Here is a 55,045-nt window from a genome sequence, read left to right as displayed (position 1 = left end):
GGGCGCGGGCTCTATGATCGAGACGTTGCCGAGGTCGAGCAGCGGGCCGGCATAGCGGATCGTGGCGGCGGCGGGGGCGGTCACCAGTGCGCGGGGGCGGGTCGCGAGGATCCAGCCCGGGCGCACGGTTCCGGCCGCGTCGGCCTCGCCGTAGCGGCGGATCAGCGTGCCCTGCACCGGCGCCGGAAGGCTGCCGCGCCGGGCACGGGCGTCGGGCGCGGGGGCGTCGCCCTCTGCGGCGATCGACACCGACAGGCCGTCGGCGAAACCGGCAAGCGTGTCGGTGGCGGCCACCAGGGTGGCCATCCCGACGCGGTCCTCGACGAAGCGCCGGGGCAGGTCGGTGCGTTCCGAGATCGCCTGGGACAGGGCGGTCCGGCTGTCCTGCACGCCGCGCATCCCGGCCTCGAGCGTCGCGGCGGCGTCCTGCTGAAGGTTCGACAGGACCGACAGCTCTTCGAGCCGGGTACGCAGCTCTTCGGCCTCGGCCTGAAGCGCGGGGGTGATCTCGGACAGGATCATGCCCGACCGCGCGGTGCCGATCGGGCCGCTTGGGTGCAGCAGCAGCAGCGGGGTGGGCGCGGCGCTCATGGTCGTGAGCACGCCCACGAGGCGCGAGACTTCGTCCCGCCGGGCCTCGAATTCCAGCCGGATCGCCCGCTCTCGGATGGCAGCGCGGCGCAGCCCGTCGCGCAGCGCCACCAGCCCGTCCTCGTAGGCGCGGACGGTCTCGGTCAGCGCGTCGACGCGGGCGCGGCCGGTCGTGGCCTCGGACAGCATGATCGCGGCATTCTCCAGCCGGGCCGCGGCGGCCTCGGCGGCGGCGGCCGGGTCGGTCTGGGCCGTGGCGGTCGTGCCCGTCGAGAGGCAGAAAAGAAGCGCGAGCGCCCGGATCATCTGTCGATCAGGCTCCGTCCGGTCATCTCGGGCGGCAGCTCGAGCCCCATGAGGTCGAGCACCGTCGGCGCAAGATCGGCGAGCCGCCCGTCATGGACCCGCGCCCCGTCCGGGGCACCCACGACGATGACCGGCACTGGGTTGGTGGTGTGGGCGGTGTGGGGCCCGCCGGAGTCCGGGTCGATCATGGTTTCGCAATTGCCGTGATCGGCGGTGACGATGATCGCGCCGCTCACGGCCTCCAGCGCATCGAGCGCCCGGCCGAGGGCCGTGTCCACCGCCTCGCAGGCCTTGATGGCGGCGGGGATCGACCCGGTGTGGCCGACCATGTCGGGATTGGCGAAATTGACGACGATCATGTCGTAGCGGGCCTCGATCGCGCCGACGAGGGCATCGGCGACCTGGGCGGCGGACATCTCGGGCTGCAGATCGTAGGTGGCGACCTTGGGCGAGAGCGGCATCTTGCGGTCCTCGCCCTCCTCCGGAGTCTCCTTGCCGCCGTTCAGGAAGAAGGTGACGTGGGGATATTTCTCGGTCTCGGCGACGCGGAACTGGGTCAGCCCGTGGGCGGCGACCCAGGCGCCGAGGGTGTTGGCGATCTTCTGTTTGGGAAAGACCGAGGTGTACCAGGCGTTGTGGTCGGTCGAGTAATCCACCATCCCCAGCCTTGCGGCGAGGTCGGGGGCCGGCCCGCGGTCGAACCCGTCGAATTCGGGGTCCGCCAGGGCCCGCAGGATCTCGCGCGCCCGGTCGGCCCGGAAGTTGAGGCAGAAGACACCGTCGCCCCTGGCCATGCCGGCATAGTCGCCGATCACCGTCGCCTCGATGAATTCGTCGGTGACATCCGCCTCGTAGGCGGAGTCGATCGCCGCGAGCGGGGTGTCGGCATGGGCGCCTTCGGCATTCGCCATGGCGTCGTAGGCGGTTTGCACCCGGTCCCAGCGGTTGTCTCGATCCATGGCGAAGTAGCGGCCGATCACCGTGCCGATGCGGACGCCTTCCGGCAGCTCGTCGATGAACGCCGAGACGAAGTCACGGGCGGATTTGGGGGCGACGTCACGGCCATCGGTGATGGCGTGGATGCAGACGGGCAGGCCCTCGTCCGCCAGCATGTTCGCGGTCTTGACCAGGTGCGCGACCGATCCGTGAACGCCGCCGTTGGAGATCACGCCGATGAGGTGCGCCGTGCCGCCGGTCTCCTTGAGCGTCGCCACGAAATCGGTGAACGCGGGCTGGGTGCCGTATGTGCCTTCCTCGATGGCGAGGTCGATCTGGCCGAGGTCCATCGCCACCACGCGCCCCGCGCCGATGTTGGTGTGGCCGACCTCGGAATTGCCCATCTGGCCCATGGGCAGGCCCACGTCGGGGCCGTGCGTGATCAGCGTGGCATGGGGGCAGCAGTCCATGATCCGGTCGAAGTTCGGGGTCGCGGCGAGGGCTGGCGCGTTGCCCTGGGGGGCGTCGCGCAGGCCCCATCCGTCGAGGATGCATAGGACGACTGGTTTGGGCGTTGCCATGGGAACCTCCGTTCGTTGCGCCCTTGTAACGCGGGGACGCGGTGGAGGGTAGGGGATGCGCGGACCTGCGCCCAATTGCGCCGGCGGGCCGGGTCGAGGCCTTCGATCTGGTCGAGGTGGGTGTCGAGCACGGCATCGGGGAGCAGGCCTGCATAGGTCTCATGCCAGGTCTTCAGGTGGAAGGGGGGCGCATTTTGGGCGCGGGGTTCTTTCCCTCCCGGATGGGCGCGACCATTTGCGTCTGTCGGATGCCTCCGGCGGGGATATTGAGGAGGCAATGAAGACCGTTTCCCTCCGGCCCTTTGATCGGTAATCGTCGGGGCCATGAGTGTGGAGACATTGTATCGGGCCCGCGTGGCTGACGGGACCCTGCTGCCCGATCCGGTGCAGGAGGCCGTTCTGCCCGAGCTGGAACGAGTGCGGGCAAATCTGTCGGTGCCGGTCCGCAGGGGGCTTTTCCGCAAGGCGCCGGAGGCGGTGAAGGGGCTCTACCTTTGGGGCGGGGTGGGGCGCGGCAAGTCCATGCTGATGGATATGCTGGTCGAGGCGGTGGATGTGCCGAAGGAGCGCCGGCATTTCCATGCCTTCATGCAATGGGTCCACCACGAGATGGGCGAGGCCCGCAAGCGCGGCGTCGACGACGCGATCAAGCCGGTGGCGGACGATCTGGCCGGGCGGATCCGCCTGCTGGCTTTCGACGAAATGCAGATCAGCGACATCGCCGACGCGATGATCGTCGGCCGCCTGTTCGAGCGCCTGTTCGACAAGGGGGTTACCGTCGTGACCACGTCGAATCGGCCACCGGACGACCTTTACAAGGACGGGCTGAACCGGGCCCTGTTCCTGCCGTTCATCGAGCTTTTGAAGCAGCGGATGGTGGTGAAGGAGCTGGCCAGCGAGACCGACCACCGGCAGGGCAAGTTCGCAGGCTCCCAGACCTATTTCTCGCCCGCCGACGCCACCGCCCGAGCGGCGCTTCAGGATATCTGGGACCGGTTGACCGGCGGTGTGAGCGAGCCCCTTGTGCTGCACGTCAAGGGCCGCCAGGTCGAGATCCCGGCGTTTCACAACGGGGTGGCGCGGGCCTCGTTCTACGATCTGTGCGGGCGGGCGCTGGGGGCCGGGGATTACCTGGCGCTGGCCGAGGCGGCGCGGGTGCTGGTGCTGGAGAATATCCCGCGGCTGTCGCGGTCCAACTTCAACGAGGCGCGGCGGTTCGTGACGCTGATCGATACGCTCTACGAGGCGAAGGTGAAGCTGTTCTGCTCGGCCGCGGCGCAGCCAGACATGCTTTATGTCGAGGGCGAAGGCTCGTTCGAGTTCGAGCGGACGGCGAGCCGGCTCATCGAGATGCAGTCGGACGGTTGGGGCCGGTCATAGGGCCGGTCACAGCGAAGGGATCAGCAATCCCTGGCCGGGGCTGACCCGGGCCGAGCTGTCGAGGGCGGCGGCATTGGCCGCGGCGATGCGCGGCGCCAGGGCGGCATCGCCATAGAGGGCCGCGGCGATCGTGGCAAGGGTGTCGCCCGGCCGGACGACGTAGGTCAGGGGACGGGCCGCGGGGGCTGCGGCGAGGGTCGGCGGGGTGCTGCGCACCAGCCGCCCGTCGGACAGGGCCGCCTCGAAGGCCGCGCTGGAGGCGGGCGCGGCGGGGGCCAGCGTGGTGGCGTAGGTCTCTGCGCCGCGCTGGGCCGCGACGACGAGCAGCAGTGCGGCCGCCGCGCCGGTCAGGACCATCGTGCGGGGACTCGGGAGCGCTGCCGCGGGACGGCGGATTGCGAATGTCATGGCCGTTTGCCTGTATCTGAAGCCGCATCATTGGGGCGGCGGCGGTTTGTCGTCTGCTCTTGGCGTGAGTCTAGCTTGGTGCCGACCGGCCTGTCAAACCTTCCTGGGGGCGCCGGGACCCGAAATCCGGACACCGAAAACCGGACCCTGAAAACAAAGGGACGGGCCGAAGCCCGCCCCTTCGCCCTGCCAAGGTCGTGCCCCTCAGTCGGGGATCATCAGGACTTGCCCCGTCTCGAGCCGCCCGCTCGCGCTGAACGCGGCGGCGTTCGCCTCGACGATGCGCAAGTAGGCGCCGGGGGCGCCGTAAAACTGCTCGGCGATGCTGCCGAGGGTGTCGCCGGGGGCGACGGTATGGCTGCGCCCGGCCGGGTCGCGGAACCGCGCCAGGTGGACGAGGCCGGAGGCCGTCATCAGGCGGTCCGGCATGTCGACGCCGGGCCGGGCCGTGGCCGCGTCGATCAGCCTGTGGATCTCGTCCTCGTCCCGCCCCTCGGCGAAGGCCTGGGCGAGGGTGGCTTTCAGCGCCTCGGTGGAGCCGGGGACCGGCAGAGCCGGCACGGGGGCCTTGGCGACCGCGACCGGACCCGTCTGCGGGCCGACGGCCGGGGCGGGCTCCGGGCCCAGCAGCTCGGAAAGGTCCGACAGGGCGGCGGCGGTGCGGCGCAGCGCCAGGGCATCGCGGGCCGGGATCTCGGCGGGGAAGGGATCGGCGGCGCGCGTCACCCCGACATCCGGCGCCAGAAGCGGCCTGTCAGAGCGGAACATCACGTAGCTCGACAGGATCAGAACCGCCGCGCCGAGGCCGAGGACGGACCGGATCATGGCCGCACCGATGGCTGGTGCGCGGGCGGGCGTGACGGACGCTGACCCATGGCGATGAACATCTTCGACCCCCGGACGCGGGCCGGAAATACGGCCGCTGTCTCTCTACATCTAGAGGGAGAGGTGATTCGCCGTCAACATGAGATGATTCGGCTGGGCGCTTCCGAAGGCATATTTTCGCGCAGCACGTGGCCCGCGAGGTAGAGAGACCCGCAAATGAGCAGCCGCGCCCCGGGGTGGGCACCCGAGATCGCCGCCAGCGCCGAGCGCAGGTCAGGCGCCTCGTCCACCTGCGCGATGCCGGCGGCACGGGCGGCGGCGGCGGTCTCGGCAGCAGGCAGGGTCGCGCTCTCGCCCGGGATGGCCAGGGCGGTGAGGCCCCGGACATGGTCCGCGAGCGGGGTGAGGTAGCCGCCGATGTCCTTGGTGCGCAGCATGCCGCAGAGCAGATGCGTGGGCCGCGGCGGCATCCGGCCCAGCGTCGCCGCCAGCGCACGGCCCGCAGCCGGGTTGTGACCGCCGTCCAGCCACAATTCGCAAGGTCCGACGATCTCGACCAGGGGGCCGCTGCGCAGCCGCTCCATCCGGGCGGGCCAGTGGGCGCGGGTGACGGCGGCTTCGCAAGCGGCCTCGAGCGCGGGCGCGGGCAGGTCGAGCTGGCGCAGGGCGGCCAGCGCCGCGCCTGCGTTGCCGATCTGGTGCGGGCCGGGAAGGTTGGGCAGGGGCAGGTCCAGCAGACCTGTCTCGTCCTGAAACACCAGGCGTCCGCGCTCTTCGGCCGCGTGCCAGTGTTGGCCGTGGACAAGCAGCGGGGCGCCCACGCGGGCGGCGCGGGCCTCGATCACGTCGAGCGCCGCGTCGTGCTGGGGGCCGACGATACAGGGCACGCCGCGCTTGAGGATGCCGGCCTTTTCGCCCGCGATCTCGGCCAGGGTCTCGCCCAGGTACTGCTGGTGGTCGAGGTCGACCGGGGTGATGATCGTCAACCTTGGCCGCGCGATCACGTTGGTCGCGTCCAGCCGGCCGCCGAGCCCGACCTCGAGCAGGGTCATGTCCGCCGGCGTCTCGGCCATGGCAAGCAGGGCGGCGACCGTCGTGATCTCGAAATAGGTGATCGGCACGCCGCCGTTCGCGGCCTCGCAGCGGTCGAGCATCTCGGCCAGGCGCTCTTCGCTTATCAGCGCGCCGGCGAGGCGGATGCGTTCATGAAACCGGGCGAGATGGGGCGAGGTATAGGCGTGTACGCGCTGGCCCGCGGCCTCCAGCCCGGCACGGATCATCGCCTGGGTCGAGCCCTTGCCGTTGGTCCCGGCGATGTGGATCACCGGGGGCAGGCGGTCCTGCGGGTCGCCGACGGCCTCCAGCAGGCGCCAGACACGGTCGTGCGTGAGGTCGATGACCTTGGGATGGAGGGACATCATCCGCCGCAGGATGACGTCGGAGGTGGCTGTCACGTGGGGGTCTCTTCAGGGGCGGGCGCGTCCTGTGCCGCCTGGGGTTCGGGCGTGGCGGGTGCGGGCAGCTTGCCCTTGATCGCGGGGTCCAGGCCCAGCATCATCCGGACGATGGTGATCAGCTCGTCGCGCAGGTCGGTCCGGGCGGTCACCCGGTCGAGCATCCCGTGGTCGAGCAGGTATTCGGCGCGCTGAAAGCCCTCGGGCAGCTTCTCGCGGATCGTCTGTTCGATGACGCGGGGCCCCGCGAAGCAGATCAGCGCCCCCGGCTCGGCGATCTGCACGTCCCCCAGCATCGCGTAGGACGCGGTGACCCCGCCGGTCGTCGGATGGGTCAGCACGACGATATAGGGCAGCCCCGCCTCCTTGAGCATCTGCACCGCGACGGTCGAGCGCGGCATCTGCATCAGCGACAGGATCCCCTCCTGCATCCGGGCGCCGCCGGCGGCGGAAAACAGGATCAGCGGGCGGTGCAGCTCTACCGCCTTTTCGGCGGCGGCGATGATGGCGTTGCCGACATACATCCCCATTGACCCGGCCATGAACGAGAAATCCTGCGCCGCGGCGACAATCGGTGTGCGGCCGATCTCTCCGGTGGCGACGAGCATCGCCTCGTCCTCGCCGGTGGCCTTCTGGGCGGCCCGGAGACGGTCGGGATAGCGTTTCTGATCGCGGAAATGCAGCGGGTCTACCACCGGTTCGGGCACCGGCACCTTCGCGAAGGCGCCGCCGTCGAACAGCGCGGCGAAACGGTCGCGCGGGGTCAGCGGCATGTGGTGGCCACAGTTGGTGCAGACGTTTAGATTGTCCGCAAGCTCGCGGTGAAAGAGCATGGTGCCGCAATCGTCGCATTTCTTCCACAGGTTCTCGGGCACGTCGCGGCGCGAGAAGATGGAGGTGATGCGGGGGCGGACGTAGTTGGAAATCCAGTTCATGCGGGCCTCTTGGCGTTCGCCCCATCAAATATGCCCCGTGGCCCGCGAATGCAATCAAGCGGAACGATTGCCCGCATGCGCGGAATCGCGCAAGGATGACCGGGTTCGCAAGAGGAGACGCCTGAATGATCCGTTTGACTGGCCTGATGGCCGCCTGCCTGTTGGTCACGGCCTGTGACGACATGGCCCTGCCGGAGTTGCCGGGCCTTCGAAATACCGCCGCTTCGGGCCCGGCCGCCCGGGAATACCCGGTGCAGGACGCAGCCTGTGTCAGCGCCGTGCGGACGCGGATGCGGACGGTCAACGTGCGGGTCGAGTCCCGTGATCCCGAGGGCGATCTGGTGCGCGTTTCCATGCTGGTCGGCGCCGATTCCGCGCCCTGGACCTGCACCTCGGACGCCGCGGGCAATGTCTCGAACGTGGGCCCGGTGGGTGCGCCGGCCCCCGCCGCACCGATCTCTGCCACCCCGTCCCCTGCCGCGCCGTCCCCGGCCCCTGCCGCGCCACCGCCGCCCGCCGCGGCCCCCACGCCGCCGCCCGCCGCGCCGATGGCCGACCCCGGCTGAGATCCGGACCCCGGTCCCCCGGCGGCGGGCGGCCTCCGAATACGGGCGAACGGGTCACAGATCGCGGGCCCCGGCGCTTCTGTCTTGCCGCCTGATCTGACGTTGTCTAGACCTGTGGCAAATATCAGATCCGGGGAGGGCCATCCGATGCTCAAGGGCAAGTGGGACAAGTCGAAACTGCCAAGCCGCCATGTGACCGAGGGCCCTGCCCGCGCACCACATCGGTCGTATTACTACGCGATGGGCCTGACCGAAGAAGAGATCGCCCAGCCCTTCGTCGGCGTCGCGACCTGCTGGAACGAGGCCGCGCCGTGCAATATCGCCCTCAACCGGCAGGCCCAGTCGGTCAAGATGGGCGTCAAGCACGCCAACGGCACGCCGCGCGAATTCACCACGATCACCGTGACCGACGGCATCGCCATGGGCCACGAGGGCATGCGCTCTTCGCTGGCCTCGCGGGATGCGATCGCCGACACCGTCGAGCTGACCATGCGCGGCCATTGCTACGACGCGATCGTGGGCCTTGCGGGCTGTGACAAGTCGTTGCCGGGGATGATGATGGCGATGGTGCGGCTGAACGTGCCGTCGGTCTTCATCTACGGTGGCTCGATCATGCCGGGCCGCTACCAGGGCCGTGATGTGACCGTTCAGGACGTGTTCGAGGCGGTGGGCCGTCACCAGGCCGGCCAGAACTCCGAAGAGGAATTGCGTGCGCTGGAGCGGGTCGCCTGCCCGTCGGCCGGGGCCTGCGGTGGCCAGTTCACCGCCAACACCATGGCCTGCGTGTCCGAGGCCATCGGCCTCGCCCTGCCCAATTCGTCCGGCGCCCCCGCCCCGTACGAGAGCCGCGATTCCTACAGCACGGCCTCGGGCGAGGCGGTGATGAACCTGCTCGAAAAGAACATCCGCGCCCGCGATATCGTCACGCTGAAATCTCTGCAGAACGCCGCCCGCGTTGTGGCCTGCACCGGCGGGTCGACCAATGCCGGCCTGCACCTGCCGGCGATCGCCCATGAGGCGGGGATCGACTTCGACCTGTTCGACGTCTGCGACATCTTCCGCGATACGCCCTATTTCGTCGACCTCAAGCCCGGCGGCGCCTATGTCGCCAAGGACCTTTACGAGGCTGGCGGCGTGCCGGTCGTGATGAAGGAGCTGCGCAAGGCCGGGCTGATGCACGAGGATTGCATCACCGCGACCGGCCGCTCCATCGGCGAAGAGCTCGACCTGATCGAGCGCGAGGCCGATGGCCGTGTGATCTATCCCGTCGACACGCCGATCACCAAGACCGGCGGTGTCGTCGGCCTCAAGGGCAACCTCGCCCCGGAGGGCGCGATCGTGAAGGTCGCGGGCATGTCCGAAGAGGAACAGGTGTTCACCGGCCCCGCCCGCGTCTTCGAGAACGAGGAAGAGGCGTTCGAGGCCGTGAAGGCCCGCACCTACAAGGAAGGCGAAGTCCTTGTGATCCGCAACGAGGGCCCCGCCGGCGGCCCCGGCATGCGCGAGATGCTGTCGACCACCGCGGCGCTGTCCGGCCAGGGCATGGGCAAGAAGGTGGCGCTGATCACCGACGGCCGCTTTTCCGGGGCGACGCGCGGCTTCTGCGTGGGCCACGTCGGCCCCGAGTCGGCCCATGGCGGGCCCATCGCGATGCTGAAGGACGGCGACGTCATCACCATCGACGCGATCTCGGGCGAGCTTTCTGTCGCCCTGAGCGACGAGCAGCTGGCCGAGCGCAAGGCAGCCTGGTCCGGTGCCCGCGAGACGGAATACGCGAGCGGCGCGCTGTGGAAATACGCGCAGCTCGTCGGCTCTACCCGGCTGGGGGCCGTCACCCATCCGGGCGCCCGCAAGGAGCGTCACGTCTACATGGACCAATGATGCGCGGCGGTCTCGTCCTCGCGGCGCTCCTGCTGTCGGCCTGTGCCGGCGGGGAGGGTGCGCCCGGGGGCGGCGGCCTTCTGTCCTTCCTGTCCCCGGCCAGCCGGGCGCCGCAGGACAGCATCTCTGTCTACGGCGGCTCTGTCACGGTGCGGGGCCCCAACGGCTATTGCGTTGATCCCGCCGCCAGCCGCGCCACCAGCGGCTTTGCCGTGATGGCCAGCTGTGCCCGGACCGCCAACGCAGATCGCCAGCCCCGGCTGGATGCGCTGATCACCGCCCAGGTGGGCCGCGCAGGAAGCGCGATGGTCACGGGCTCGGAACCGGCGCTGAGCGCCCTGCTGGCCGGCCCCACGGGGCGCGACATGCTGTCGGACGGCCAGCCCGTCGCCGTGAGCGGCGTGGATCAGACCCCCGGTGTCGTCTTCGTCAATTTCACCGAGACCGAGAGCACGGCCCCCGTGGCCCCGCCCCTGATGCGGGCGTTCTTCGACATCGGCGACAGGCTGGTGACGGTCAGCATCCGCCCGGTGGAGGGCTCCGACCTGGATGTGACCTCGGAACGGCTTCTGATCGCCGAGACCATCGCCGCGTTCCGATCGGTCAACGCGGGGGACGTCTAGAGGCTGTTGCGGATTTGGCAACATATTGTCGGATAAGGTCCAGCGCCCGAGCGGGGCAAAAGGGAAGGTGGCCAGCGTGCGTTTGCGTATGATCGACCGGATGATCGACCGCGCCGCACTGCGCCGTTGGCGGCGGTCCGCCCGGGCCGCGGCGACCGAAAAGCTGTCTGTCCTGCGGGGCCGCCGGGCCGAGGCGCAGCGCCTGCGTCAGCACCTCGACGACCTGATCTATGTCGCCGAAGAGAGGCTGGCCCTGCCGATGGTCGGCAACACCTCGTTTCCCCGCCCGCGCGGCACCGACTGGTCGTGGCGGCCGCAGCTGTGGCGCGGCCCCCTGCACGACAAGGGCATGTCCTCGGTCGAAAGCCACCAGATGTTCGGCGACGAGGTCACGATCTTCCATGATTGCAGCATCAGCGAACTGACGGTCCGCCAGCTGCGCAACCTGCGCGAGGCCGACCTTGCGGCCTACGGGTTCCGGCTGGACGTGTTCCGGTTCGACGGGTCGTTCCTCTCCGTGGTGCTCGACCTGCCGCCCGAGGCTGCGCAGGGGGTCAAGCGCCGCCACCTGATCCGGCTCGATACGCTGATCGAGACGGAATCCCCGCTGGAGATCTTCGCCCGGCTCAACATCCAGCACGGCCCCAACACCGAGCAGATCGTCTGCGAACTGCCCCTGGGCGGGTCCGAGGTGATGGTGGAATTCGACCTCGCCTATACCAAGCTGAACGAGAAGCGGGCGGAGAAGATCTGGATCGACCTGATCTTCGAAGGGCCCGAGATGAACCAGATCACGATCCGCGACCTGGCCTTTGCCCGCTACCCCCGCGCCGAAATCTGACCGGAGAGACCGATGCCCGACGCGACATTGACCAAGACCCGCCTTGTTGACGGCATATGGCAGGGGCTGCTGTCCGGCCCCGACGCGCCGCCCGAGGTCGTCGCCACGCATCTTCAGACGCCGCTGGAGGGGGTCGAGGTCACGCCCGCCGAGGGCGGCCACCTGGTGCGGGTGCCGATCCCGGCCGAGATCATCGCCGACGGCCTTCAGACCGTGCTGTTGAGCGATGGCGCGAGCGGGGCGCGGCTCGGCAGTTTCTCGATCCTGGCGGGGGATGCGCTGGCCGAGGACATCCGCGCCGAGATCGACCTGCTGCGGGCGGAGCTCGACATGCTCAAACGCGCGTTCCGCCGCCACTGCACCGAGACCGCCTGACCCGCCGACCGCCGGCGGGCCGGGAGAATGCGTGCCGCGTGACGCCGCGTTGCGGGGTGACGGCGGTCCGCGCTTGGGGCTTTCTGGGCGCAAGGGAGGATGGCCATGACCGCGTATCCACATCTGCTTGCCCCGCTCGACCTCGGGCACGTGACCTTGCTGAACCGGGTGCTCATGGGCTCCATGCACACCGGACTGGAAGAGACCGGGGACTGGGGCCGCGTCGGCGCCTTCTACGCGGAACGCGCCGCGGGGGGCGTCGGGCTGATGGTGACAGGGGGCATGGCGCCCAATCCCGAAGGCGGGGTCTTTGCCGGGGCCGCCGGGCTCTATTCCGCGCGGGACATCGCCAATCATCGCAGCGTCACGGACCTTGTGCATGGGGCCGGAGGGCGGATCGCGATGCAGATCCTGCACGCCGGACGCTATGCCTATTCGCCCGATTGCGTGGCGCCGTCGGCGCTCAAGTCGCCGATCTCGCCGTTCGCCCCGCGCGAGCTGGACGCGGCCGGCATCGAAAAGCAGATCGCCGACATCGCCACCGCCGCGGCCCGCGCCCGCGAGGCAGGCTATGACGGGGTCGAGATCATGGGGTCCGAGGGCTATTTCCTGAACCAGTTCCTGGTCACTCGGACGAACAAGCGCACCGACCGATGGGGCGGGGATTATGCCAACCGCATGCGCCTGCCCGTCGAGGTCGTGGCCCGCGTGCGCGAGGCGGTCGGCCCGGATTTCATCCTGATCTACCGGCTGTCGATGATCGACCTGGTTCCCGAGGGCTCGTCCTGGGACGAGGTGGTGCAGCTGGCGAAAGCGATCCAAGCGGCGGGGGCGTCGATCCTGAATACCGGCATCGGCTGGCACGAGGCGCGCATTCCCACCATCGCGACCAGCGTGCCGCGCCGCGCCTTCACCTGGGTCACGGCCAAGCTGATGGGCGAGGTCGGGGTGCCGATCGTCACCTCGAACCGCATCAACACGCCGGAGGTGGCCGAGGCGGTCCTGGCGGAGGGCTGCGCCGACATGGTCTCCATGGCGCGGCCGTTCCTGGCCGACAGCCAGTTCGTCGCCAAGGCCGCGGCCGGGAGATCCCGCCAGATCGCGCCCTGCATCGCCTGCAATCAGGCCTGTCTCGATCATACCTTCTCGGGGCGGATCAGCTCTTGCCTGGTCAATCCGCGGGCTTGCCACGAGACCGAGATCCTGCCTGCGCCCGCGACCTCGCCCAAAACGGTCGCCGTGGTCGGCGCGGGGCCGGCGGGGCTTGCCGCGGCGATCACCGCGGCCGAGCGGGGCCACGCGGTGACGCTGTTCGAGCAGGACGACCAGATCGGCGGCCAGATGACCCTGGCCCGCGAGATCCCCGGCAAGGAAGAGTTCCACGGCCTTGTCGACTGGTTCGCCGCGCGGGCCGAGGCGACCGGGGTCACCCTGCGGCTGGGGACGCGCGCCGAGGCGGCGGCACTGGCCGGGTTCGACGAGGTGATCGTCGCCGCCGGCGTGACCCCGCGCGATCCGGCCATTCCGGGGCAGAACGGCGGGAATGTGCTTGGCTACGCGGATGTCCTGCGGGGCGCCCCGGTGGGCGACCGGGTCGCCATCGTCGGCGCGGGCGGAATCGGCTTCGACGTCGCCGAGTTCCTCGTGACGGATGAAAGCCCGACCGAAGACCTGGAGGCCTGGCTTGCCGAATGGGGCGTGGCCGACCCGGCCGAAGCCCGCGCCGGGCTGCGCCCAGAGGGCCCCAACCCCGAGACGCCCCGGCGGGCGGTTACCCTGCTTCAGCGCAAGTCCGGGAAACCCGGCCGCAGCCTGGGCAAGACCACCGGCTGGATCCATCGGGCCACGCTGCGGATGAAGGGAGTCGAGATGATCGGCGGCGTCAATTACGAACGGATCGACGGCGCGGGGCTGCATGTCTCGTTCGGCGAGACACGGGAGCGGCCGACGCTTATCGCGGCGGACACAATCGTTCTGTGCGCGGGGCAGGTGCCGGAGCGCGGGCTGGCCGATGCGTTGCTGCGCCTGGGCGTTCGGGCCCATGTGATCGGCGGCGCGGACGTGGCCGCCGAGCTGGATGCCAAGCGGGCGATCGATCAGGCGGTGCGGCTGGCGGTGACCCTGTAGCGCCGGAATAGCTTCGGACTGGCTGTGAGATTCGTTTCGAATCTCCGAACAGATCGGCAAGTTTCCGCTTTATTGTCTGCCCAGCGACGAATTGCTGCCCGATTTGGCCCTCAAACACGTGTCTGCCGAACAAGACTAGTGCAAGGGACCGCAAATGGATCGCCTGACGGAAATGGAAGCCTTCGCGACGGTCGTGGACCAGGGCGGGTTCACGGATGCTGCCAAGAAGATGGGGATTTCCAAATCGGCCGTCTCCAAACATGTCTCGTCGCTGGAGGCGCGGCTGGGGGCGCGCCTGTTGAACAGGACGACGCGCCGGGTGAGCCCCACGGAAATCGGCCTTGCGTATTACGACCGGGCGCGGCGGGTCCTCAACGATGCCGGCGAGGCGGACGCCCTTGTGACCTCCATGCAATCGGCGCCGTCGGGACTGTTGCGGATTTCCGTGGCCACGGATTTTGGGGTCAATCACCTGTCGCCGGTGCTGGGCGAGTTCCTGCAGGAATTCCCCGACATCACCGTGAACATGGTGCTGAACAACCGCTACGTGGAGCTGATCTCGGAAGGGTTCGACATGGCCGTGCGGATCGGAGAGCTGGAAGACAGCACCCTGCGCGCCCGCAAGCTGACGGAGACGACGAAGCGGATGATCGCCTCGCCGTCCTATTTCCAGCAATACGGGCGGCCGCAGAAGATCGACGACCTGAACGAGCACAAGCTGCTGCATTATTCCAACCAGTCGAACGGTGCGGTGTGGAAGCTGACCGCGCCCTCGGGCGAGAAGCGGCAGGTGCGCACGGCGGGCTGGCTGACGGTCAATGACGGGCAGTCGCTGCTCAATGCCTGCATCTCGGGGCTGGGGATCGCCTATCTGCCGTCGTTCCTTTACGCTGAAGCCAAGGACAAGGGGCTGGTCGAGGAGGCCATCCCCGATCTGCCGGTCGAGAGCCAGGGCATCTACGCGGTCTATCCGCCCGGCCGCTTTACCCAGCCCAAGGTGCGCGCCTTCATCGACTTTCTCGTGCATACCTTTGCCGAGAAGGGTCCCGAGACCTGGTAATTCCCGCCGTGGCCATGTGCCCAACTGGCGCGGCCCTGTGCAAGGGCCGCGCCCTTTTCGCATTTGCGTGACCGACCTGGCGGAGTCGCGCCTGCGGCGCGACGCAGATGCGCCGTGCCACGTCCCCGGGGGGACGCGGCCCGGCCGTTGGCGCCCGGGATCGGCGGTCGGGCCTAGTCTGTCGAGGTCAGGATCACTTCGACTCGGCGATTCGCCTCGCGGCCGATGTCGGTCAGGTTGGAGGCGGTCGGGGCGAGATAGCCCATGCCTTCCGCGGCGAGCTGCGCGGGGTTCACGCCATAGGCGCTGACCAGCCGATCGAGCACGGAGCGGGCGCGGCGGCGGGAGAGTGCGATATTGCCCTCCAGCGAGCCGGTGGCGTCGGTATGGCCGACAAGCGCGACCCGACGGTCAGGCGCGGCGACGAGGTAGTCCGCCAGCGCCCTGAGGGATGCGAATTCGCCGGGACCGAGGTTGGACGACCCCGTCTCGAAAGCGAGATCCGACAGGATCACGCGGCCCCGCGCGTCGAGCGTGGTGGCGAAATCACCGATTGGCCCGTCGGGCGCGACCGGGCTGCGGGTGGAGACGGCGAGGGCGCCATCGACGGCCGGTGGTCCGATGCGGGTGATCTGGACGAAGCCCGCGCGGCTGCTGCGGCTGACGAGGATCGACAGGACCTCTTCGTCCTTGCGGGCGGATAGGTAGCGGTAATCGCCGAGGCTGACATACATGTCGGGGGCGGGCAGGATCTCCAGCGCGTAGCGGAAGTCGAACCCGCCGCAGGTGCGGGCGACGCATTCAAGCAGTGTCTCGAAGCCCGCGTCGCGCAATTGTTGCGCCAGCGGTGCCAGGATCTGCAGCGTTGTCAGCCCGGCCGTATCGATCCGCCAGGCCTGCAGCGTGACCTCGCCCCGCGGACGCAGCATCGCCGCCGCCTCGCCTGAAGCGGGGCCGGTCGCGATCGCCGTGCTGTCGAGCGCCCGGGTCTCTTCCATCGCCATCGTCGCTGTCGCGGGGAAATCCAGCGTGAGCGCGGGCAGCGCGATGGGGGCGCAGGCGAAGATGAGGGAGAGGGGCCGGAGCATCGCTTGGGTCGGGGCCTCGGGTCTTGGCGTGGGTGGTCAGGCGTCTTGCAGGATGCGGTAGTGATAGCCGGTGCTCCGCTGCCCGCCCAGAGAGGCGTAGAGCGAATTTGCCGGGGTGTTGGCCGTAGTCACCAGAATGGCGAGCGTCCCGGCCCCCTGCTCGTGGGCCCAGGCGACGGCGGCCTGCACCATGGCGCGTCCCAGGCCCTTCCGCCGGAACGGATCGGCCGTCTCGAGGGCATGGAGCATCGCCACCTCGCCGGCGGTGGCCACGAAGGCGGTGGCCGCGGGCTTTCCGTCGATCCGACCCAGGAGGCTCGTGCGCGGGCCCGACACACGGCCCATGATATCCAGCCGCGAAGGGCCGATGCCGCCGGCGCGCCAGATCGCCTCTTGCGCCGGGAGGGGCGGCCAGCGCTCCTCTACCTCACTCACCTCCGCGGTCGGCGCAGCGGGCAGCATGTAGGCAGTGACCGGATCCTTGATCGCATAGCCGCGGCCGGCGAGCTGCGCGTCAAGCGCCGTCTCGCCCGCGCGGACCATGAAGAGCGGCGTCTGATCCCGCGCCCGCATGGCGGCCTCGGCCCGTGGCAGCGCCTCTGTTGCTGCTGGCCTCCGGGCGCTGGCCGCGCTGACACGGCTGCCGCCGCCGGCGCCGGTGCGGATCGTCCAGGGGCCGACCGTGTCGACCCTTGCCGCGGGCCAGGTCGCGTCGATCAGGGCGGTGAGCAGCCCCGGGGTCATCAAAGGTCGAAGAGGTCCGCGAGCCGCCCCGCCGCAGCGTCGAGCCGCGCGGGATCGCTACCCCGGATGACGATGTTCGCCCCGTGCACCCCGTCCTGCTGAAACGGATAGGAGCCGAAGCCGAGGTCGGGATAGGTCTCGGCCAGCGCCCGCAGGGGGGCGGCGATCACGCCTTCGCCGCGCTCGATCCGCAGGGTCCGCGACAAAACGGGAGCGCCGCCGATGAGGGTGGGCAGCAGGCTTTCGACCATCGCCTCGAAGATCGCGGGCACCCCGGCCATGACATGGACGTTTTCGAGCGTGAAGCCCGGCGCGGCGCTGACCGGGTTGTCGATCAGCGTGGCCCCGTCCGGAATCCGGGCCATGCGCAGCCGCGCTTCGTTCATTTGCCGGCCCGTCGTGTCGTAATGGGCCTGAAGGATGGCGCGGGCATCCTCGCGCACGCCGATCGCCACGCCGAAGGCCTCGGCGATGCAATCGGCGGTCAGGTCGTCATGGGTCGGGCCGATGCCGCCGCTGGTAAAAACGTTGTCATAGCTGGCGCGAAGCGCGTTCACCGCCGCCACGATGGCCTCGGGCGCGTCCGAGACGATCCGCGCCTCGCGCAGGTCGATCCCGACCTCGGCGAGCTTGCCGGCAAGGTGGTGCATGTTCGCGTCACGGGTGCACCCCGAGAGAATCTCGTCCCCGATGACGAGCATCGCGGCTGTTGGGTTCGGCATCGCTTTTCTCCTGTCTTGGATGGCGATATAGAAGAGCGCCATGCGCTTTGCCACACCCCTCGTTTCCGGTCGGCTGATACGCCGCTACATGCGGTTTCTCGCGGATGTGGCGCTTGACGGCGGGGAGGTGGTCAAAGTGCATTGCCCCAACCCCGGCGCGATGACGGGGCTGAAGGAGCCCGGCCTGCGTGTCTGGCTGGAGCGCAACGACGATCCGAAGAAGAAGCTCGACTGGGGGTGGCGCCTGGCGGAGCTTGGCGGTGGCCATTGGGCGGGGATCGACACCGCCGTGCCGAACCGCGTGGTGGCCGAGGCGCTGGCGGCGCGCACCATCCCCGAGCTTGGCCCCTACGCCAGCCACAGGGCCGAGGTCAGATACGGCACCCGCAGCCGGGTGGATTTCCTGCTGGAGGGTCCGGGGCGGACCTATCTCGAGGTCAAGAACGTCCACCTGCGGCGCACGGATGACTGGGCGGAGTTTCCCGACAGTGTGACCGCCCGGGGGACGAAGCACCTGCAGGAGCTGAGCGCCATGGTGGCCGAGGGGCACCGCGCGGTCATGTTCTATCTCGTGCAGCGCACCGATTGCGCCCGGTTCCGGCTTGCGTCGGACATCGAACCTGCCTATGCGACGGCCTTCGACGCGGCGCGGGCGGCCGGGGTCGAGATGCTGTGCTATGGCACGCGGATCGACCGGGACGGCGTGCAGCTGTCGGGACCGCTGCCCGTTGACCCCCTGCCGCAATCCCGGGGGCTGGAAGGCGGGCGCATAAGTCCCTAACTTGGGCGTATCGGGAAAGGACACGGCTTGGACGACACGCGCGGCAGACTGACAAAAGACGGCATCCGCATCTACGAGAGGGCGGATTTCGGGGGCATGCATTGTGCCGGCAAGCTTGCGGCCGAGATCCTGGACCGGATCGCGCCGCACGTGGTTCCGGGGCAATCGACCGGCGAGCTGGACAGGCTGATCACCGAATGGGTCGAGCAGGCGGGCGCGAAATCGGCCACGATCGGCTACAAGGGCTATCAGCACGCCAGCTGCATCAGCGTGAACCATGTCGTCTGCCACGGCATTCCGGGGCCGAAGGTCCTGAAGGACGGCGACATTCTGAACATCGACGTGACGGTGATCGTGGACGGCTGGTTCGGCGACACATCGCGGATGTTCGTGGCCGGCAAGTTGCCGCGCAAGTCCGAGCGGCTTATCCAGGTGACCCATGACGCGCTGATGCTGGGGATCGAGGCCGCGCGGCCGGGCAACACCTTCGGCGACATCGGGCACGCCATCCAGTCCTACGTGGAAAAGCAACGGATGTCCGTGGTCCGGGATTTCTGCGGCCACGGGCTGGGCCGGGTGTTTCACGCCCCGCCCAACGTCCTGCACTACGGCCGCGAGGGCACCGGCCCGAGGCTCGAAGAGGGGATGTTCTTCACCATCGAGCCGATGGTGAACCTCGGCCGCCCCGAGACCAAGGTGCTTGGCGACGACTGGACCGCGGTGACCCGCGACAAGTCGCTCTCGGCCCAGTTCGAGCATTCGGTGGGGATCGGCGCGGACGGGCCCGAAATCTTTACCCTCTCTCCGGCCGGGCTGTTCCACCCCACATGGTCCTGATCCGCCTTGTCGTCATCCTCGCCCTCTGGGCGGGCAGCGCGGCGGCCGATGCGCGGGCGCTGGAGGCGGCCTGGCGTGGCTGGGTCGCCCAAGCCGGCGTCACCGGATCGACCATCGCGATCACGCGCGACGGCCAGCTGGTGCGCAGCCTCGGGATCGGCGAAGACCCCGAGGCCCGCGCCCCGCTGGCGTCGCTCTCCAAGAGCATCACCGGCGCCTGCATCCTGGCGCTGGAGCGTCAGGGGCTGCTGTCGACCTCGCAGACGGTCGGACAGCTCTTTTCGGGCACCGGCATGGCGATGACCCAGGGAGCCTCGCGGATCACGGTGGCGGAGCTTCTGACCCATTCCTCGGGCCTGATGCGCGACAGCACCCAGGGCCGGCCATCGCCCTGGCGGGCCCGCGGCGGGGACCGCACGCTGGAGGTCGCGCAGACGGCCATGTCGCGCAACCCCGGGCCCAAGCAGTTCGTCTACAACAACGAGAACTACGCGGTTCTGGGCGCCGTGATACAGGTGGTCGCGGGCGAGAACCCGGCGCTTGTCTGCCCGCGCCTGGTGCTGGCGCCGCTGGGGCTGGATGCCGCGGTGTCGCGCGAATTCGGGGGTGGGGTGTCCTGGGGCGGCAACGAGATGTCGGCCCCGGATTTCGCCCGCTTCGCCGCGTCGCTTGCGCCGCGCCGGGACTGGCCGCGCCTGCCCATGGGCGGCGGGGTCAGCTACGGCCCCGGCGTGATGCTGAAGGAAGGGGGCGGGCGGACGACCCTGTGGCACTTCGGATCCTGGTGCTTTCTGTTCGGACAAAGCGCCGGCGCCTACTTCTTTCAACTCGCGGACAGCTGGGGCGTGACGGTCACCTACAACCGGTGCCTGTCGCAGAGCCAGACCCAGGCGCTCGATGTGGCGCTGGCCTCTGCCATACGCTAGCGCGGGCGCTTTCGGCGGCACCGTCAGGTCAGGCGAGCCGCTCCAGGAAGGTCAGGTGGGTGTCGCCATAGCGGCGGCGGTCCGTGACGCGAAGGCCGTCGGGCGCCTCTTGCGGGCTGCTTTCCTCCCAGACAATCGTCGCGCCGGGCGCGATCCAGCCACCGCCAAGGCAGCTTGTCAGGGCCCGCGCGCCGAGCCCCTGCCCGTAGGGCGGGTCGAGGAATACCAGATCGCACGCCTGTCCCGGACCAAGCCGTATGGCGTCCTGCGCAAGGACGGTCGCGTCCGCCTCGCGCCGGGCCTTGGCGAGGTTCTGGGCGATCAGCCGTTTGCCGACCCGCCCGTTCTCGACGAATGTCGCATGCGCCGCGCCGCGCGACAGCGCCTCGAGCCCGAGCGCCCCGGTCCCGGCAAAGAGGTCGAGCACGCGGGCGCCCTCCGGCAGGCCCGCCCCGGCGAGGATGTTGAACAGGCTTTCCCGCACCCGGTCGGGCGTCGGGCGCAGATGCGCCCCGGCATCGCCGCGCCCCAGCCCGGCCAGGGCCAGGCCCCGGTGTCGGCCGCCGACGATCCTCACCCTTTCAACAGGGCCTTCATGTTGGTGTCCGGGTCGGTGATGACCTCGGGGGCGGGGGATTTGCCCATTTCGATCAGACGCTTGCCGATCATGTAGCTGCGTGGGTCGTTCATGGCGTCCACCGCAAGCAACTGGTCCCCGAGGTAATACCAATGCGACACGCCGGCCCCCTCGCCGCGCCGGGTATGGACCGCGTCATAGCCCATGTTGAGCCCGCCGATCTGAAGCTTGCAATCGTATTGATCCGACCAGAACCAGGGCTTGGCCTCGTAGTCCACCTTCCCGCCCATCATGTTCTGCGCCACGGTCTCGGCCATGTCGATGGCGTTGCCCACGCTCTCCAGCCGGATGCGGTGGCCCTTGTAGGGAAAGCTCGCGCAATCGCCGGCGGCCCAGATATGCGGGTCGGACGTGCGACCGTGGGCATCGGTGGCAATGCCGTTGTCCATGGCGAGCCCGGCACTTTCGGCGAGGATGCCGGCCGGCGCGATGCCGACGCCGACGATCACGAAATCGACCTCGACGCTGGCGCCGTCGGTCAGGACCGCGCCGGTCACCCGCTCGGTGCCGGTCAGGTGGTCAAGGCCGACGCCCTCGCGGATATCGACGCCGTGATCGCGGTGCAGGGCGCGGAAGAAATCCGACGTCGCCTCGGCCGCCACACGCTGCAGGATGCGGGGGGCCATCTCGACGAGGGTGACGGACAGCCCCTTCTTGGCGGCGACCGCGGCCGCCTCAAGCCCGATATAGCCGCCACCGATCACCAGAAGCCGGGCGCCTTCGGCAAACTCGGGCGCCATGGTGTCGGCGTCGGCAAGGTCGCGCATGCAATAGACGCCATCCAACGCGCCGCCGATGCTGGCGGGCAGGGTGCGCGGATGGGCCCCGGTTGTCAGCGCCAGCGCGTCATAGCCCAGCGTCTCGCCTGCCTCGAGCTCCAGCGTCCGGGCCGCGCGGTCGATGCCGGTCACTCGGGTCCCGGTGCGCAGGGCGACTCGGTTGTCCTCGTACCAGTTGGCAGGGCGCAGGTAGAGACGGGATTCCTCCATCTCTCCAAGCAGATAGGCCTTCGAGAGGGGCGGGCGCTGATAGGGCGGCACGGGTTCGGCACCGATCAGGGTGATCTCGCCGTCGAAGCCCTCGGACCTGAGCTTCGCCACGAGAGAGGCCCCGGCCTGCCCGGCCCCGACCACAACGAAATGCGCCATATTCAGATCTCCCACTGGCGAGCTTGAAAGCCAAGCCTATATGCCCGTTCAGTAAAGGGAAATCCAGACAAAGGGGATGCCGATGACGATTGCGGTTGGGGATACGCTGCCCGAGGCGACGATGCTGCGGATGGGGAGCTCGGGGCCCGAGGGGGTCGCGCTTTCAGAGCGCCTCAAGGGGCGCAAGGTCGCGCTTTTCGGGCTTCCCGGGGCCTATACCGGGACCTGCACGACCGCCCACGTGCCCAGCTTCATCCGCTCGATGGACGCGCTGAAGGCCAAGGGCGTGGACGAGGTGATCTGCACCGCCGTCAACGACCCCTTCGTCATGAAGGCCTGGGGCGAGAGCACCGGGGCGACGGCCGCGGGGATCACCATGCTGGCCGACGCGTCGGGCGATTTCGCCAAGGCGATCGGTATGGATTTCACGGCGCCGCCCGCCGGGTTCTACGGCCGGTCGCTGCGCTACGCGATGTTCGTCGAGGACGGAGTGGTGAAGGTCTTCAACCCCGAGGAAGGGGCCGGCGTCTGCGAACGCTCGGCGGGCGAGACGCTGGTCGAGGCGATCTGAGCACCACGCCGACGCGCCGGATATGCGAGTGGCCCCGCATAACCGGGAGCGTCAGCCCGCGCTGTCCTGCTGCATCAGCAGCGTGCGCGTCGGGAACGGGATCGGGACCCCTGCGGCATCCAGCGCCTCCTTGACCTTGCGGGTCATGTCGGTCTGAAAGCCGTAGGCATCGGCCGCGGCACACCAGATCCGAGCCAGGAAATCGACCGAGCTGTCGCCGAGGTTGTTGACCTGGATGAAGGGCTCCGGCTCCGCATGGGCGCGGGGGTCGTTCATGATCGTCTCGCGTATCACCGCCTCGGCCTGCGCCAGATTGGCCCCGTAGCCTACGCCGAACGACCATTCGACGCGCCGTGTGTCATAGGCCGAGTAGTTCAGGATCGTGCTGCCCCAGACCTGCGAATTGGGGACGATGTGCTGGACATTCTGAAGGTCGGCAAGCTCGGTATAGTTCATTGAAATGTCCTTGACCGTGCCCATGACGCCGTTGACGACGACGAAATCGCCGATCTTGATCGGCCGGAAGAAGATCAGCATCACCCCGGCGGCAAGGTTCGACAGCGTGCCCTGAAGCGCCAGGCCGATGGCGAGGCCCGCCGCACCGAACAGGGCCACCACGCTCGTCGTGCGCACCCCGAAGGTGTTGAGCACGAAAAGCAGGGTGAAGGCGAAGATCCCGTACCAGGCGAGATCGCCAAGAAAGCCGAACAGGGCCTTGTCCGTGACCCTGTTGCGCTCGGCGATCCTGTCGATCCGGCGGCGGACCGTGCGGGCGATGAACAGGCCCAGCACCAGGATCGCGGCCGCGGCCAGCACATTGCCCAGAAGGCCGGCCAGGAATTCCAGAGTGAAGATGTCGGCGAGCGTGGTGCCCTGCCAGATTTCGGTATTCAGAAGTTTCTGCATTTATCCTGCTGCGAGTTGGTCCATCTTGGCCGCGAGTTCTGCATCAAGTGCGCTTAGACCGCCAGTGTCATGGGTCGTCAGCCGGACATCGACCGTCTTGTAGACGTTCGACCATTCGGGGTGATGGTTGAGCTTTTCGGCCCAGATCGCCGCCCGGGCCATGAAGCCGAAGGCCTCGACGAAATTGGCGAAGACGAAGGACTTGGTCATCGCCTCGCCACCGTCCTCGACGGTCCAGCCGGATTGGGTGGCCTCGGTCTTCTGGGTGTCGCTGATCGGGTCGGTCATTGCTGTTCCTCCACGTTTGCGCGTTTGAATGGGCCGTAGCCCGTGAGGATCTCGATCTCTTCCCCGACGGCGGCGCGTTCCGCCTCCAGGTAGCGGGCGACGGCGTCGCGAAAGCCCGGATCGCCGATCCAGTGAAGCGAGTGGGTGGTGACGGGCAGATAGCCCCGGGCGAGCTTGTGTTCGCCCTGCGCCCCGGCCTCGACGGTCTTCAGGCCATGGGCGATGGCCCAGTCGATGGCCTGATAATAGCACAGTTCGAAATGCAGGCAGGGATGATGTTCGGTGCAGCCCCAGTAGCGCCCGAACAGCCGCTCGCGCCCTATGAAATTGAGCGCACCGGCCACCGGGCGGCCGTCCTGCAGGGCCAGGCACAGCAAGATGTCGTCGCGCATCGTCTGTTGCGCGATGTCGAAGAACTGGCGGGTCAGGTAGGGCTGCCCCCATTTCCGGGCCCCGGTGTCCTGGTAGAAACGCCAGAAGTAGTCCCAGTGCCAGGGCTCGATCGCGTCGCCGGTCAACGAGACGATCTCTCCGCCGAAGCCCTGGGCGGTGGCGCGTTCCTTGCGGATGTTCTTGCGCTTGCGGCTGGAGAGGTCGGCGAGAAATCCGTCGAAATCGGCGTAGTCGCGGTTTTCCCAGTGATATTGTTGCATTACCCGGTGCAGCAGGCCCATTTCCGCCCCGGCCAGGGCCTCGGCCTCGGTGCAGAACGTGGCGTGAACGGTCGCGATCTGGTTCTCGGCCGCGATTTGCACGGCGCCCTGCACCAGCGCGGCCATGCCCTCGGCGTCGTAGCCCGGCCGCGTCAGAAAGCGGCGGCCGGTGGCGGGCGTGAAGGGCGCGGCAATCTGCAGCTTGGGGTAATAGCGCCCGCCCGCATTCTCGTAGGCATGGGCCCAGTTGTGGTCGAAGATGTACTCGCCCTGGCTGTGGCTCTTGGCATAGAGCGGCGCCGCGGCCATCATCTCTCCGTCCATACGGGCGGTCAGATAGCGGGGCTGCCAGCCGGTGCCGGGCCCGACGGAACCGCTGTCCTCTAGCGCCTTCAGAAAGCGATGGGTGGTGAACGGGTCATTGGGGGCGCCACCGGCGGCCGCCTCGGGGGAGGCGCAGGCATCCCAGTCCTCCGCGACGACGTCGGAGAACGACGGGTGCGCTGTGATCTCTATTTCTGAACCGTCCATGAAGGTCAGGTGGGCCTCGGGCGGTCTGGGTCAAGGGGCCGCGCTCCCGACAGGCCAAGGGGGCCGGGCGGAGGCAGATAGCCTTCGAAGGTGACGGTGTCGGCATGTCGTCGCGCGGCCGCCTCGGCGTCGGGAGAGCGGATGGTCCAGCACAGGACCGCAACCCCCCGGGTCCTCAGTTCGGCGAGGCGGGGGCGGCCGAGATCCTGTGCATCGTGGCTGACGAAACAGGCGCCGACATCCGCGAAATCCGGGATCTCTCTCAGACGGTGGCGGGTGCGCTCGGGCACCGTCGGCCAGGACGGACGCCGGAAGGCGCAGGTGGTGAGGCCCCGGGGGACCTCCGGGGCGGCCCTCGCCATCGCGGCGACGCTGTGCGGGTTGAACGACATGACCGCGACGGGGCCGGTGTAGCCCCTGAGGGTCTCGGCGACGGCCTGCTCCAGCGTCCCGACATTGGGGCCCATCGCGCCGTCCTGGTCCTTGATTTCGACCAGCACCGGAACCCGGCCCGCGACCTGGGCCAGGATTTCGGCCAAGGTCGGGATGCCCTCTTCGCTCCTCTTCAGCCTCGTTGCGCCGAGGGTTCGGGCCGTCTGCTGCGCGATGGCCCCGGAGGCCCCGGTGAGGCGGGCGAGGTCAACGTCGTGAAACACCATCGCCACCCCGTCCGCCGAGGTCTGGACATCGATTTCGATCCCGTAGCCCGCCGCAATGGCTGCGGCGACGGCGGCGCGGCTGTTTTCCGGCCTGCCTTGCGTGATGTCATGCAGGGCCCGATGGGCCAACGGACCGGCCAGAAAGGCGGGGTCGAGGCGCATCGGGTCAGCCGATTCGGAAGATGCCTTCGATCTCGACCGCGACGCCGAGCGGCAGGGCGGCGACGCCGACGGCCGAGCGGGCGTGACGGCCAATGTCGCCCAGCGCCTCGACGAAGAAGTCCGAGCAGCCGTTGATGACCTTCGGCTGATCCGTGAACGCGGGGGTCGAGTTGACAAATCCGGTCAGCTTGACCACCTGCTTCAGCCGGTCGAGGTCGCCACCGCAGGCAAGCCGCACCTGTGTCAGCAACTGGATGCCGCAGAGCCGCGCGGCGGCGGCCCCGTCGGCCACCTCCATCGTTTCACCCAGCCGCCCGAGCACAAGGCCCTCGGGGCCCTGGCTGATCTGGCCGGAGGCATAGACGAGGTCGCCATCGATGACGTAGGGCAGGTAGTTTCCGGCCGCCTTGGGCATCTCGCCCGCGTCGGGGAAGGTGATGCCAAGCTCTGCCAGCCGGCTCTCGATCTGTCCGCTCATGGAAAATCCTCCGTGCGTTTCGGCGCGACCCTAGGGGCGGCCCGGCGCCTTGCCAAGGCGGCAGGCGCGGCGCGGCTCAATTTTCGCGGAAGGCCTTCGCGAAATAGTCGGCGACGGGCTTGAGAAGGTAATCCATCGGAGAGCGTTCGGCGGTGCGGATGAAGGCCTCGACCGGCATGCCGGGAATCATGGTCATGCCCTCGGGCAGGCGCACCGCCTCGCCGTCGTTCAGGACGATCTCGGCCCGGTAATAGCTGACCCGCGTCTGGTCGTCCTGGAAGGCATCCGCCGAGATGGTGACGATCTTGCCGTAAAGCTCGGGCGTGCGCCGCTGATCGAAGGCCGAGAACCGCAGCGCGACCTCCTGGCCCAGGTGGATCTGGTCGATATCGGTGGGCAGGACCTGGGTGGTGATCACCAGCGGGCGGTCCTGCGGGACGAGGAACATCACCGGGTCGGCCGCGCGGATGACCGAACGCGGGGCATAGACCGTCAGGCCATAGACGATGCCCGACACCGGGGCGCGGATATCCAGCCGGTCGAGCTGGCGCAGCAGGGCGCGCCGTCGCTCGGCCAGTTCGGACTCGTTGAACTGCAGGTCGCGCAGGCGGGTGATCGCCTCTTCGCGGCGATTGTCCTCGATCTCCAGAAGCTGGATGTCGATCTCGGTGATGCGGCCCTCGGCCTGGGCGATCGAGGCGGCCAGCTCGCCGGCGCGGCCCGACAGGTCGGCGGCCTCCCGTTCCAGGGCGAGCACACGGCTGGCCTGGGCCAGGCCGCGGTCGAGAAGGCTGCGCTGATCGTCGAGCTCCTGGTTGATGAAGCCAAGCTGCAAATTGAGCGATTCCTGCTGCGCCTGGATCCCGATGATCTGGTCGGCGATCTGGTCGCGGCGCTTGCCAAGCTGTTCCTTCTCGCGGGCCATGCTTTCACGCCGGGCGAAGAACAGGTTGCGCTGGCCCTGGACCAGCTCGCCCACGCGCTCCTCCGGCTGCTCCAGCAGCAGGGGGTCGACCACGAGATCGGTCGCGCCGTCACGCTCCGCCTCCAGCCGGCCGCGCCGGGCGAGCATTTCGAAGAGCTGCCCCTCGATCACCGCGAGTTCGGACAAGAGCTCGTCCGGGTCCAGGCGAATCAGCAGATCGCCTGCCTCGACGGCGTCGCCCTCGTCGACGATGATCTCGGACACGACGCCGCCGTCGGGGTGCTGGATCACCTGCCGGTTCTGGTCGACCTCGATCCGGCCCGAGGCGATGACCGCGCCCGTGATCTGGGCCACGACCGCCCAGGAGCCGAAGCCGCCGACCAGGATGAACAGGGCGAGCGTGCCGATGATCAGCGGTCTGCGGGCGGACCAGCGGTTGGGGACGGCGGCGCTCATGTCACACCCGCGGGGGTCTTGGATTTCTGGATGACGTCATGGTTCTGCACCATTTCGCGGAGCACCTCGTCCTTGGGGCCAAAGGCGCGGCGGGCGCCGTCCTCGATGACCAGCAGCCGGTCGCATTCCTGGATCGCCGCGGGACGGTGCGCCATGATAAGGATGCATTTGCCCTCGGCCTTCATCGCGCGGATCGCGCCGTTCAGGGCCACCGATCCGTCGTTGTCGAGGTTGGAGTTCGGCTCATCCAGAACCAGCACCACCGGATCGCCGTACATCGCCCGCGCCAGCCCTATTCGCTGGATCTGGCCGCCCGACAGGCGGCCGCCGTTGGCTGACACTCGGGTGTCGTAGCCGTCGGGCAGCTTCAGGATCATCTCGTGCGCCGCGGCACGTTGCGCGGCCTTGACGACGTCGGCGTCGTTCGGCTCCATCTCCATACGGGCGATGTTTTCCTTGATCGTGCCCTCGAAAAGCTGCACCCGCTGGGGCAGGTAGCCGATGTGGTGGCCCAGCACGTCGGGGTCGTACTGGTCCAGCGCGGCCCCGTCGAGGCGGATCTTGCCGCCGGCGGTCCGCCAGAGCCCGGTGATCGCCCGCGCCAGGGTGGATTTGCCTGCGCCTGAGGTGCCGATCACCCCAACCGCCTGCCCCGGTTCGACCCGGAACGAGATCATCCGCAGGGCCGCCTGTTGCTCGCCCGGGGGCACGACGGTGACCTGCTGCGCCTCGAGGATCGCGCGCGGTTTCGGCAGGGCGGTGCGGGGGTCGTCCTCCTTCACCTCGCCCAGCAGGACGGCAAGGTTGCTCCACCCTTCGCGGCCGCGCTGGAACAGGGGCCACTGGTTAATAAGGAGCTCGACAGGGGCGAGCGCCCGCCCGAGCAGGATGGATCCGGCGATCATCGCGCCGGGGGTCAATTCCTGGCGCAGGACGAGGAACGCGCCGAGGCCCAGCATCGCCGATTGCAGCACCAGCCGGAACGTCTTGGTCATGGACCCATAGGTGCCGGTCACGTCGGCGGCCTGGACGGTCGCCTCCAGCGAATTGTCGCGCAACAGCTTCCAGCGCGAAAAGGCCGCGCCGCGCATGCCGAGGCTGTGCACCATCTCGCTTTCGGAGCGGATCTGGTTTCCCAGAAGCTCGGCCTGCAGGGTCGCGGAATTGGCTTTTTCCAGGGGCTTCCGGCTTGACGCCTGGTTGGCCAGCGCGACGGCGATCAGCAGGGCGGCGCCGCCGAGGGCGAGATAACCCAGGAACGGGTGGAAGATGAAGATCCCCAGAAAGAAGAGCGGTGTCCACGGCAGGTCGAACACCGCCATCAGCGCGGGGGAGGTGATCAGCCGCTGCACGGATTCGAGGTCCCGCAGCCCGGTATTGGCCTGCCGGGGCGCCCGTCCGGTGTTCGTCGCCTTCAGCACGGCAGCAAAGACCCGACGATCAAGCCGCGCCTGAAAGCGCGCTCCCACCCGGCCCATGATGCGCCCGCGCGTGTAATCCAGGATGCCCATTGTGGTGTAGAGAAAGCCGACGAGGACCGACAGCGCGATGAGGGTTTCCAGAGACCGCGACCCGAGCACGCGGTCATAGACGTTCAGCATGTAGAGCGGCCCGGTCAGCATCAGCATGTTGACGAAGAAGCTGAAGATCGCGACGAACCAGTAGAGGCCGCGGCTTTCGCGTCTTGCCGCGACAAGTTCCTCGCGGCCCTCTTTCGTGCTGTCGGTTGTCATTGTTTTCCGGTCGCCATGTGCGTATTTTCGCCCCTCTGGTCGGTCTTCTACGCTGTCTCTTGACAGATGGTGGTAAATCTTCTGTTTCCCGAGGACAACGTTAACCACGTTTCCAACGATGTTGCCCGAAGATTTCTTGGCCGTGAAATAACCTGTGGCGGTGTGCTGCTGTTTTGGAGAGGATGACCATCGTGAGACGTCAAACGCCCAGTATCGGCCCGTTGCGAGGCTCGTTGATTGCCGTGATCGGTCTTGCGGCCGGCCTTGCCGGGTGCAGTCAGCCCCAGCCCGGCGCCGAGTTCAACGATCCCTACGAGCCGGTGAACCGGGAGGTTCATGCCTTCAACCGTGGGCTCGACCAGGCGGTGTTGCGTCCGGCCGGCGAGGTGGTCGGTGCGGCCCCGGCGGGCACCTTCGACTGGGTCATCAACTTTTCGGACAACGCGAGCCTGCCCGGCATGATCATCAACGGCGCCCTGCAGGGTGACGGCGAAGGCGTGTCGATCAACACCATGCGGTTCATCATAAACACGACGATCGGCGCCCTCGGTCTGGTGGACTGGGCCGGCAAGATGGGCCTGCCCGAGCAATCGACCGATTTCGGCGAGACGCTGGCCGTCTGGGGCGTGCCCGAGGGCGCCTATCTGGAGCTTCCGCTGCTTGGGCCGTCGACCGAACGAGATGCGGTGGGCGAGATCGTCGACCTCGTTCTCGATCCGCTGGAGAAGATGGGGACCTACGATCAGCAGGAATACGCCACGATTGCCCGCGTCGGCGAAATCATAGTGGAACGGGGTGATTTCGGGTCCACCATCGATTCAATTCTCTACGAAAGTGCGGATAGTTACGCACAAGCACGGCTTCTTTACCTGCAAAACCGACGGTTCGAGCTTGGTGAAAGCGCGGCGGATGACCAGATAGATCCATATTCGATCGATCCCTACGAGGAGTTTGACCAATGACATTTCATACCGGACGCCGCGCATTCATGCTGACCGGGACAGCAGCCCTGGCCGGGCTGGCCGTCCCGATGCCTGCTTTCGCCGTGACCCCGGCGGCCGCCCGGTCGATGGTCGACGGGCTGGTCGCCGAGGTGAACCAGGTGATCGCATCGGGCGTGTCCGAAGGGGCCATGTACCGGCGGTTCGAGCAGATCTTCGACCGATATGCCGATGTGTCCACGATCGCGCTTTATACTCTCGGCAGCGACGCGCGCCGCACTTCCCAGCAGCAGCGGCAGCGGTTTGTCGCGGCGTTCCGGACCTATATCGCCCGGAAATACGGGTCGCGGTTTCGCGAGTTCATCGGCGGTCAGATCATCGTGCGCGATGCGCGGACCGTGAACAATTACGTCGAGGTCGAGACGACCGCGATGCTGCGCGGCGAGGACCCGTTCCGGGTGGATTTCCACGTATCGGACCGCTCAGGCCGAAACGCGTTCTTCAACATCATCATCGAAGGCGTGAACATGCTGCTGTCCGAGCGGACCGAGATCGGGGCGATGCTTGACCGCCGGGGCGGCAACATCGACGCGCTGATCTCCGATCTGAACTGATGTGGCGCCGGGGGCCGCTTGCCTGCGTCCTGCCGACGCTGGCCGCGGCCACACCGTTCGACGGGACCTATCGGCAGGCCGCGAACGTGGATTGTGCCTTGGTCGGTGCGGATGGCGGGTCACTGAGAATCGACGACGGCATCTTTTACGGCGTCGACATGCAGTGTCGCATGACCAAGCCTGTAAACGTTCTGGAAATGGATGCGATCCTCTACACGCTGGAGTGCACCGGGGAGAGGGACATCTGGTCAGAGCGGGTGATGTTGATGAATGCCGCCGAGGGTGACGGCGTCTACATGATCTGGGATGGCTACGCGTTCCGATATGAACGCTGTGACGTGCCGGGGGACGATGGCTGACGCTCGCCGTCCCCCGAGGGGGACGACGTCGCCCCACCCACCGTCCCTCAGGCCGCGACAGACTCGCTGATGTACAAGGGATGGCGGGCGGGGCGTCGCTGGAAGGCATTCGCCTGACAGCGCGCGTCGTAAGTCATCCCGTCAATTTGGTTGCGGGTTGAGGATGTCGCGCAGCACGTCCTGCAGAACCTGGTCCGCGATCTCGCCAGCCGCTTCGGCATCACGGCCGTCCAGGGCGACCGAAGTGCCGCGCCCCTGGGGTGGCAGCATCGGCAGAGGCCTTGGCGGCATGCCCTCGACGATCGTGGCCATTGCCTCGTGCCAGATCTCGGCGGGAAGGCCCGACCCCGTGACCCCGGTCAGTGGCGTGTTGTCGTCGTAGCCCATCCAGACTCCGGCTACGTAATCCGCGGTGAAGCCGATGAACCACGCGTCCCGCGCCGCCTGGGTTGTTCCGGTCTTGCCGGCCACCTCCCAGCCCGGCAGCCGTGCCCGCTGGCCGGTGCCATTCTCGACCACCTGGTTCATCATCCAGATCGTCTGACGCGCACTTTCCTCGCGGATCACCCGCTCCCGGATGCCGCCCGTGGCTTCCATGACCGGCGCTTCCTCCCCCAGCACCCGCAATTCAACCAGGCCGTAGGGCAGCACGGCCGAGCCGCCGTTGAGCAATCCCGCATAAGCGCCCGTCATCTCTATCAGCGTGCTTTCCGACGCGCCCAGCGCCATTGCCGGGCCGACGGCGATGTCGCTTTCGATACCGAACTGGGTCGCGACCTCGGCCACCAGCTCCCGGCCCACAAGCTCCGAGACCTTGACCGCGGGAATGTTCAGCGAATGGGTCAGCGCCTCGGTCAGGGTGACACGGCCCCGGTAGGAATTCGAATAATTCGACGGGCACCATTCCCCCGACCCGGGCACCTGCATGCAGAACGGCGCGTCCTCGACGATATCGAGGGGCGACATGCCAAGCTCCAGCGCGGTCGCGTAGATGAAGGGTTTGAACGCCGATCCGGTCTGGCGCAGCGCCTGGGTCGCGCGGTTGAACGCCCCCGAGGCGGTGATGTTGCGCCCGCCGACCATCCCGCGCACCGCGCCATCCGCCGACATCACGACGATCGCGGCCTGGGCGCCGGGGCCTTCGCTGATCCTGGTCTCGAAGATATGGACCAGCGCGTCTTCGGCCGCGGCCTGGATCGCGGGGTCGAGCGTGGTCTGGATCACCACGTCCTCGGTGGTGTTGCGGGTGTAGAAATCGGGGCCCGATTCCATCACCCAATCGGCGAAATAGCCGCCCGCGCGCTGTTCGGCGGCCTGGCTCAGCCGCGCCGGGTTCGCACGCGCCTCGGCGGCGGCGGAGGCCGAGAGATAGCCCTGCTCCTCCATCAGGCCGATGACGATATTCGCCCGATCCTGGGAGCGGGCGAGGTTGTTCGTCGGCGCGTAGGTCGTGGGCGCCTTCAGGAGCCCGGCCAGCAGCGCCGCCTCGGCAGGCGAGACCTCGGCCGCGGATTTGGCAAAATAGCGCTGGGCCGCTGCCTCGAAGCCGCGCGCGCCTGCCCCCAGATAGGCCCGGTTGAGGTAGATCGTCAGAATGTCTTCCTTGGTGTAGCGGGCCTCCATCGCCATGGCGTAGACGGCTTCCTGAACCTTGCGCCACAGGGTGGTGCGGCGGCAATCGGCCTCGTAGGCGGTCTCGCTCTCCCAGACACTCGGGTCGAAGGGCCGTCCGAGGCACAGAAGCTTGGCAGTCTGCTGCGTGATCGTCGAGCCGCCATTGCCGGAGAGCGGGCCGCGCCCCTCGCGCAGGTTGATCCGGATCGCGGAGGCGATGCCGCGCGGATCGACCCCAATATGGCGGTAGAAGCGACGGTCCTCGGTCGCCACGACCGCGTTGTGCAGGTGGCTCGACACGGATTCGGCGCGGATCATGCCGCCGTACTGGTCGCCGCGCCAGGCGAAGGTCTCGCCATAGCGGTCCTGCAACGTGACCGAGCCCTTGGCCCGGCCGTCCACCAATTCGGTGATCGGCGGCATCGTGGCGGCATAATAGACCACGCCGAGGCCGATCAGGATGCTGACCGCCAGCCCCATGCGCCAGCCCACGCCCCAGATCACCCGGAAGATCCAGCCGAAGACGAAGCTGACCGCAGCGGCCAACAGGCCCAGAGGCCCGCGTCTGCGGCGGGTGGAAGCGGCCTTGCGGGGCCGGCCTGTCCGTCCACCGGACCTGGCGGCGGACTTTGCCTTGCCCGTGGTCCTGGTGCCGGCCCCGGTTGATCCGGATGCGTAGCGCCTGTCCGCCGCGAGGGGCGGGCGTTTCTTGCCGTTTCCGCTCATGTGATCCCTTACGGGCTGCCTCGTTGTTGCGGCGCAGCATATCGCGCCCGGCGCCCCTTGTAGAGCGCCATGAGTCGCGCCCACGAATTTTTTGCATGCCCAATTCGTAAGCTAAAAGCCTAAAATGTGCAAAAAATGTGCATTTGGTTGGGGGTGGACCCGCCGGGAGGCCCCCCGCTTGCTTGTCCCTGCCGCCCACTCACTGCCTTTTGACGCCTGTGCGGTGTGAGGACCATGACCGCCGCCGAGGACCACTCGCAAGGGGAAGACCGTGAAACTCATCATAGCAACGATCAAGCCGTTCAAGCTGGAGGAGGTGCGCGAGGCGCTCACCGCCATTGGCGTACGCGGCATGATGGTGACCGAAATCAAGGGCTTTGGCTCTCAATCCGGACACACCGAAATCTATCGCGGCGCCGAATACGCCGTGAACTTCGTGCCGAAGGTGAAGCTGGAGATCGTCGTGCCGGAGAATATGGCCGACCAGGTCGTCACCACCATCGCCAGCACCGCCAAGACCGACAAGATCGGTGACGGCAAGGTGTTCGTACTCGATGTCGAAAGCGCCCTTCGGGTGCGGACCGGCGAAACCAACGACGACGCGCTCTGAACGACGCCGGGAAGAGGAGAAACGGGACAATGGATACTCTCAAGATCTGGCTGGCGGCGTTCCTCGTAACGCTACTTGCCTTCAGCGTGATGCCGGAGACTGCATTCGCGCAAGACGACACGGCCGCCGCGACGGAAGAAGTCGTGGCCGAAGAAGTCGCCGCGGAAGAGGCCGTGGCCGAAGAGGCTGTGGCCGAGGAGGCCGCGCCGGGCTTCGACGAAATCGGCCCCTACATCATGACGACGCTGCTGTTCCTGATGGCAGGCTTCCTGGTGTTCTTCATGGCCGCAGGCTTCGCCATGCTCGAAGCGGGACTGGTGCGGTCCAAGAACGTGACGATGCAGTCGCTCAAGAACATCTCGCTCTACTCGGTGGCGGCGATCATGTACTGGCTGATTGGTTTCAACCTGATGTACCCGGGCGATGCCTGGATCATGGCCGGCTACGTCGGTCCGTTCTTCGTGCAGACCGTTCTGGACCCGGTGGGCATCGCAGCCGCGGACGCCGCGCTGGATTATGCCTCGATCGGTTCTGACTTCTTCTTCCAGCTGGTCTTCGTCGCTGCCACGGCCTCCATCGTGTCCGGCGCCCTGGCCGAGCGGATCAAACTGTGGCCGTTCCTGATCTTCGTCGTTGTCCTGACCGGTGTCATGTACCCGATCTCGGGCTCCTGGCAGTGGGGCGAAGGTTGGCTGTTCGAGATGGGCTTCTCCGACTTCGCAGGGTCGACCGTCGTGCACTCCGTGGGTGGCTGGGCCGCTCTGGCCGGTGCGCTGATCCTCGGACCGCGTCTGGGCAAGTACAAGGACGGCAAGGTGAACCCGATGCCGGGCTCCAACCTCGCCATGGCCACGCTCGGGACGTTCATTCTGTGGCTCGGCTGGTTCGGCTTCAACGGTGGTTCACAGCTTGCCATGGGCACTGTGGGCGATGTCAGCGACGTGTCGCGGATCTTTGCCAACACCAACATGGCGGCAGCCGCCGGAGCCGTGGCCGCCCTGATCCTGACGCAGATCCTGTATCGCAAGCCTGACCTGACCATGGTGCTGAACGGTGCGCTGGCCGGCCTGGTGTCGATCACCGCAAGCCCGCTCGACCCGACGCTGTTCGGTGCGCTGTGGATCGGTGCTGTCGGCGGTGTCATCGTGGTCTTCGCGGTGCCGTTCCTGGACAAGCTGAAGATCGACGATGTCGTCGGCGCCATCCCGGTTCACCTGTTCGCAGGCATCTGGGGCACGATCGCGGTCGTCTTCTACCAGGAGGGCGCGAGCATCGCGACGCAGATCACGGGGATCGTCGCCTACGGCGTGTTCACCTTCGTGGCCTCGGCTGTGGTCTGGATCATCCTCAAGGGTCTCATGGGTATCCGTGTGAGCGAAGAGGACGAGATCAACGGTCTCGACATGTCGGAACTGGGCATGGAAGCCTATCCGGAATTCACGAAAGGCTGATCTTCCTTCCTGTCAGCTTTCGCAAACTGAACCCGGGCGCCTCGGCGCCCGGGTTTTTTCGTGTCTTCGGGGCTTTCGGGAAATCGGCGTGGTTCTGGCCGGGGGCTAGCCCGTGCGCTTGGGGGCACCCGTCGCCATGTCCGTGCCGATGTAGGCGATCCCCGCCTGTTTCCAGCCGGCCATGCCGCCGCCCATGTGCCGCACCGTGTCGCGGCCCGACGCGAGGACCATGCGGGCGACCCGTTCGGACCGGACGCCCGAGCCGCAGTGGAAGACGATCTTCTTCTCGGTCTCGCCCGGCAAGGTCTCGGCCCGGAAGAAGGCCATCGGCATCAGGAAGGCGCCGTGGACATGTTCGACCATGTATTCCTGGGGGGTGCGAACGTCGATCAGGACGATGTCACCGGTTTCGAGGGCGGCGTTCACCTCTTCGGGGGTCCAGGTCTCCAGCGTGCCTGTGTCGGTGCTTTCGGTCTTCATCGGCTGTCCTTTCCGGGCAAATCATATATGCGATAGTTGGCATATATGATGGGTGGGGGGAAAGGAAAAGGGGAGCAGCCGGGGGCGCAGGGCAGGCGTCCACCGGGGGCTGTCTGCCCCCGGACCCCCGAGAGTTTATTGCCAAGATGAAGGTCTGGTCAGCCCTTTTCAGCGGCGACGATCGCGGCGGCCAGGATCGGCACGGTGTCGGCGTTCAGCCCGGCGATGTTGATCCGGCTGTCGCCCACCATGTAGATGCCGTGGTCCTTGCGGAGGGTCTCGACCATCTCGGGGCCCACGCCGAGGCGCGAGAACATGCCGCGATGGGTGGCGATGAAGGCGTAGCGGTCGGAGTTCGTAAGGCGGGCCAGTTCACCGGCGAGTTGCTTGCGCAGCTCGAGCATGCCGAGGCGGATCTCTTCGAGTTCGGCTTCCCAATCGGCGCGGAGCTCGGGATCGGTGAGGATCATCGTCACCACCCTGGCGCCGTGGTCCGGCGGGAAGGAGTAGTTCTGCCGGTTGAGGAAGTTCATCGAGGCCTGCGCCTTTTTTACGAGCTCGGCATCGGGGGCGATTGCCATCAACACGCCGGTGCGCTCGCGGTAGACGCCGAAATTCTTGGAGCAGGAGGCGGCGATCAGGCATTCGTCGAAGGCGCCCGCGATGGCGCGGGTCGTTGCCGCATCGTCTTCCAGCCCGTCGCCGAAGCCCTGGTAGGCGATGTCGATCATCGGAACGGCGCCCTTGTCCTTCAGCAGCGCGATCACTTGCGCCACCTGGTCTGCGGTCAGGTTCGCGCCGGTCGGGTTGTGACAGCAGCCATGCAGCAGGACGACATCACCGGATGCCACAGCGGCGAGATCGGCCATCATGCCGTCGAAATCCACCAGCGCCGTTTCCTCATCGAAATAGCGGAAGGGGGACTTCTTCATCTTCATGAAGTTCAGGATGGAGATGTGGTTCGGCCAGGTCGGGTCGGAATGCCAGATCGTGGCGTCGGGATTCGCGAGCCGCACAAGCTCGAACCCCTGCCGGCAGGCGCCGGTGCCACCGGGCGTGGCGATGGCGGCGATACGGTCGCGGGCCACGGTGTCGCCCAGCACGAGGTCGACCATCGCGTCGGAGAAGGCCGGGTCGCCCGCGAGGGTTGTGTAGACCTTGGAGGTCTGTTCATCGACCAGCCTATGCTCGGCCTTCTTGACCGCGCGAAAGACGGGAGTCTTGCCTTTGGCGTCCTTGTATACGCCGACGCCGAGGTCGATCTTGTCGTCCCGCGGATCGGCCTTGTAGGCCGCCACGAGGGCGAGGATCTTGTCCGGCGCCTGGTCCTTGAGGTGTTCGAGCATCAGGCTTCTCCTGTTGCGATGGGAAGGTCGGAATACATGCCCCATTCGGACCACGACCCGTCGTAGAGCGCGTTGGTCCGGTGGCCGAGCCGGTCGAGGGCGAGGCTGAGGATCGCGGCGGTGACGCCGGAGCCGCATGTGGTGATCACGGGTCGGTCGAGGTCGATGCCGGCGTCGGTGAAGACCTGCCGCAGCTCTGCCGGGCGCTTCATCGTGCCGTCGTCGGCCAGCAGCGTCCGGTAGTGGACGTTGCGGGAATTGGGGATGTGGCCTGTGCGCATGCCGGGGCGGGGCTCGGCCTCTTCGCCGGTGAAACGCCCGGGAGAGCGGGCGTCGGCGATCTGCCAGTCCCCCAGCTTGGAGGCAGAGGCCACCTGCGTGACATCCTTGATCATCTGGTTCTGGCGACTGGTGGTCATGTGGCGGTCGCGGATCACCGGGGGCAGGTCCTCGACCGGGCGGTCCTCGGCCTGCCATTTCCGGAAACCGCCGTCGAGCACGGCCACGTCCGTCTTGCCCATCAGCCGGAACAGCCACCAGATCCGCGCGGCGGAGAACATGCCGGCACCGTCGTAGACCACGACCTGGTGGCCGTCGCCGATGCCGAGCGCCCGCATCCGGGACATGAACTTCTCGACCGGGGGCGCGGTGTGGGGCAGATCCGAGCGGTGGTCGGAGATGTCGTCGATGTCGACGAAACGGGCGCCGGGAATGTGGGCCGCGTCATATTCGGCCCGCGCATCGCGGTTCATGTCGGGCAGATACCAGGAGCCGTCGATCAGCCGAAGATCGGGATCCTTGAGATGTGCGCCAAGCCAACTGGTCGAAACCAGAGTGCGCGGATCGTCGGAGGCCAGTGTGGACAAGGGGGCGCCCTCCCTGTGATGCAACGCCTGCTGCCTAGCCTGCCCGCAGGTGCGTGGCAAGCGAAGGGCGCTAGTGCTCTTTCAGCAGGCGCTGTTTCTGGCGATTCCAGTCTCGCTTGGCCTCGGTGGCGCGCTTGTCCTGGGTCTTCTTGCCCTTGGCGGTCGCGATCTTCAGCTTCACGATGCCCCGGTGGTTGAAATACATCACCAGCGGCACGAGGGTCATGCCCTCGCGGCGGGTGGCGTTCCAAAGCCGGGCAATCTCGCGGCGCGAGGCCAGCAGCTTGCGGCGCCGGCGCTCTTCGTGCTGGAACATCGCGCGGTTGTAGGGCGCGATATAGCCGTTGGTCAGCCAAAGCTCGGAGCCGTCGACCTCGGCATAGCTGTCGGCGATGTTGGACTGGCCGGTGCGCAGGGATTTCACCTCGGACCCGGTGAGGATGATGCCGACCTCGATATCGTCCTGGATGGCATAATCGTAGCGGGCACGCCGGTTCTCGGCGATCACCTTGTAGTTCTTGTTTTCGTCCTTCTTGGCCATCCACGTCAGATACGGGGCGCGGGCGCGGTTGTGAAGGGGGCTGCGGGCTGTAAGGTCGGGCGCATGACGCGGGCATCGCTTTCCAACGCGGCGGCACGGGCGATCTTTCTGGATCGGCACGGGCTGATGGCGCCACCTTCGGGCCCCGGCAAGGGCGCGAATCTGGCTGGCGTGATCCATGACCTGGGGTTCGCGCAGGTCGACAGCGTCAACACCCTGGCGCGGGCGCATGACATGATCCTTTGGTCCCGGCGGCAGCAATACCGGCCGGCCAACCTTGCGCCGCTGATGGCCGACAGGCTCGTGTTCGAGCACTGGACCCATGACGCCGCGGTGCTGCCGATGGCGTTCTTTCCGCACTGGCGGCTGAAATTCGCGCGAGATCAGGCGCATATGGACCGGCGCTGGGACACCTGGCAGCGCGAGGGCTACCGCGAGAAGTTCGCGCAGGTGCTGGAGCGGATCGCGGCGCACGGGCCCGTCACCTCGCGCGACGTGGGCGAGGGCGAGGCGAAGGGCAGCACCGGCTGGTGGGACTGGCATCCGTCCAAGACCGCGCTGGAATACCTCTGGCGCTCGGGAGAGTTGTCGATCACCCGGCGCGAGGGCTTTCGTAAGGTCTATGACCTGACCGAGAACGTGGTCCCGCCCGAATACCTGAACGCGCGGCCGAGCCCCGAGGACACCGTGGACTGGGCGATGGGCGCGGCGCTGGACCGGCTGGGCTTTGCCACCCCGGGCGAGCTGCGGGCGTTCTTCGACATCCTCACCGTGGAGGAGGCGCGAGCCTGGGCGGCGCGGGCGCTGGAGGCGGGCATCGTCAAGGAGATCGACGTCGAGATGGCCGACGGCAAGTGGCGGCGCAGCCTGGCGCGGCCGGAGCTGACCGAGCTGACCCCGCCCATGCCGGGCAACCGGGTGCGCGTCTTGTCGCCCTTCGACCCCGCCCTGCGTGACCGGGCGCGGGCGCTGCGGCTCTTCGGCTTTCACTACCGGATCGAGATCTTCGTGCCCGCGCCCCGGCGCCGGTTCGGCTATTACGTCTTTCCGGTGCTGGAGGGCGACCGGCTGATCGGACGAATCGACATGAAGCGCACTGGCGGCGGCCTGGTCGTCACCGCGTTCTGGCCCGAAGCGGGCGCGGCGCTTGGCAAGGGGCGCGAGATCCGGCTCTGCGCGGAATTGGCAAGGGTCGCGCGGCTGGGCGGCTGTGCCGATGTGCGGTTTTGCGAGGGTTGGCGGCGTTAGCTGTGCGATTGCGCAAGGAATGCGCAGTCGGCGGACGGCTGGGATCAGCGCGGCGCATGGGAAATATGTCAAAGGTTGAATTGAGGGAATCTTTCTTTGGTGATAAATATTTATCCAGTGAAAGGATCGCGCCGGGAGAGTGCGGGTTTCCCGCCGCCGAAGGAGCAACCGCCCCGGTAAACTCTCAGGCACCAGGGACCGGACGAGCCGCAACACACCGAAGAGCGGGCGCCGCAAGCGCCCCGCCGAAGGAGCAAGCCGCAACGGGCCGGATGGCCCCGCCGGCGAATCTCTCAGGCTCAGAACGGTGGGGGCGCAGGCGCGACGCGCCAAGGAGCTTTGACGTGACTCATTACGCCGTTCTCGGGGCCGGTGTCACCGGTGTGACCACAGCCTACAGCCTTGCCAAACGGGGCTTCGACGTGACCGTCTATGACCGCAACCGATATGCGGCGATGGAGACGTCTTTCGCCAACGGCGGGCAGATGTCCGCCTCCAATGCCGAGACCTGGACGCAATGGTCAACGGTGATGAAGGGGCTCAAGTGGATGCTGAAGCCCGACGCCCCGCTGTCGGTGAACCCCTCGCCGTCGTGGCACAAGATCTCGTGGATGCTGGAGTTTCTGGGGTCCATTCCGCGCTACAGGTCGAACACCATCGCCACCACCCGCATGGCCATCGCCGCCCGCGAAGGCATGAAGGAGATGGCCGACCGCGCCGGGCTCGATTTCGACTTCTCGCCCGCCGGCATCCTGCACTTCTATGAAAAGCCCGGCGATCTGGCGCATGCCCGCAAGGTCAACGAGATGCTGGCCGCCGGAGGGCTGGACCGGCGCGAATTGTCGCCCGAAGAGGTCCGGCAGATCGAGCCGACACTGCAGGGCGACATCTGCGGCGGCTTCTGGACCGACAGCGATTCCACGGGCGACATCCACAAGTTCTCGGTCGGGCTCGCGCAATGGCTCAAGGGCCAGGGGGTGAATTTCCGCTATGACACCATCGTCCGCGACATCCGCCCCGATGCCGACGGCGTGCGGGTGATCGCCGGGGATTACGTGCTCTATGACGGGGTCGTCGTCTGTGCCGGCTTCCATTCGCGCGACATCGCGGCCAAGCTGGGCGACCGGGTCAATGTCTATCCGGTCAAGGGCTACTCGATCACCGTCGACATGAAGGACGCCGAAAGCCAGAAGGCCGCGCCGACCGTCTCGCTGCTGGACGACAGGGCCAAGATCGTGACCTCGCGGCTGGGGGACGGCCGCCTGCGGGTCGCCGGCACCGCCGAGTTCAACGGCATCAACCGCGACATCCGTTTCGACCGGGTGGCGCCGCTGGTGCGCTGGGTGGCCGATCATTTCCCGGGCGTGTCGACCGAAACCTGCGTCCCCTGGGCCGGCCTGCGGCCGATGATGCCCGACATGATGCCCCGCGTGGCGCCGGGCAGGAAGGCGGGCGTCTACTACAACACCGGCCACGGGCACCTGGGCTGGACCCTGTCGGCCGCCACCGCCGAGGCGATTGCCGCCCGCATCGCCGCCGACGAGGCGCCGACGACGGCAAAAAGCCAAGGTGCTGTCCTGAAAATGGCCTGATTCCGGCGCCATAGCCCCTCTGCAAAGTGCTGTTGCAGAGGGGCCGGGCATGAATATCGAAGACATCATCACGAACCTGGTGGGGCTGAACGGGCTGGCGCTGTTCCTGGCCTTCTTCCTGATCGTCGCCGTGCTGATGGCCGTGCGCATCGTGCCGCAATCGGAGAAATACGTGGTCGAGCGGTTCGGCAAGCTGCGCTCGGTTCTCAGCCCGGGCATCAACGTGATCGTCCCGGTGGTGGACCGCGTGGCGCACCGGATCTCGATCCTCGAGCGGCAATTGCCCACGATGACCCAGGACGCGATCACCAGCGACAACGTGCTGGTGCAGGTTGATACATCGGTCTTCTACCGGATCATCGAGCCGGAAAAGACCGTCTACCGTATCCGGGACGTGGACGGCGCGATCTCGACCACGGTGGCGGGGATCGTCCGGTCCGAGATCGGCAACATGGACCTCGACCAGGTGCAGTCGAACCGGTCCTCGCTGATCAACGCGACGAAAGAGCAGCTGGCCAACCAGGTCGACGATTGGGGGATCGAGGTGACCCGGGCCGAGATCCTGGACGTGAACCTCGACGAGGCGACGCGGGCGGCGATGCTTCAGCAGTTGAATGCCGAGCGCGCCCGCCGGGCGCTGGTGACAGAGGCCGAGGGGAAGAAACGCGCCACCGAGCTGGAGGCCGACGGTCAGCTCTATGCCGCCGAGCAGGAGGCAAAGGCCCGCCGGATCGAGGCCGACGCCGAAGCCTATGCCACCGCAATCGTCGCCGACGCGATCACCGAGCACGGGCTGGAATCGGCCCAGTATCAAGTGGCGTTGAAACAGGTCGAGGCGCTGCATAAACTGGGTTCGGGGGATGGCAACCAGACGATCGTGTTGCCCGCCCATGCATTGGAGGCCTTCGGAAACGCCTTCAAGTTCCTGGGAGGACGCGGCGCATGATCGGCAGTTTCATCATCTGGAACCAATGGTGGGCCTGGATCTGTTTCGGCCTGTTGCTGGGCGTCTTCGAGATGCTGTTGCCCGCCTATGTCTTCCTCGGCTTTTCAGGGGGCGCCGTCGTCACCGGCGTCCTGATCTGGGCCGAGATCCTCGGCGGCAGCCTGCCCTGGAAGCTTGTCGCCTTCGCCGCGATCTCGGGCGTGGCCGCCATCGGCCTGCGGATGACCCTCGGCAGCCCCACGCGACGCGCCAAGATCTGGCACAGCGACATCAACGACTAGGGCCCTTCTCAGGGGCGACCGGGCAAGAAAAAAGCCCGGGAATGCTGCACGCACGCCCGGGCCAGTGGGTCAGGTTGAAAAAGGGGACAGACACCGCGAAAGCGGGTTTCGAACCTGACAGGGGAAGGGTCACATGACCGAGCGCAGGTCACCGCTGTCGGACATGTTGAAGGCATTCCGCGCCAAGCCCGCGCGGACCTGGTCGAGGGGCAGGTCCAGGGGGCCTTTCATCCGGGCCGGGTAGCGGAACAGACGGCCTCCGCGGGCGATGTCCACCCGGGCCTCGTATGCGCCGCTCGCGGCGTTGTAGCGAATGTCTCCGAAGCTTACATTATCCATGACGTGCTCCTTTCGAGGCTCCTGCGCGGGGACCAGACTGGCCTGCGTTGCGCGTTGTCAAAGTAATAACGCAGCAAAGCCTGAATAAGTTTCATGGCTTCCGCACGGTATGCGCAGGTCTCGCGCAGACGGGTGGCCTCGGCGCCGGTGGCGTCCGGCGCGTGCCGGTTCTCAGGCGTTGGGCTGCCGGGCCTGTGGCGAGGACATCTCGTGGAGGATCGACTGGGCCGCGTCCCGGGGGCTGGGGGATTGCCAGATCGGCCGTCCCACGACCACGTGATCCGCCCCGGCCGCGATGGCCGCGGCGGGGGTGGCGGTGCGCTTCTGGTCGCCGCTGTCGGACCCGGCGGGCCGGACCCCCGGTGTCACGATCAGCCGCCCCTCGGCCTCCGGCAGGGCGCGGATCGAGGCCGCCTCGTTCGGCGAACAGATGATGCCGTCGGCCCCCGCGTCGAAGGCCCGGCCCGCCCGCTCTGGCACAAGATCGGAAATTGGGCCGTCCTTGATGCAGGCCGCGTCCAGGTCTGCCCTGTCGAGCGAGGTCAGGATCGTGACCGCGAGGATCTTCATATCCGAGCCGATGGCGCCCTCGCGGGCGGCGCGGACCACGTTGGGGTCGCCGTGCACCGTGAGAAAGTCGAGATCGAATTGCGCCAGACCGCGGACGGCAGCCTCGACCGTCGCGTCGATGTCGAAGAGCTTCATGTCTAGGAAGATGCGCTTGCCGTGTTCGGATTTCAGCTCGTTGGCGAGCGCGAGCCCGCCGCCGGTCAGCATCCCCAGCCCGATCTTGTAGAAGCTGACCGCGTCGCCGAGGGTCTTGGCCAGCTCCAGCCCGGCGAGTGCGTCGGGAACGTCGAGGGCGACGATCAGGCGGTCATCGGCTTGCATGGCAGGTCTCCGGTTTCTGGCTCCGAACTGGCCGAGCATCCGCCCCGCGTCAAGCGGCAAGGCCCCGGGGCGGGGCGCTTTCTGCGGGCCCGTGGGCGGGGCCGCGCCCCCCGGGATCGCGCCGGTCCAAATGTGCGGGCATGGTTCGAAAAGTGGCTTGATATGCGCCGCCCTGCTTCCCATTTAATCAATCAGAGGCCGGACATGGGGCGCGCTGCCTGGCGGGCGTTTCCGGGGAGCCGGTGCTTATCAGAGGAGAACGAGCCATGAACTTGGAGAAGTTCACGGAGCGGTCGCGCGGTTTCATTCAGGCCGCCCAGACGATCGCGATGCGGGAAAGCCACCAACGGCTTGCCCCCGAACATCTGCTGAAGGCCCTGCTTGATGACGAGCAGGGGCTGGCGGCGAATCTTATCACCCGGGCCGGCGGTGCGCCGGAGCGTGTGACCGAACAGCTCGACCTGGCCATGGCCAAATTGCCGAAAGTGTCCGGCGACGGGGCGCAAAGCTATCTCGACTCGGCGACGGGACGTGTGCTCGACGAGGCCGAGAAGCTCGCGAAGAAGGCGGGCGACAGCTTCGTGCCGGTCGAACGGATCCTGATGGCGCTGGCGATGATCAAGTCCCGCGCCAAGGACGCGCTCGAGGCGGGCGCCGTCTCGCCGATGAGCCTGAACACCGCGATCAACGACATCCGCAAGGGCCGGACGGCGGATTCCGCTTCGGCCGAAGAAGGGTATGACGCGCTCAGGAAATATTCCATCGACCTGACCGAGCGTGCCCGCGAAGGCAAGATCGACCCGATCATCGGCCGGGACGAGGAAATCCGGCGCGCCATGCAGGTGCTGTCCCGCCGGACCAAGAACAATCCCGTGCTGATCGGCGAGCCCGGCGTCGGCAAGACCGCCATCGCCGAGGGGCTTGCCCTGCGGATCGTCGATGGCGACGTGCCCGAAAGCCTGCGCAACAAGCGGCTGCTGGCCCTCGACATGGGGGCGCTGATCGCCGGCGCGAAATACCGTGGCGAGTTCGAGGAGCGGCTGAAATCCATCCTGAAGGAGATCGAGGCCGCCGCGGGCGAAGTGATCCTGTTCATCGACGAGATGCACACCCTTGTCGGCGCGGGCAAGGCCGATGGCGCCATGGATGCCGCCAACCTCATCAAGCCTGCGCTCGCGCGCGGTGAATTGCATTGTGTCGGCGCCACGACGCTCGATGAATACCGCAAGTATGTCGAGAAGGATGCGGCCCTCGCCCGCCGGTTCCAGCCGCTGATGGTCGAAGAGCCGACGGTGGAGGACACGATCTCCATCCTGCGGGGGATCAAGGAAAAGTACGAGCTGCACCACGGCGTGCGGATCAGCGATTCCGCCCTTGTTGCCGCGGCGACGCTCAGCCACCGCTACATCACCGACCGGTTCCTGCCCGACAAGGCGATCGACCTGATGGACGAGGCCGCAAGCCGTTTGCGCATGGAAGTGGACAGCAAGCCCGAAGAGCTGGACGCGCTGGACCGTGACATCCTGCAGAAGCAGATCGAGGTCGAAGCCCTGCGCAAGGAGGACGACCAGGCCTCCAAGGACCGGCTTGACCGGATCGAGAAGGAGCTTGCCGAGTTGCAGGAGCGGTCGGCCGAGCTGACCGCCAAGTGGCAGTCGGAGCGCGACAAGCTCGATACCGGCCGGCAGCTGAAGGAGCAGCTGGACCGCGCCCGCGCCGATCTCGACATTGCCAAGCGCGAGGGCAACCTCGCCCGCGCGGGCGAGCTGTCCTACGGCATCATCCCGCAGCTTGAGAAGGAGCTGGGCGAGGCCGAGGCCGCCGAAGACGAAGGCGTGATGGTCGAAGAGGCCGTGCGCCCCGAACAGATCGCCCAGGTGGTCGAACGCTGGACCGGCATCCCCACGACCAAGATGCTGGAAGGCGAGCGTGACAAGCTGCTGCGCATGGAAGAGGGCCTGCACAAGCGGGTCATGGGCCAGAACGTGGCCGTCCGGGCCGTGGCCAACGCCGTGCGCCGCGCCCGTGCCGGGCTGAACGAGGAAACGCGGCCGCTGGGGTCGTTCCTGTTCCTCGGCCCGACCGGCGTCGGCAAGACCGAGCTGACCAAGGCCGTGGCCGATTTCCTGTTCGACGACGACAACGCGATGACGCGGGTCGACATGTCGGAGTTCATGGAAAAGCACTCGGTCGCGCGTCTGATCGGTGCGCCTCCGGGCTATGTCGGATACGAAGAGGGCGGGGTCCTGACCGAGGCAATCCGGCGCAGACCCTACCAGGTGATCCTGTTCGACGAGGTCGAAAAGGCCCATCCGGACGTGTTCAACGTGCTGTTGCAGGTGCTTGACGATGGGGTGCTGACCGATGGCCAGGGCCGCAAGGTCGACTTCAAGCAGACGCTGATCGTGCTGACGTCGAACCTCGGCAGCCAGGCTCTGAGCCAATTGCCCGAGGGGGCGGACGGCGCACAGGCCAAGCGCGACGTGATGGATGCGGTGCGGGCACATTTCCGGCCGGAGTTCCTGAACCGGCTGGACGAGACCGTCATCTTCGACCGGCTGAGCCGGGCCGACATGACCGGGATCGTCGATATCCAGCTTGGCTTGCTCCAAAAGCGGCTGGCGGGGCGGAATATCGTGCTGGAGCTGGACGACGGGGCGCGCAAATGGCTCGCCGACGAGGGCTATGACCCGGTGTTCGGCGCACGGCCGCTGAAGCGTGTGGTCCAGCGTGCCCTGCAGGATCCGCTGGCCGAGATGCTGCTTGCGGGCGACATCCGCGAGGGGGATCTGGTTCCGGTGAGCGCCGGGGCCGACGGGCTGATCGTGGGCGACCGCGTGGCCAATTCCCACAGGCCGCGCCCGGACGATGCCGTCGTCCATTGAGGCGGGCACCCGATCGCAAATGAAGAGGGGCCGGGCCCCGCGCCCCAGGCCCTTTCACTGATCTGAGGCACGGACGAGCTGAAAGCACTGCGTGTCGCCCGGTCGACTCTGAAACGCCCTCGCAGACATCTGCGAGGGCGTTTTGCATCTCCGCAGAACGGCCAGGAAGGATGGGCGGAACGCGGGCCTTCGCGGCGCTGCACACCAAGCTCTGGTTGGAGGAACTTCCATCCAATAGCTTTGGATGCTATTCAATCTCAACGAGAATTCCGAGAGCCGCGATACGACCGACAAGCTGCATGACCCTGCCTTGCGGCCTGGGGCCGCTTGTATCTGTCCATGTCGTTGGCTTTGCTTTCGGCAAGAGCGGGGTGTTGGAGCGGCCATGAAAGCGGCGGCGCGCGCGTTGATGCCGGATTATCTGCGGCTGATCGCGCTCTTCGGCATTGTCATCGTCAATGTTCAGTTCATCGCCTTCTCGGCCCTTGGCAGCTTTGCCGAACCCGGCGGAGAGACGGCGTTGGACGCGGTCACACTCTGGCTTGTGAACGGGTTGGCACTGCTCAAGACATACGGGTTGTTCTCCTTCATGTTCGGTGTGGGCCTTGGGTTCCTGATGCGCTCGGCGCAGCTGAAGGGCCTGGCATTTGGGCGGCTCTATCGCAACCGCATGATCGGGCTGCTTGTTCTCGGTGTCGCCCATGGATGCTTGTTCTATCCCGGCGACATCCTGACGATCTACGCGGTGACGGGGTCGGTCCTCTACCACTTCCGGGACTGGCAGGTCGTGCGTCTGGTGCGGGTAGGTGCGGCGCTTCTGATCCTGCAAGTTCTCATTGCGCCACCACTCTTGCTTGTTGCGCCCCAGACACCGCCCGACATCGTCGCGCTGGAACACAAGATCCTGACGGAAGGGGAGTTCTTTGAAGCCGCCCTGTTCCGAAGCATCGGCTTTGCTCTCCTGATGCCGTCCTTCCTGGTTATCCAGGGGATATCGGCGCTTGGCTGGTTCTGCCTCGGGCTGGCGGCGGTCAAGTCGGGCATGATCGATGATGCACAACATCCGCTCTGGCGACGTGCGCGGCGCCTTTGTCTTGTGCCGGGGGTCACGATCAGCCTTGTCGGGGCGGCGATCTGGCAATGGGGGCCTTCAGCGCCGGGTCTTGCGATGACGACAGCAGCCGCACCGGTCGCAACGCTGGGCTATCTCGGGGTGATTGCCGCGCTCTCTCGTTCACCGGGGCGGATCACGGCGCGGGCGCTCGCGGCAGGCGGATCGAGTCTGAGCGTCTATCTCGGTCAGTCGATCATACTGACGACCGTGTTCTCTGGTTATGGCTTCGGTCTGTGGAGCGCCGTTGACAGGCTGATGGCCACCGCAATCGCCGTCGCTGTCACGGCGGGTCTGATCATTGCGCTGTCGATCTGGCGGACCCGCTTCGCGCTGGGGCCTTTCGAATGGCTCCTGCGTCGAATGACCTATTCGGGGAACCGCGCCTAGGGCGTCACGTCAGCAGACGTCGAGCATGTCCCGGGCCCGAGTCGGGGAAGTCGCCGAATGGTCGCAGAACCCTCCGCATGCGAGATCTGTCGGGCCCGGTCCGCCATCCACGGGCTTCGAAGCGCACCTCGTTCACGTGCGCACTCGACCTGACATATCGCGGTCAGTTCAGACTCGGAACGGACATCGCCCGGGAATGATTGCGGGCGTGGCCAGGCGGGACAAGCAACACGTCTTGACAGTTGCTTGCTCGCGCCTGGCCTTCCCCGTTTCTTGCGGCCTCCTCATTCAACGGTCGGCGCAGGTCAAAGACCGATGAAGTCGTCAGCGCTGATCGTGATCGTTTCGGCCGAGGTGTTGGTTATCTGAACAAACCGGTCCGCGTCGCTGAAGCTGACAATGGAGCCGGACCCCAGGTCGTAGGAATTGGTTGCCATGACGGATCGAATGGTGGGGCTGAAGGCGGTGACGTCGATGAGGTCGATGCCGTCCTCGAAGTCGAGGATGATCCCGTTGCCCGCGACGATCTCGAACACGTCCGCGTCCGCCCCACCGTAGAGCATGGAATAGAGGCTATCCACCGAATTGTCGGTGACAAGCCTGTCCTCTCCGTCTCCGCCATAGAGCTTGTTCTCGCCGGAGCCCGAGAAGAGGACATCGTCCTGCGTCCCGCCGCGAAGGATGTCGTTGCCATCGCCGCCGGACAGGGTGTCATCCCCGCTGTTGCCGTTGACGCGGTCGACGCCGTCGCCGCCGTAGACCATGTCGTTGTCCGCGCCGCCCCAGAGGAAATCGTCGTCGTCGCCGCCGAACAACGCGTCGGCGCCGCGCTCGCCGCTGATCCTGTCCGACCCGCCGTCACCCGACAGCATGTCGTTGCCGTCGCCTCCGAACATCCGGTCATCACCGGCGCCACCATAGAGCCGATCATCGTCGGCCCCGCCCTCCAGGTAGTCTTTCTGGGTTCCGCCGCGCATCAGGTCGTTGCCCGCCCCGCCATAAAGGCTGTCGGTGCCGCTGTTGCCGTTGACGATGTCGTTGCCGCCGTCGCCATGGGCCGTATCCGCCCCGGACCCGGACCAGATCTTGTCCCGGTCGCTGCCGCCATGGATCACGTCGCCGCCCCGATCACCGGTCAGCAGATCCGCGCCGTCGCCACCAAACAGGCGGTCTTCGTCGTCGCCGCCGAAGAGCGTGTCGTCCTGTGTTCCGCCGCGCAGCAGATCCTTGCCCGCGCCGCCTTCGAGGTGGTCGTCGCCACTGTTGCCGTTGACGAAATCGCTGCCCGCGCCGCCATAGGCCCGGTCGTCGCCCGCGCCGCTCCAGAGGTAGTCGCGGTCGTCACCGCCAAAAAGCGTGTCATCGCCGCGCTCGCCGCTGAGCCGGTCCACGCCCCGCTCGCCGGAAAGCTTGTCGTTGCCGTCTCCGCCGAAGAGCTTGTCTTCGTCCAGGCCGCCGCGCAGGTTGTCGTTGCCCTGCTCGCCGTAGGCGATGTCGTTGCCGGCGCCGCCCGACATGTAGTCGTTTCCGCTGCCGCCATACATCAGGTCGTCCCCGACGTTGCCGAACACCCGGTCGTTGCCGTTCCTGCCGCTGACCTTGTCGTCGCCGTTGCCGCCGAAGACCTTGTCGTCGCCGGCGCCCCCGTTGACGAAGTCGTTCCCGTCCCCGCCATAGAGCGTGTCGTCACCGCTGTCGCCGGTGACGCGGTCGTCGCCGTCGCCGCCATAGGCGGTATCGAAGCCGGCCCCGGCAAAGATGCGGTCGTTGTCGGCGTCTGCATGGATGATGTCGTTGCCGCGGCCGCCGTCGATCGTGTCGTCGCCGTCCCCCGCAGAAAATGTGTCGTTCCCGTCCTTCAGATCGACGGTGTCCCCGAGCGGGGTCCCGAAAAGATCGTCGTCGAGATCGGTCCCCAGAATGTCATGGATGATCGGCATGCAGTCCCCCTCGCATGTTGTTGCGCCGGGCAGACCTCCGGAAGATGGGAGACGGCGCAGAAGACAGGTTACTGCGTTTGCGGGCAATACATATGGGTTTCGTCACACAATTGCCGTTATTTGGCCATCAACGGGTCACGTGGTTAAGTGGCTGTCTCGCTTCCGGGGACAATCGACGCGTTGATTCCGCATTGTTTAGGGGGTGACGTAAAAAAGGCCCCGCCGATGTGGCGGGGCCTCGGTCGAATCTTAGAGCCGATCCGGCGACTTACATGTCGGACGGGGGCAGAATGACCGAATCGATCACGTGGATCACGCCGTTGGACGCTTCGATGTCCGCGGCGGTCACGGTCGCGTCGTTGACCATTACGCTGTCACCCAGCGAGATCGTGACGTCGGCACCGTTCACCGTGGTGGCCATCATGCCGTCGGAGAGGTCGGTCGACATGACCTTGCCCGGCACGACGTGGTAGGTGAGGATCGCGGCCAGCGCCTCGGGATCTTCCAGAAGACCCTCGACTGTGCCCTCGGGCAGGGCAGCGAATGCCTCGTCGGTCGGTGCGAAGACCGTGAAGGGACCTTCGCCTTTCAGCGTCTCGACCAGGCCGGCGGCCTCGAGCGCGGCAGCCAGCGTGGTGAACGAGCCGGCCTCGACGGCGGTGTCCACGATGTCCATCGAATGGCCAGCGGCGAAGGCGCTGGAGGCGATGGCGGTGGCGGCGGTAGCGGCAAGCATGGTTCTGCGAAGCATGGGTATCTCCCTTTGGTTTCTGACAATGCCTGTCGTGGCATCGGGAGGGATACGTCCGGCCAGCCTTTTGGTTCATTGGAATTTTTCGCCGATGCGGCACAATGCTTCGTTGACGCAGGGCGGCTCGCGCCTAAGCGTGGGGCTTTGACGGTTGCCACTCAATTTCTGTTGACTCCGGGTGAAGCGGCCGTGATCCGGAAATGCCCGGCTTGCCCCTCGGGACCGCGCGGCGCACCCTTGGGAAACGACGGTCAGCGAAAAGGAGTTTCACCGTGGACATGGATTTTGCCGCCGCCGTGATGCGGGCCATGGCGGTGGGGCTGGTCTGGCTCGTCGGGCTGGGCCTGTTGCTGATCGCGGTGCTGTTCGTGATCGACCGTCTTCAGACCGCCGACGCGATCCGGCGCAACTATCCGGTGATCGGGCGGTTCCGACACCTGTTCTCGACGCTGGGGGAATTCTTTCGCCAGTATTTCTTCGCGATGGATCGCGAAGAGCTGCCGTTCAACCGCGCGCAACGGGAATGGGTCAAGCACGCGGGTGCGGGCAAGGGCAACACCGTCGCCTTCGGGTCGACCCGGAACATCACGCTGCCAGGGACGCCGGTCTTCGTGAACGCGGCCTTCCCGCCGCTCGATGACCAGTTCGCCCATACCGATCCCATGGTGATCGGGGAATTCGCGCGTCAGCCCTACGTGGCGCGGTCGATCTTCAATCTCTCGGGGATGTCCTACGGCGCGATTTCCAGGCCGGCCGTGCAGGCCCTGTCGCGCGGCTGCCGCGAGGCCGGGATCTGGATGAATACCGGCGAGGGCGGGCTGTCGCCGTTCCACCTGGAAGGCGGCTGTGACCTGGTCTTTCAGATGGGCACCGCGAAATTCGGCGTGCGCGACGCCCATGGCCGGCTCGACGATGACAAGCTGCGGCAGGTGGCGGCCCATGACCAGGTGAAGATGGTCGAGATCAAGCTGGCCCAGGGCGCCAAGCCCGGCAAGGGCGGCATCCTGCCCGGCGCCAAGGTCACACCGGAGATTGCGGCCATCCGCGGGCTGAACGTCGGCCAGGACGGGATATCGCCGAACCGGCACGCCGAGGTCGACGACTGGGAGGACCTGCTGGATTTCGTCGGCCACGTCCGCGAGGTCTCGGGCCTGCCGGTGGGGATCAAGACTGTCTTCGGCAGCGACCAGCCGTTTCGCGACCTGTTTGCCGCCATAAACCGGCGCGGCCCCGAGTCCGCGCCGGATTTCATCACCCTGGACGGGGCCGAGGGCGGCACCGGCGCTGCACCCATGCCGCTGATCGACCTGGTCGGCGTTTCGATCCGCGAGGCGCTGCCGAGGGTGACCCGGATGCGCGACAAGGCCGGGCTGAAGGCGCGGATCCGGCTGATCGCCTCGGGCAAGCTGGTCAATCCCGGCGACGTGGCCTGGGCGCTGTGCGCGGGGGCGGATTTCATCACCTCGGCGCGGGGGTTCATGTTCAGCCTCGGCTGCATCCAGGCGCTGAAATGCAACCGCAACACCTGTCCCACGGGGATCACCACCCATAACCCGCGCTTTCAGAAAGGCCTGGTCGTCGCGGAAAAATGGCAACGTGTCGCCCACTACGCCAAGGCCATCGGCAAGGAGGTCGAGATCATTGCCCATTCGGTCGGCGTGGCCGAGCCGCGGCAGATGCGGCCGCACCACGTACGCATCGTCCAGCCCGACGGAAGCTCGGTTCCGCTGGACAAGCTGCATCCAGGTTACAGGTCCCCCGCGGCATCGTGACGTTTGTTTCCTGGGATTATGGCTTAGGCTCTCTATCTGAAGGGATAGATTATCGAGGAGAGTTCCATGGCATTCCGATGGACCAACACACTGACCAGGGCCGATGTCACCCCCCGCGCCGCCTACCTGAACCGTCGTCAGCTGATTGCCAGCATGGGCGCGATGGGTGTGGGGTCGGTGGCAGGGCCGCTTGCCGCGCAGGCGCAAGAGGCCGACAGCCTGGAGCCCAACACCTTTGAAGAGATCACCACCTACAACAATTTCTACGAGTTCGGCACCGGCAAGTCCGATCCGTCGCGCAATGCCCAGGCATTGGAGATCGAGCCCTGGACGGTCAAGGTTGACGGACTGGTCGATAATCCGGGCGAGTATTCGCTGGACGACCTGCTTGGGGGCCTGACGGTCGAGGAGCGGATCTACCGGCTGCGCTGTGTCGAGGCCTGGTCGATGGTGGTTCCCTGGAACGGCATCGAGCTGGCCGATATCCTCAACCGCGTCGGGGTGCAGAATGGCGCGAAATATGTCGCCTTTGAGACCGCCGTGCAGCCCGACAACATGATCGGCGTCCGGCGCCGCGTGATCGATTTCCCCTATCTCGAAGGTCTGCGGCTGGACGAGGCGATGCACCCGCTGACGATCATTGCGACCGGTCTCTACGATGAGCCGCTGCCGAAACAGAACGGTGCGCCGATGCGGCTGGTCGTTCCGTGGAAATACGGCTTCAAGTCCATCAAGTCGATCGTGCGGATCAGCCTGGTGGAAGAGCAGCCGCCGAACGCGTGGAACACGATCCTGCCGAATGAATACGGCTTCTATTCGAACGTGAACCCGAACGTTGACCATCCGCGCTGGTCGCAGGCCACCGAACGCCGGATCGGCGGCGGGCTGTTCGCGGACCGGATTCCGACGCTGATGTTCAACGGCTACGAGGAAGAGGTCGCCGCGCTCTACGAAGGCATGGACCTGTCGGTGTATTACTGAGCTGGCAGAGCGTCTGTCGACTTTGACCTGTCCGCTCAGCGGTCATGCCGAAGAGGAGGTCATGCCGACCGACGCCTGCCAGTTCTTCTACAAATGCGCAGGCTGCGGAGAGATCCTCCGCCCGAAGGCGGGCGCGTGCTGCGGCTTCTGTTTCCACGGGGCGGTTTCCTGCCCCCCGATCCAGGACCAATAGGGTTGTCCCCCATGAACGTGACACAGACGATCAACCAGGGCCTGCGCCGCGTGCCGGCGTGGACACTCTATGTGGCGGGCGCGGGCTGGACGGCCTGGCTGTTCTGGCTGGGCCTCACCGGGAACCTCGGGCCGGAGCCGGTCGAGGCGCTGGAGCATGAATACGGAGAGCTGGCGCTGAAGCTGATCGTTCTGGGGCTCGCCGTCACGCCTCTGCGGCGGTATCTCGGGCTGAACCTGATGAAGTTCCGACGCGCCATCGGCGTGACGGCTTTCTTCCTGGTCCTCGCCCATTTCCTCGTCTGGGCCCTGCTCGATGTTCAGACCCTGTCCGCGGTCTGGGCCGATATCGTGAAGCGGACCTACATCACCATAGGCATGGCGAGCTTGCTGCTGTTGATCCCGTTGGTGGTGACCTCGAACAACTGGAGTATCCGCAAGATGGGCGGCGCGGCGTGGCGACGGCTGCACAGGCTCGTCTACCCGGCGGCTGTGCTGGGCGTGATCCATTACATATGGCTGGTGAAGGGCTTCCAGATCGAGCCCCTGGTCTATGCCGCCATAATCGGCGGCCTGCTGGCCCTGCGCCTCGACTGGAAGACGTGGCTGGGGGGCTTTGCCTCCTCTGCCCATGCGCCGGGAGGGCGGGGCCGGGCCCGCTGACCGGCCTTGCCGACCGAGTCGCCGCGCGGCGTCGCCCGATTCCGCGGCGGAGAGAAGAGAATCCCAGGGGGATTCCCCGCGAGTCTCCCGCCCTCTTGGGGAGAAGCCCGCGGCAGCCACTACATCTAGCTGCCGGGCCGTTCGCGGAGCGCTTACAAAGTTACCAACTGACCCGACGTCGACGGATGAATATTGCGGTAACCGCCTGAAAAACGTGAAAAACCGGCCCCTGTCATAAAAAATGCATCTTCCCCGAAAAAAGCACTTGCGGGGTAGGTCATCAAACCGTAGATACGCCTTCACCGGCAGGGCAGCGATGCTTGGTCGGGGCGCCAGACGGGGTTTCGGCTTACGAGGCGGAGAAGAAAATCAGAGGTATTT

54 protein-coding genes and 1 riboswitch (1 of these 55 cut by a window edge) are annotated in these 55,045 nt (G+C 67.1%); of the genes, 27 read left to right on the top strand and 27 right to left on the bottom strand.

The features are described 5' to 3' along the window. Together ROA7023_RS13105 and gpmI are read right to left on the bottom strand one after the other, a co-directional pair. Window positions 1-897, bottom strand: the 5' portion of a protein-coding gene (locus tag ROA7023_RS13105) for a murein hydrolase activator EnvC family protein (RefSeq protein ID WP_085879493.1). The gene continues 243 nt to the left of window position 1, outside the view; 897 of the gene's 1,140 nt are visible here — the first part of the coding sequence; its start codon is at window positions 895-897; its stop codon lies off the left edge, out of view. Then, window positions 894-2,414 carry a 2,3-bisphosphoglycerate-independent phosphoglycerate mutase gene (gpmI, locus tag ROA7023_RS13100; protein ID WP_085879492.1) on the bottom strand — a complete coding sequence of 507 codons (1,521 nt, stop codon included), beginning with the start codon at window positions 2,412-2,414 and terminating at the stop codon, window positions 894-896. Before gpmI ends, ROA7023_RS13105 begins: the two co-directional genes overlap by 4 nt. 324 nt (window positions 2,415-2,738) lie before the next feature. Between gpmI and zapE the strand changes: the two genes are divergently transcribed. Next, complete coding sequence (gene zapE / locus ROA7023_RS13090) at window positions 2,739-3,794, top strand: cell division protein ZapE (RefSeq protein WP_085879490.1); 1,056 nt, start codon at window positions 2,739-2,741, stop codon at window positions 3,792-3,794. Between the two features lie 6 nt (window positions 3,795-3,800). Here the strand turns inward: zapE and ROA7023_RS13085 are convergent, their stop codons facing one another. The 4 genes from ROA7023_RS13085 to accD form a co-directional block, all read right to left on the bottom strand. Further along, on the bottom strand, window positions 3,801-4,202 hold the full coding sequence (locus ROA7023_RS13085) for a LysM peptidoglycan-binding domain-containing protein (RefSeq protein WP_085879489.1): 402 nt from the start codon (window positions 4,200-4,202) through the stop codon (window positions 3,801-3,803). Window positions 4,203-4,406: 204 nt separating this feature from the next. Further along, on the bottom strand, window positions 4,407-5,027 hold the full coding sequence (locus tag ROA7023_RS13080) for a LysM peptidoglycan-binding domain-containing protein (protein ID WP_085879488.1): 621 nt from the start codon (window positions 5,025-5,027) through the stop codon (window positions 4,407-4,409). 134 nt (window positions 5,028-5,161) lie between these two features. Then, window positions 5,162-6,448: a bifunctional folylpolyglutamate synthase/dihydrofolate synthase gene (locus tag ROA7023_RS13075; RefSeq protein ID WP_143535554.1), complete on the bottom strand. Its 1,287-nt coding sequence runs from the start codon at window positions 6,446-6,448 to the stop codon at window positions 5,162-5,164. A 29-nt stretch (window positions 6,449-6,477) separates the two neighbouring features. Next, a complete protein-coding gene (gene accD / locus ROA7023_RS13070; protein ID WP_085879486.1) occupies window positions 6,478-7,416 on the bottom strand; it encodes an acetyl-CoA carboxylase, carboxyltransferase subunit beta in 939 nt (312 codons plus the stop codon). A gap of 125 nt (window positions 7,417-7,541) precedes the next feature. Here accD and ROA7023_RS13065 point away from each other — a divergent pair, with 125 nt between their 5' ends. From ROA7023_RS13065 to ROA7023_RS13035, 7 genes are all read left to right on the top strand, one after another. Then, window positions 7,542-7,982, top strand: a complete 441-nt coding sequence (locus ROA7023_RS13065; protein WP_085879485.1) for a hypothetical protein — start codon at window positions 7,542-7,544, stop codon at window positions 7,980-7,982. Window positions 7,983-8,129: 147 nt separating this feature from the next. Then, the gene (gene ilvD / locus ROA7023_RS13060; RefSeq protein WP_085879484.1) at window positions 8,130-9,863 is read left to right on the top strand and encodes a dihydroxy-acid dehydratase; all 1,734 of its coding nucleotides are present in this window, start codon (window positions 8,130-8,132) and stop codon (window positions 9,861-9,863) included. Then, window positions 9,863-10,486, top strand: coding sequence for a hypothetical protein (locus tag ROA7023_RS13055; protein ID WP_143535550.1), 624 nt, complete (start codon window positions 9,863-9,865; stop codon window positions 10,484-10,486). The genes ilvD and ROA7023_RS13055 overlap by 1 nt, the downstream gene beginning before the upstream one ends. A gap of 88 nt (window positions 10,487-10,574) precedes the next feature. Then, window positions 10,575-11,327, top strand: coding sequence for a DUF6478 family protein (locus ROA7023_RS13050; protein ID WP_085879482.1), 753 nt, complete (start codon window positions 10,575-10,577; stop codon window positions 11,325-11,327). Window positions 11,328-11,339: 12 nt separating this feature from the next. After that, window positions 11,340-11,702 (top strand): hypothetical protein, encoded by a 363-nt coding sequence (locus ROA7023_RS13045; protein WP_085879481.1) that lies wholly within the window; start codon window positions 11,340-11,342, stop codon window positions 11,700-11,702. Between the two features lie 105 nt (window positions 11,703-11,807). Beyond that, complete coding sequence (locus ROA7023_RS13040) at window positions 11,808-13,829, top strand: NADPH-dependent 2,4-dienoyl-CoA reductase (RefSeq protein ID WP_085879480.1); 2,022 nt, start codon at window positions 11,808-11,810, stop codon at window positions 13,827-13,829. A 154-nt stretch (window positions 13,830-13,983) separates the two neighbouring features. Further along, complete coding sequence (locus ROA7023_RS13035) at window positions 13,984-14,889, top strand: LysR family transcriptional regulator (RefSeq protein WP_085879479.1); 906 nt, start codon at window positions 13,984-13,986, stop codon at window positions 14,887-14,889. 173 nt (window positions 14,890-15,062) lie between these two features. Here ROA7023_RS13035 and ROA7023_RS13030 read toward each other — a convergent pair whose 3' ends face one another. Genes ROA7023_RS13030 through ROA7023_RS13020 form a run of 3 tightly spaced genes read right to left on the bottom strand, consistent with a single transcriptional unit; the run spans window position 15,063 to window position 17,443 of the window. Then, window positions 15,063-15,977 (bottom strand): OmpA family protein, encoded by a 915-nt coding sequence (locus ROA7023_RS13030; protein WP_085879478.1) that lies wholly within the window; start codon window positions 15,975-15,977, stop codon window positions 15,063-15,065. A gap of 36 nt (window positions 15,978-16,013) precedes the next feature. After that, on the bottom strand, window positions 16,014-16,721 hold the full coding sequence (locus ROA7023_RS13025; protein WP_085879477.1) for a GNAT family N-acetyltransferase: 708 nt from the start codon (window positions 16,719-16,721) through the stop codon (window positions 16,014-16,016). Next, entirely contained in the window at window positions 16,721-17,443 is a 723-nt protein-coding gene (locus ROA7023_RS13020) for a competence/damage-inducible protein A (protein ID WP_085879539.1), read from the bottom strand. Before ROA7023_RS13020 ends, ROA7023_RS13025 begins: the two co-directional genes overlap by 1 nt. 40 nt (window positions 17,444-17,483) lie before the next feature. Between ROA7023_RS13020 and sfsA the strand changes: the two genes are divergently transcribed. From sfsA to ROA7023_RS13005, 3 genes are read left to right on the top strand one after another with little or no spacing between them, the layout of a single operon-like run. Then, window positions 17,484-18,224 (top strand): DNA/RNA nuclease SfsA, encoded by a 741-nt coding sequence (sfsA, locus tag ROA7023_RS13015; RefSeq protein ID WP_085879476.1) that lies wholly within the window; start codon window positions 17,484-17,486, stop codon window positions 18,222-18,224. Window positions 18,225-18,251: 27 nt separating this feature from the next. After that, complete coding sequence (map, locus tag ROA7023_RS13010; protein WP_085879475.1) at window positions 18,252-19,061, top strand: type I methionyl aminopeptidase; 810 nt, start codon at window positions 18,252-18,254, stop codon at window positions 19,059-19,061. Beyond that, a complete protein-coding gene (locus tag ROA7023_RS13005; protein WP_085879474.1) occupies window positions 19,052-19,987 on the top strand; it encodes a serine hydrolase domain-containing protein in 936 nt (311 codons plus the stop codon). The genes map and ROA7023_RS13005 overlap by 10 nt, the downstream gene beginning before the upstream one ends. A 28-nt stretch (window positions 19,988-20,015) precedes the next feature. On the opposite strand, the gene rsmD is transcribed toward ROA7023_RS13005, so the two are convergent. Both rsmD and ROA7023_RS12995 read right to left on the bottom strand, forming a co-directional pair. Next, window positions 20,016-20,564 carry a 16S rRNA (guanine(966)-N(2))-methyltransferase RsmD gene (rsmD, locus tag ROA7023_RS13000; RefSeq protein WP_085879473.1) on the bottom strand — a complete coding sequence of 183 codons (549 nt, stop codon included), beginning with the start codon at window positions 20,562-20,564 and terminating at the stop codon, window positions 20,016-20,018. Next, entirely contained in the window at window positions 20,561-21,772 is a 1,212-nt protein-coding gene (locus tag ROA7023_RS12995; RefSeq protein ID WP_085879472.1) for an NAD(P)/FAD-dependent oxidoreductase, read from the bottom strand. The genes rsmD and ROA7023_RS12995 overlap by 4 nt, the downstream gene beginning before the upstream one ends. An 82-nt stretch (window positions 21,773-21,854) precedes the next feature. Here ROA7023_RS12995 and ROA7023_RS12990 point away from each other — a divergent pair, with 82 nt between their 5' ends. Further along, window positions 21,855-22,343: a peroxiredoxin gene (locus ROA7023_RS12990; RefSeq protein WP_085879538.1), complete on the top strand. Its 489-nt coding sequence runs from the start codon at window positions 21,855-21,857 to the stop codon at window positions 22,341-22,343. A 51-nt stretch (window positions 22,344-22,394) separates the two neighbouring features. On the opposite strand, the gene ROA7023_RS12985 is transcribed toward ROA7023_RS12990, so the two are convergent. The 7 genes from ROA7023_RS12985 to ROA7023_RS12955 all read right to left on the bottom strand — a co-directional run bounded on the left by ROA7023_RS12985 (window position 22,395) and on the right by ROA7023_RS12955 (window position 29,134). After that, window positions 22,395-23,249 carry a mechanosensitive ion channel family protein gene (locus tag ROA7023_RS12985; protein WP_085879471.1) on the bottom strand — a complete coding sequence of 285 codons (855 nt, stop codon included), beginning with the start codon at window positions 23,247-23,249 and terminating at the stop codon, window positions 22,395-22,397. Continuing rightward, window positions 23,250-23,537: a 4a-hydroxytetrahydrobiopterin dehydratase gene (locus ROA7023_RS12980; protein ID WP_085879470.1), complete on the bottom strand. Its 288-nt coding sequence runs from the start codon at window positions 23,535-23,537 to the stop codon at window positions 23,250-23,252. Next, window positions 23,534-24,721: a GNAT family N-acetyltransferase gene (locus ROA7023_RS12975; protein ID WP_085879469.1), complete on the bottom strand. Its 1,188-nt coding sequence runs from the start codon at window positions 24,719-24,721 to the stop codon at window positions 23,534-23,536. The genes ROA7023_RS12980 and ROA7023_RS12975 overlap by 4 nt, the downstream gene beginning before the upstream one ends. A gap of 5 nt (window positions 24,722-24,726) precedes the next feature. Then, window positions 24,727-25,542, bottom strand: coding sequence for a glycerophosphodiester phosphodiesterase family protein (locus ROA7023_RS12970; RefSeq protein ID WP_085879468.1), 816 nt, complete (start codon window positions 25,540-25,542; stop codon window positions 24,727-24,729). A gap of 4 nt (window positions 25,543-25,546) precedes the next feature. Further along, entirely contained in the window at window positions 25,547-26,020 is a 474-nt protein-coding gene (locus tag ROA7023_RS12965) for a RidA family protein (RefSeq protein ID WP_085879467.1), read from the bottom strand. Between the two features lie 76 nt (window positions 26,021-26,096). Beyond that, a complete protein-coding gene (locus ROA7023_RS12960) occupies window positions 26,097-27,401 on the bottom strand; it encodes an HlyD family type I secretion periplasmic adaptor subunit (RefSeq protein WP_085879466.1) in 1,305 nt (434 codons plus the stop codon). Further along, the gene (locus ROA7023_RS12955) at window positions 27,398-29,134 is read right to left on the bottom strand and encodes a type I secretion system permease/ATPase (RefSeq protein WP_085879465.1); all 1,737 of its coding nucleotides are present in this window, start codon (window positions 29,132-29,134) and stop codon (window positions 27,398-27,400) included. The genes ROA7023_RS12960 and ROA7023_RS12955 overlap by 4 nt, the downstream gene beginning before the upstream one ends. Window positions 29,135-29,316: 182 nt before the next feature. On the opposite strand from ROA7023_RS12955, the gene ROA7023_RS12950 reads away from it, so the two are divergent. The 3 genes from ROA7023_RS12950 (at window position 29,317) to ROA7023_RS25110 (ending at window position 31,048) form a co-directional block, all read left to right on the top strand. Beyond that, window positions 29,317-30,096: an MlaA family lipoprotein gene (locus ROA7023_RS12950; RefSeq protein WP_085879464.1), complete on the top strand. Its 780-nt coding sequence runs from the start codon at window positions 29,317-29,319 to the stop codon at window positions 30,094-30,096. Continuing rightward, a complete protein-coding gene (locus tag ROA7023_RS12945) occupies window positions 30,093-30,689 on the top strand; it encodes an MlaC/ttg2D family ABC transporter substrate-binding protein (RefSeq protein ID WP_085879463.1) in 597 nt (198 codons plus the stop codon). The genes ROA7023_RS12950 and ROA7023_RS12945 overlap by 4 nt, the downstream gene beginning before the upstream one ends. A 170-nt stretch (window positions 30,690-30,859) precedes the next feature. Further along, window positions 30,860-31,048 (top strand): hypothetical protein, encoded by a 189-nt coding sequence (locus ROA7023_RS25110; protein ID WP_234992200.1) that lies wholly within the window; start codon window positions 30,860-30,862, stop codon window positions 31,046-31,048. Window positions 31,049-31,189: 141 nt separating this feature from the next. On the opposite strand, the gene ROA7023_RS12935 is transcribed toward ROA7023_RS25110, so the two are convergent. Then, complete coding sequence (locus ROA7023_RS12935) at window positions 31,190-33,388, bottom strand: transglycosylase domain-containing protein (protein WP_085879461.1); 2,199 nt, start codon at window positions 33,386-33,388, stop codon at window positions 31,190-31,192. Window positions 33,389-33,659: 271 nt separating this feature from the next. On the opposite strand from ROA7023_RS12935, the gene ROA7023_RS12930 reads away from it, so the two are divergent. Both ROA7023_RS12930 and ROA7023_RS12925 read left to right on the top strand, forming a co-directional pair. Next, window positions 33,660-33,998 (top strand): P-II family nitrogen regulator, encoded by a 339-nt coding sequence (locus tag ROA7023_RS12930; protein WP_085879460.1) that lies wholly within the window; start codon window positions 33,660-33,662, stop codon window positions 33,996-33,998. Between the two features lie 29 nt (window positions 33,999-34,027). Then, window positions 34,028-35,449: an ammonium transporter AmtB gene (locus tag ROA7023_RS12925; protein ID WP_234992199.1), complete on the top strand. Its 1,422-nt coding sequence runs from the start codon at window positions 34,028-34,030 to the stop codon at window positions 35,447-35,449. A 105-nt stretch (window positions 35,450-35,554) separates the two neighbouring features. Here the strand turns inward: ROA7023_RS12925 and ROA7023_RS12920 are convergent, their stop codons facing one another. The 4 genes from ROA7023_RS12920 to smpB form a co-directional block, all read right to left on the bottom strand. Continuing rightward, window positions 35,555-35,929: a rhodanese-like domain-containing protein gene (locus tag ROA7023_RS12920; protein ID WP_085879459.1), complete on the bottom strand. Its 375-nt coding sequence runs from the start codon at window positions 35,927-35,929 to the stop codon at window positions 35,555-35,557. 158 nt (window positions 35,930-36,087) lie between these two features. Further along, window positions 36,088-37,275: an amino acid aminotransferase gene (locus ROA7023_RS12915; RefSeq protein ID WP_085879458.1), complete on the bottom strand. Its 1,188-nt coding sequence runs from the start codon at window positions 37,273-37,275 to the stop codon at window positions 36,088-36,090. Beyond that, on the bottom strand, window positions 37,275-38,132 hold the full coding sequence (sseA, locus tag ROA7023_RS12910; RefSeq protein WP_085879536.1) for a 3-mercaptopyruvate sulfurtransferase: 858 nt from the start codon (window positions 38,130-38,132) through the stop codon (window positions 37,275-37,277). The genes ROA7023_RS12915 and sseA overlap by 1 nt, the downstream gene beginning before the upstream one ends. 79 nt (window positions 38,133-38,211) lie before the next feature. Then, the gene (smpB, locus tag ROA7023_RS12905; protein WP_085879457.1) at window positions 38,212-38,682 is read right to left on the bottom strand and encodes an SsrA-binding protein SmpB; all 471 of its coding nucleotides are present in this window, start codon (window positions 38,680-38,682) and stop codon (window positions 38,212-38,214) included. A 63-nt stretch (window positions 38,683-38,745) separates the two neighbouring features. Here smpB and ROA7023_RS12900 point away from each other — a divergent pair, with 63 nt between their 5' ends. From ROA7023_RS12900 to ROA7023_RS12885, 4 genes are all read left to right on the top strand, one after another. Next, entirely contained in the window at window positions 38,746-39,930 is a 1,185-nt protein-coding gene (locus ROA7023_RS12900) for a winged helix-turn-helix domain-containing protein (protein WP_085879456.1), read from the top strand. A 122-nt stretch (window positions 39,931-40,052) separates the two neighbouring features. Next, window positions 40,053-40,140, top strand: a riboswitch (glycine riboswitch). A 134-nt stretch (window positions 40,141-40,274) separates the two neighbouring features. Then, complete coding sequence (locus ROA7023_RS12895; protein WP_143535549.1) at window positions 40,275-41,522, top strand: D-amino acid dehydrogenase; 1,248 nt, start codon at window positions 40,275-40,277, stop codon at window positions 41,520-41,522. A 49-nt stretch (window positions 41,523-41,571) separates the two neighbouring features. After that, complete coding sequence (locus ROA7023_RS12890) at window positions 41,572-42,468, top strand: SPFH domain-containing protein (RefSeq protein WP_085879454.1); 897 nt, start codon at window positions 41,572-41,574, stop codon at window positions 42,466-42,468. Next, window positions 42,465-42,749, top strand: coding sequence for an NfeD family protein (locus ROA7023_RS12885; protein ID WP_143535548.1), 285 nt, complete (start codon window positions 42,465-42,467; stop codon window positions 42,747-42,749). The genes ROA7023_RS12890 and ROA7023_RS12885 overlap by 4 nt, the downstream gene beginning before the upstream one ends. A 129-nt stretch (window positions 42,750-42,878) precedes the next feature. On the opposite strand, the gene ROA7023_RS12880 is transcribed toward ROA7023_RS12885, so the two are convergent. Beyond that, on the bottom strand, window positions 42,879-43,088 hold the full coding sequence (locus ROA7023_RS12880) for an orotidine 5'-phosphate decarboxylase (RefSeq protein WP_085879453.1): 210 nt from the start codon (window positions 43,086-43,088) through the stop codon (window positions 42,879-42,881). A 171-nt stretch (window positions 43,089-43,259) separates the two neighbouring features. Continuing rightward, the gene (gene pyrF, locus ROA7023_RS12875; protein WP_085879452.1) at window positions 43,260-43,979 is read right to left on the bottom strand and encodes an orotidine-5'-phosphate decarboxylase; all 720 of its coding nucleotides are present in this window, start codon (window positions 43,977-43,979) and stop codon (window positions 43,260-43,262) included. A 266-nt stretch (window positions 43,980-44,245) separates the two neighbouring features. Between pyrF and clpB the strand changes: the two genes are divergently transcribed. Then, window positions 44,246-46,864, top strand: coding sequence for an ATP-dependent chaperone ClpB (gene clpB, locus ROA7023_RS12870; RefSeq protein ID WP_085879451.1), 2,619 nt, complete (start codon window positions 44,246-44,248; stop codon window positions 46,862-46,864). A gap of 385 nt (window positions 46,865-47,249) precedes the next feature. Next, window positions 47,250-48,365: a DUF418 domain-containing protein gene (locus tag ROA7023_RS12865; RefSeq protein ID WP_159458504.1), complete on the top strand. Its 1,116-nt coding sequence runs from the start codon at window positions 47,250-47,252 to the stop codon at window positions 48,363-48,365. 305 nt (window positions 48,366-48,670) lie between these two features. Here ROA7023_RS12865 and ROA7023_RS12860 read toward each other — a convergent pair whose 3' ends face one another. Further along, complete coding sequence (locus ROA7023_RS12860; RefSeq protein WP_085879449.1) at window positions 48,671-50,305, bottom strand: calcium-binding protein; 1,635 nt, start codon at window positions 50,303-50,305, stop codon at window positions 48,671-48,673. A gap of 268 nt (window positions 50,306-50,573) precedes the next feature. Then, window positions 50,574-51,056, bottom strand: coding sequence for a fasciclin domain-containing protein (locus ROA7023_RS12855; RefSeq protein ID WP_085879448.1), 483 nt, complete (start codon window positions 51,054-51,056; stop codon window positions 50,574-50,576). Between the two features lie 278 nt (window positions 51,057-51,334). On the opposite strand from ROA7023_RS12855, the gene ROA7023_RS12850 reads away from it, so the two are divergent. The 4 genes from ROA7023_RS12850 to msrQ all read left to right on the top strand — a co-directional run bounded on the left by ROA7023_RS12850 (window position 51,335) and on the right by msrQ (window position 54,664). Then, window positions 51,335-52,828, top strand: a complete 1,494-nt coding sequence (locus ROA7023_RS12850) for an FMN-binding glutamate synthase family protein (protein WP_085879447.1) — start codon at window positions 51,335-51,337, stop codon at window positions 52,826-52,828. Between the two features lie 66 nt (window positions 52,829-52,894). Further along, the gene (gene msrP, locus ROA7023_RS12845; protein WP_085879446.1) at window positions 52,895-53,809 is read left to right on the top strand and encodes a protein-methionine-sulfoxide reductase catalytic subunit MsrP; all 915 of its coding nucleotides are present in this window, start codon (window positions 52,895-52,897) and stop codon (window positions 53,807-53,809) included. Window positions 53,810-53,831: 22 nt separating this feature from the next. Next, the gene (locus tag ROA7023_RS25105) at window positions 53,832-54,002 is read left to right on the top strand and encodes a GDCCVxC domain-containing (seleno)protein (RefSeq protein ID WP_442475989.1); all 171 of its coding nucleotides are present in this window, start codon (window positions 53,832-53,834) and stop codon (window positions 54,000-54,002) included. Between the two features lie 11 nt (window positions 54,003-54,013). Continuing rightward, window positions 54,014-54,664, top strand: coding sequence for a protein-methionine-sulfoxide reductase heme-binding subunit MsrQ (gene msrQ, locus ROA7023_RS12835; RefSeq protein ID WP_085879444.1), 651 nt, complete (start codon window positions 54,014-54,016; stop codon window positions 54,662-54,664). The last annotated feature ends 381 nt before the right edge of the window (window positions 54,665-55,045 follow it).

It is taken from the genome of Roseisalinus antarcticus, assembly GCF_900172355.1.
In the GTDB taxonomy this organism is placed as follows: Bacteria; Pseudomonadota; Alphaproteobacteria; order Rhodobacterales; family Rhodobacteraceae; genus Oceanicola; species Oceanicola antarcticus_A.
The sequence above is the reverse complement of the archived record's forward strand: the minus strand, read 5'-3'. Positions and strand labels throughout refer to the sequence as shown.

Coding starts and splice junctions, on each gene's coding strand:
- gpmI (WP_085879492.1), bottom strand. CDS start 2,414: ATGGCAACGCCCAAACCAGTCGTCCTATGCATCCTCGACGGATGGGGC.
- zapE (WP_085879490.1), top strand. CDS start 2,739: ATGAGTGTGGAGACATTGTATCGGGCCCGCGTGGCTGACGGGACCCTG.
- ROA7023_RS13085 (WP_085879489.1), bottom strand. CDS start 4,202: ATGACATTCGCAATCCGCCGTCCCGCGGCAGCGCTCCCGAGTCCCCGC.
- ROA7023_RS13080 (WP_085879488.1), bottom strand. CDS start 5,027: ATGATCCGGTCCGTCCTCGGCCTCGGCGCGGCGGTTCTGATCCTGTCG.
- ROA7023_RS13075 (WP_143535554.1), bottom strand. CDS start 6,448: ATGATGTCCCTCCATCCCAAGGTCATCGACCTCACGCACGACCGTGTC.
- accD (WP_085879486.1), bottom strand. CDS start 7,416: ATGAACTGGATTTCCAACTACGTCCGCCCCCGCATCACCTCCATCTTC.
- ROA7023_RS13065 (WP_085879485.1), top strand. CDS start 7,542: ATGATCCGTTTGACTGGCCTGATGGCCGCCTGCCTGTTGGTCACGGCC.
- ilvD (WP_085879484.1), top strand. CDS start 8,130: ATGCTCAAGGGCAAGTGGGACAAGTCGAAACTGCCAAGCCGCCATGTG.
- ROA7023_RS13055 (WP_143535550.1), top strand. CDS start 9,863: ATGCGCGGCGGTCTCGTCCTCGCGGCGCTCCTGCTGTCGGCCTGTGCC.
- ROA7023_RS13050 (WP_085879482.1), top strand. CDS start 10,575: ATGATCGACCGGATGATCGACCGCGCCGCACTGCGCCGTTGGCGGCGG.
- ROA7023_RS13045 (WP_085879481.1), top strand. CDS start 11,340: ATGCCCGACGCGACATTGACCAAGACCCGCCTTGTTGACGGCATATGG.
- ROA7023_RS13040 (WP_085879480.1), top strand. CDS start 11,808: ATGACCGCGTATCCACATCTGCTTGCCCCGCTCGACCTCGGGCACGTG.
- ROA7023_RS13035 (WP_085879479.1), top strand. CDS start 13,984: ATGGATCGCCTGACGGAAATGGAAGCCTTCGCGACGGTCGTGGACCAG.
- ROA7023_RS13030 (WP_085879478.1), bottom strand. CDS start 15,977: ATGCTCCGGCCCCTCTCCCTCATCTTCGCCTGCGCCCCCATCGCGCTG.
- ROA7023_RS13025 (WP_085879477.1), bottom strand. CDS start 16,721: ATGACCCCGGGGCTGCTCACCGCCCTGATCGACGCGACCTGGCCCGCG.
- ROA7023_RS13020 (WP_085879539.1), bottom strand. CDS start 17,443: ATGCCGAACCCAACAGCCGCGATGCTCGTCATCGGGGACGAGATTCTC.
- sfsA (WP_085879476.1), top strand. CDS start 17,484: ATGCGCTTTGCCACACCCCTCGTTTCCGGTCGGCTGATACGCCGCTAC.
- ROA7023_RS13005 (WP_085879474.1), top strand. CDS start 19,052: ATGGTCCTGATCCGCCTTGTCGTCATCCTCGCCCTCTGGGCGGGCAGC.
- ROA7023_RS12995 (WP_085879472.1), bottom strand. CDS start 21,772: ATGGCGCATTTCGTTGTGGTCGGGGCCGGGCAGGCCGGGGCCTCTCTC.
- ROA7023_RS12990 (WP_085879538.1), top strand. CDS start 21,855: ATGACGATTGCGGTTGGGGATACGCTGCCCGAGGCGACGATGCTGCGG.
- ROA7023_RS12985 (WP_085879471.1), bottom strand. CDS start 23,249: ATGCAGAAACTTCTGAATACCGAAATCTGGCAGGGCACCACGCTCGCC.
- ROA7023_RS12980 (WP_085879470.1), bottom strand. CDS start 23,537: ATGACCGACCCGATCAGCGACACCCAGAAGACCGAGGCCACCCAATCC.
- ROA7023_RS12975 (WP_085879469.1), bottom strand. CDS start 24,721: ATGGACGGTTCAGAAATAGAGATCACAGCGCACCCGTCGTTCTCCGAC.
- ROA7023_RS12970 (WP_085879468.1), bottom strand. CDS start 25,542: ATGCGCCTCGACCCCGCCTTTCTGGCCGGTCCGTTGGCCCATCGGGCC.
- ROA7023_RS12965 (WP_085879467.1), bottom strand. CDS start 26,020: ATGAGCGGACAGATCGAGAGCCGGCTGGCAGAGCTTGGCATCACCTTC.
- ROA7023_RS12960 (WP_085879466.1), bottom strand. CDS start 27,401: ATGAGCGCCGCCGTCCCCAACCGCTGGTCCGCCCGCAGACCGCTGATC.
- ROA7023_RS12955 (WP_085879465.1), bottom strand. CDS start 29,134: ATGACAACCGACAGCACGAAAGAGGGCCGCGAGGAACTTGTCGCGGCA.
- ROA7023_RS12950 (WP_085879464.1), top strand. CDS start 29,317: ATGACCATCGTGAGACGTCAAACGCCCAGTATCGGCCCGTTGCGAGGC.
- ROA7023_RS12945 (WP_085879463.1), top strand. CDS start 30,093: ATGACATTTCATACCGGACGCCGCGCATTCATGCTGACCGGGACAGCA.
- ROA7023_RS25110 (WP_234992200.1), top strand. CDS start 30,860: ATGACCAAGCCTGTAAACGTTCTGGAAATGGATGCGATCCTCTACACG.
- ROA7023_RS12935 (WP_085879461.1), bottom strand. CDS start 33,388: ATGAGCGGAAACGGCAAGAAACGCCCGCCCCTCGCGGCGGACAGGCGC.
- ROA7023_RS12925 (WP_234992199.1), top strand. CDS start 34,028: ATGGATACTCTCAAGATCTGGCTGGCGGCGTTCCTCGTAACGCTACTT.
- ROA7023_RS12920 (WP_085879459.1), bottom strand. CDS start 35,929: ATGAAGACCGAAAGCACCGACACAGGCACGCTGGAGACCTGGACCCCC.
- ROA7023_RS12915 (WP_085879458.1), bottom strand. CDS start 37,275: ATGCTCGAACACCTCAAGGACCAGGCGCCGGACAAGATCCTCGCCCTC.
- smpB (WP_085879457.1), bottom strand. CDS start 38,682: ATGGCCAAGAAGGACGAAAACAAGAACTACAAGGTGATCGCCGAGAAC.
- ROA7023_RS12900 (WP_085879456.1), top strand. CDS start 38,746: ATGACGCGGGCATCGCTTTCCAACGCGGCGGCACGGGCGATCTTTCTG.
- ROA7023_RS12890 (WP_085879454.1), top strand. CDS start 41,572: ATGAATATCGAAGACATCATCACGAACCTGGTGGGGCTGAACGGGCTG.
- ROA7023_RS12885 (WP_143535548.1), top strand. CDS start 42,465: ATGATCGGCAGTTTCATCATCTGGAACCAATGGTGGGCCTGGATCTGT.
- ROA7023_RS12880 (WP_085879453.1), bottom strand. CDS start 43,088: ATGGATAATGTAAGCTTCGGAGACATTCGCTACAACGCCGCGAGCGGC.
- pyrF (WP_085879452.1), bottom strand. CDS start 43,979: ATGCAAGCCGATGACCGCCTGATCGTCGCCCTCGACGTTCCCGACGCA.
- clpB (WP_085879451.1), top strand. CDS start 44,246: ATGAACTTGGAGAAGTTCACGGAGCGGTCGCGCGGTTTCATTCAGGCC.
- ROA7023_RS12865 (WP_159458504.1), top strand. CDS start 47,250: ATGAAAGCGGCGGCGCGCGCGTTGATGCCGGATTATCTGCGGCTGATC.
- ROA7023_RS12860 (WP_085879449.1), bottom strand. CDS start 50,305: ATGCCGATCATCCATGACATTCTGGGGACCGATCTCGACGACGATCTT.
- ROA7023_RS12855 (WP_085879448.1), bottom strand. CDS start 51,056: ATGCTTCGCAGAACCATGCTTGCCGCTACCGCCGCCACCGCCATCGCC.
- ROA7023_RS12850 (WP_085879447.1), top strand. CDS start 51,335: ATGGATTTTGCCGCCGCCGTGATGCGGGCCATGGCGGTGGGGCTGGTC.
- msrP (WP_085879446.1), top strand. CDS start 52,895: ATGGCATTCCGATGGACCAACACACTGACCAGGGCCGATGTCACCCCC.
- msrQ (WP_085879444.1), top strand. CDS start 54,014: ATGAACGTGACACAGACGATCAACCAGGGCCTGCGCCGCGTGCCGGCG.